This is a genomic window from Klebsiella sp. CN_Kp088 (genome assembly GCF_040064335.1).
Classification (GTDB): Bacteria; Pseudomonadota; Gammaproteobacteria; order Enterobacterales; family Enterobacteriaceae; genus Klebsiella; species Klebsiella aerogenes.
On the sequence record NZ_JBEAIQ010000014.1, the window covers coordinates 56,226 to 112,665 of the forward strand.

Sequence of the window (56,440 nt, forward strand, 5' to 3'; positions counted from 1 at the left end):
TTGGTATTTAATAGAGAGAGTCGATTGAAATCAATAGTGCAGTTGTTCGGGGGGATTTATACTTCAAGTAAGATTACAGCCGTCAGGATGTCACCTGTGTATTATGAGAACATGTAATAAATGTCTTAGATATATTCCAGTGTTGCGTGAAAATGATGGGGAAAAGAAATCGGAAATAAAACAACCACATGTGTGGTGAGGAAGCATTATGGATATCACGCTGTTTAACAGGGGCTGGAATAGAACCTGGTCAGATACAATGGTGAATTTGGAAGCCCGGAAACTTATAGAAACAGCAAACAGGCTGTCAGCATTCCATCTGCATGATGGCCTGACACGGATAAAGTTCGTTGAAGAGATAAAACAGGTCGTAGAAAAAGAATTTGCAGCAGCACGGCGGGCCAAAACAGACGAGGAATGTGTCGCATGCATCAAAAATCTGCGCGCTGAAACAAATAATCTGGAAGAACAAGGACGCCTGTTAAGAACCAGAGTCGCGCAGCTTTATGCAAAGATCGAGTTCGTTAGGGAAAATAATAAAATCGTCGGATATGTGATTTCAGCCATTCAAGTTGTGGTTTCTGGAATGGCTATTGCTGGCGGTGTTTTGATGGTTTCGACAATGACGCCTATAGGTATGCTGGCTGGAGCTATCCTTGTAATGGATGGAATCAATGGTCTCTCAAAAGAAATCATTCCTGGTATTTATGGCAAGGAATTTAAGACACAAGGGTTTGTAGCTGATGGTGCTATGGAAATGGCTCACTTTATGGGGTTCAAGCCGGAAACAGGACTAGCGCTTTATAACACACTTACATTAGGTGCGAGTGTTTATAGCATCTTCGGATTAGCAAGCAAACCTGAAGCGTGGAGGCTTTTTAGATGGATGCCTCGTGATTTCTATCGGCAGGTTGATACGATGAGTCGACCAAAATTAACAATGAAAATAGTAGGCTATGGACTCAAGGCTAAAGTTATTTTTGACTTGTTTTCCACAGAAGCGCCATACCATTAAACTCTATTTTTTCTCAAGAACCGCCAGGATTTGTAAGACAGGACTGGCGGCTGTATAAATAGAACAATGCCGATAGCGATCAGAATTGATATTCCACCACCAACCACGGTTTCTTTTGCAGAAAACAGTACTAAAATGATAAAAACCATCAGACAAGATGATGTTATCCATAAAATAACCCTGAATCGATTTGCCAGATCTTGGATCGCTTCCCCTAACGTTCCGCCGTAGCTTTCAATGTTGTTCTTTATCTTCTGCAAATCTGATGGCGTAAACCCAGAATGTAATAAAGCCTCATCAGTCACTTTCATATTCTATCATCCTTTATCTCGCAGAAAGTTGTTTCTCACTCGCTGATTGTGCAAACAATCATACTGATGGAATTTACCGTAATCCAGCCAAAACTTTGCGGCAGACACTATCTAATGCTTGGGTCGATAAGAACTCCGATGGAGGCATGAAGATTACTGTCATGATGTGTTGTCCTTATTGTGGCCTATCTCCTCAGGGATATACTCAGTATGTCGGAAGATCTCTAAAAGTGAATGGGCCGTTTTACCGGGATGCATACTCAGAACTGGTCGCCGCACTGGCACAGGAGCTGATGGGGATTAAAAACCAGCCCGCGATGATAAAAAACCGCGCGCTTGACCGTTCGATGGCATATCTCCGAGAAGCTCTTTCCGTCTGGCTGACCGCAGGAAATGACATTAATTATTCTGCACAGGACAGCGATATTTTAACGGCCATCGGATACAGGTCTGACGCACCTTCGCGGGATGATAATCGTGAAACATTTACTCCTGCACAGAACATGATTTACACTCGCCGACGCGCCGAGCTGGCCGCGCAGTAGGCCGTAAAAAAATCCCTGTAAATCCCGTCATTTTTCCCGAAAAAAGCCATGCATCCATAAGGTGCATGGTTTTGCATGAATTTCCCCGCTCTCTGCACTCCCTACCTGCGCCAGTTGTGGCGCGGCTTGAGGCCACCTTTGCACCTGCATTAAAAGTGCCCCATTAAGCGGGCAGGCGGGGCGGGGAGAGCATTGCGCCACCTCCTATATATTTAAAGATTAGGATTATTTTTAAAAAACTGTCCTATTGTAGATTTAAAATTGGTCATAACTGGGTGTTCTTTATTCCTAAGTTGAGAAATCGTTTTAAAATATTTTGCATCAAACTGCCTTAATATCTCTGCAATAGCTTTCTTCGTTTCAAGATCAATTGTGGCCTGATTATCTCTTGCATAATATACAAAACTGCAAGCAACCCGGAATGGATAATGTCTATTGTTTTGATTTATAATCAAACTAGACGCAAACTTTAATCTTTCAATAATTTCTTTTGTATTATCAACAAGGTGAGCGGTTTCAATAACTAAGCGCGCGTACTGACAATTTACCCAATCAAAATTGTAACGACGATCCTTTGCTAAGGAAATAGTTGTTTTAATGTATGTCTTAGCATCATCGTATTCTTTGATTGAAAGTTTTGCTATTGCAAATTGCAACCAGAAATGATGATTTCTGCTATTATCAGAATATAATCGCACCCTATCATAAAAATCATTAATAATGAAACAATTTTTTTCTCCAAATAACTTTAGCTGGTTTGAAAAAACATTAATATCTTTCATTAAGTCATAATATTTTCTTTCATAAGAAGAATATTGATTTAATTTTCCGTAGAATTCAACTAAAAACTTCAAGAATTCATTTGAATTGGTCTCCACCTTAGCTGCTAGAATATGCTTAGCTAAAACTGGGTTTTTTAAAACAACTAATCCTTGTGAGTTTTTTTCTAGTATTTGAGATGTGGTTTCATCCTTTAAATACTTAACTTTATCTATTCCCCTGGCAGAAGTTAGAGTTTGGATATCTATACTATCGAACTCGTAACCTAAATATGAGGCTATAGAACAAGCAAGCAAACATTCTTCAAGCTCACTATCCTTTCGCACTTTACTTAATAATTCATTAATCCTTTCAGTAATTTGTGGTGCTTTTAAAATATCAGCTAAAATAAGAGACATTTCTCTGCGGCAATTTTTAGTTAGATAATCAAGCTTCTGTTTTTCATTCAAATTTGAACGTTCACCAAAAAGGCCATTTGACCCCATGATATTAATTACTGCAGTAAGCTCTTCTTTAGTCAAATAATTGACATCCAATTCGAAACTAGACCATCCGAGATCATCTAAATTTTCAACATATATCTCTTGCAGCTCAGTCCTGCAAGTAAGAATGATTTTGATATTATCGGTATTCATTGCACCGAGTAACTGAAGAGAGGGAATGTATCGATGATAATTTTCAATAATCAAAACAGGTTTTTTTTCTTTCTTTAAATTCTCTATTTCGGCAGATGTTATATCCTTACTATTATTCAATGAGAATACTGTGTATCCGAGAGACGTCAGGTGCTCTATAGCTCCTAAGCAAAACATAGACTTGCCGTTTGCTAATTTTGAGTGGACAACTACACATGAGTGTCGTTTTAGATCATGATCTAAATCTTTTATTTTTCTTCTGAAGATATAATAATTCGAGTTGCCAGATAATATAGAATCTTTTATAGCTGATTGTTTCTCACTACCATACATAAAAAGAGAAATAATATCTTTTGTTGTAACACTGGAGTCTGGTATAACGGAATCATAACGATGGACATTTTCATATCTAAATTCTGACGTTACATCTCCTAATAAATCTATTGAATTTTTTAACCCATTTAAAAAACCAGCCACTCCTATCTTCAATACACTTCCATATTTACTTAATTTTTTATGAAGGCTCAAAGACGGCTTTTCTTCTGTTATGAAAACACATTTACGGTTAATATCTGGGTTTTCAACTAGAATCTTCTCGATGTCAAGATCGTACAAAGAATAACCTATAAAAAATACACGATCACACTCTCTTAAATCTGCGTTGAAAACAGTCTTCCATTTACTGTTAGTAAACATTTGTGTCAAATAACTAGTTTCAGTTAACTTAAATTCACTATCAAACTTACTTAACTCCATCTTTTCTACGAAACCATTTAAATGAATGCAGGATATTTCTCCTGGAATCATTAGAGATGGCTCATCGTTTATTAACAATGAATGAATATTTACTTTTTTTTCCCTAAAAGTTTGCTCAATTAGATCATCATAGTTTGTGGTATAAAATCTCCGCCATCTCATTTTAGTTAGTACTGAATAATCAACATTTGTCGATTTAACTCTAAATGTATCAGATATTATTTTAAAAAGAGCTTCTTTACCAAACTCATCGATATAATCTTCAGAAGCCTGTTTAAGTTGGGGACGTTCCTCATCATAATCTAATTTATCTTGGAGTTGTGTAGCTAATTTATCTGCACTTGGAAATCTTTCGCCAGCAGCATTCTTTGCTTCATAACTAAACCCCGCCCCTAAGAAGAGAAAACAGTTTCCCTTTAAAGCATCATAATAAATTTGATCAAGTTCCATATTAAGTCCTGTTTACAATAGTATTAGAGTACCATTCCATCATATTACGTCTTTGAGAAAGATATTGAGTATGATTATACGTACCTCTAATCATGTTTTTATCAATGTGAGCAAGCTGGGTTTCTATCCAAGCCGACTCAAAGCCCTTCTCGTGTAAAATTGTTGATAAAGTATGCCTAAACCCATGCCCGGTTAATCGCCCAGCATAACCTATACATTTGATAACACGATTTATACTAGCTTCGCTCATAGGTTTGTTCTGATCGTTCCGTCCCGGAAAAACATAGCGATAGTTTCCTGTCATGGTCTTGAGTTGATTGAGTAAATCTAACGCTTGAGTCGACAATGGCACAAGATGCGGCCTGCGCATTTTCATCCTTTCAGCAGGAATTTCCCAAATAGCGTTATTCAGATCAAATTCTTGCCATAATGCCGCACGTAATTCGATGGTTCTCACGCCCGTAATCATCAGTAATTTCGTGGCTATCTGGACAAGCTTACTCCCGGTGTAACTCTCTAAGGCATTCAGAAATTCGGGTATCTCATCAGCTTTTAGGAACGGGAAATGATTGGATTGGTGTACTTCGAGAGCGCTGGAAAGATCTGCCGCAGGATTGTACTCCGCTCTACCCGTTGCAATTGCGTAGCGAAACACTTCAGAGCAACGCTGACGCACTTTCCGCATTTTCTCCAATGCACCGCGTTTTTCAATTTTACGCAGCACATTAAGCAGTTCCAGCGGTTTAATTTCACCAACTGGCCTCGCCCCTACATAAGGGAATATGTCGTTCTGAAACGCTTCCATGATGTCTGACGCATAACCTGCCGACCATTTGGCAGACTTCATCTGGTGCCACTCTGTGGCTATCTTTTCGAACGCGCTTTCAGACTCGGTTTGCAAAGCAATCTTCTGCTCTTTTCGAACCTCACTCGGATTCTTTCCTTCGGCGACCAGTTTTCGGGCATCATCACGACGGGAACGGGCATCTGCAAGTGTGATCGTCGGATACACACCAAGCGAGATCATTTTGGGTTTACCGGCAAAACGATAACGGAACCGCCAGCTCTTGCTTCCATTAGGTTCTATAAGCAATGACAGCCCTTGCCCATCTCCAAGTGTATAGGCTTTAGCTTCAGGCTTAGCGCGGCGAATCTGCATATCGTTTAAAGACATGTGTATAGGAATCCAAGACCGAACAGGGACATATACACAATCCTATACATATTCTGTATCGGATTCTACTGGATGGTTACGGACGGCGAGGGACTAAAAAGCAGTAAAATCGTTATAAATCAGGGTGTTTATGAATGAATACGGACATTTGGGGAAGTTGAAATGGTGCCGATAATAGGAGTCGAACCTACGACCTTCGCATTACGAATGCGCTGCTCTACCAACTGAGCTATATCGGCCCTGAAAGGACGCGTTCACCTACGTGAAGCACGGGGTAGAAGGTTAAAACTAAGTGGGTGATGCGTCAATGCCCTTTCGAATCAAACGGCTACTTTTGCATCACCCGCTTAGCGTTAAGCACGAATGGTATCGTCGCCGAAACCAATCCACTTATAGGTAGTCAGCGCTTCCAGGCCCATCGGCCCGCGGGCGTGCAGCTTCTGGGTGCTGACCGCCACCTCCGCGCCGAGGCCGAACTGGCCGCCGTCGGTGAATCGGGTAGAAGCGTTAACGTATACCGCCGACGAATCCACTTCATTAATAAAGCGATTCGCATGGCGCAGGGTACGCGTCAGAATAGCATCGGAATGCTGGGTACCGTGTTCACGAATATGGGCAATCGCCTCATCGAGGTCGGCGACAACTTTCACGTTCAGATCCAGCGACAAATACTCATCGTCGTACTGCTCCGCTTTCACCGGTTCCACCTTCGCGGGACCATTCTGCAGGAGGGGCAGGGCGGCCGGGTCGGCGTGCAGCGTCACGCCGCTCTCCGCCATCTGTTTGCTCAGCGCAGGCAGGAAGGTATCGGCGATATTACGGTGTACCAGCAGCGTCTCGGCGGTATTGCAGGTGCTCGGGCGTTGGGTCTTGGCGTTAACGATGATCTTCAACGCCGGTGCGATCTCTGCCGAATCGTCGACGAAAATATGACACACGCCGATACCGCCGGTGATCACCGGGATCGTGGATTGCTCGCGGCACAGCTTATGCAGGCCTGCGCCGCCGCGCGGGATCAGCATATCGATGTATTTATCCATCTTCAGCATTTCGCCGACCAGCGCGCGATCCGGGCTCTCGATTGCCAGCACCGCGGCAGCCGGCAGGCCGCACTCCTGCAGCGCCTGTTGAATCACTTTCACCGTCGCGGCATTGGTACGCCAGGTCTCTTTACCGCCGCGCAGAATAGCCGCATTGCCGGTCTTCAGGCACAGAGAGGCGACATCGACGGTCACGTTCGGCCGCGCTTCATAAATCACGCCGATCACTCCCAGCGGCACGCGGCGACGTTCGATACGCAGGCCGCTATCCAGCAGACCGCCGTCAATCACCTGGCCGACCGGATCCGCCAGGCTACACACCTGACGCACGTCATCGGCGATGCTGCGCAGGCGCGCTGGCGTCAGCGCCAGGCGATCGAGCATCGCTTCGCTTAGGCCATTGGCGCGGGCGTCGCTGAGATCCTCGGCGTTGGCGCGCAGGATGTCTTCGGTCTGCGCTTCCAGATAATCAGCAATCTTGTTCAGAACCTGATTTTTCTCGCGGCTGGAAAGCAGCGCGAGTTGGTAAGAGGCCGCTTTGGCCGCAATGCCCATTTGTTCCAGCATTTTCAGCTCCTTAACGGGTAATCATGTCGTCGCGATGGACGGCCACCGGGCCGTATTCATAGCCGAGGATGGCATCGATTTGCTGCGAGTGCTGCCCGGCGATCAGGCGCAGGGCGTCGCTGTTATAGCGACTTACGCCGTGAGCGATATCGCGGCCTTCGCTACTGCGGATTCGGATAACTTCGCCGCGGGAGAAATTCCCGCTGACGGTTTTGATGCCTTTTGGCAGCAATGAGCTTCCTCTTTCCAGAATAGCCTGGGTCGCCCCGGCATCGACGGTGATTTCACCGGCCGGCGGCGCGCCGAAGATCCAGCGTTTGCGGTTCTCCAGCGGTGATTCCTGAGCGTGGAAACAGGTGCCCACCGGCAGGCCTTCCATCGCGTGGCCGATAACGTCCGGGCGGTTGCCGGCGGCGATAATGGTATCGATGCCCGCGCGACAGGCGACGTCCGCAGCCTGCAGTTTGGTGCCCATGCCGCCGGTGCCGAGGCCGGAAACGCTATCGCCTGCGATGGCGCGCAGCGCGTCATCGATGCCGTAGACATCTTTAATAAGCTCAGCCTGCGGATTGCTGCGCGGGTCGGCGGTAAAGAGTCCCGGCTGATCGGTTAACAGCAGCAGTTTATCGGCGCCGGCGAGAATGGCCGCCAGGGCGGAAAGATTATCGTTGTCGCCGACTTTGATTTCAGCGGTGGCGACGGCGTCATTCTCATTAATGACCGGCACAATATTGTTATCCAGCAGCGCGCGCAGGGTATCGCGGGCGTTGAGGAACCGCTCGCGATCTTCCATATCGGCACGGGTCAGCAGCATCTGGCCGACATGAATGCCGTAAATAGAGAAAAGCTGCTCCCACAGTTGGATAAGACGGCTTTGGCCGACTGCCGCCAACAGCTGTTTTGAGGCAATGGTGGCGGGCAGTTCAGGGTAGCCGAGGTGTTCACGTCCGGCGGCGATGGCCCCGGAAGTCACAATCACAATGCGGTGCCCCATGGCATGCAGCTGCGCGCACTGGCGCACTAACTCAACGATATGGGCGCGGTTCAGGCGTCGGGATCCGCCCGTTAAAACACTGGTGCCCAGTTTTACCACCAGCGTCTGGCTATCACTCATGATTTTCTGCCGTTCAAAAGGAATATCGAGATCGAGCTGATGTTGTAACAGGAGTCAGGCCGCTTGCCAACTGCTGGCGTATTGGTCAAGCCATTTTATTGCGCGGATCGGGCATTCTGCGCAGGCAAGGTGACATATTTATGACGGAAATATTTAAACATTCTTTTTTATAAAAAGTTCCATTTCGTCATAAATATTTAACACTACAGCGTTAAAAAACCTCCAGTTTTTGACGGGGCCTTCGCCCGGAATTGATAAGCGCGTGTAAATAAATCACCAGGACCACATAATGAAAAAGCGTTCACTGGCATTAATGATGATGGGTTTTGTTGCTTCTTCGGCTTCACAGGCAGCGGAAGTATACAATAAAGACGGCAATAAACTGGACGTGTACGGCAAAGTGAAAGCCATGCACTACTTCAGCGATTATGACAGCAAGGATGGCGACCAGACCTACGTTCGCTTCGGTATCAAAGGCGAAACGCAGATCAACGATCAACTGACCGGTTATGGCCGCTGGGAATCCGAATTCTCCGGCAATAAAACCGAAAGCGATTCTTCGCAGAAAACCCGTCTGGCGTTTGCCGGCGTGAAGTTAAAAGAGTTTGGATCATTTGACTATGGTCGTAACCTCGGCGCGCTGTACGACGTTGAAGCCTGGACCGATATGTTCCCGGAGTTCGGCGGCGACTCCTCCGCGCAGACCGATAACTTCATGACCAAACGCGCCAGCGGCCTGGCGACCTACCGCAACACTGATTTCTTCGGCCTGGTGGATGGTCTGAATATGACCCTGCAATATCAGGGCAAAAACGAAGGCCGTGAAGCGAAAAAACAGAATGGCGACGGCTTCGGCACCTCTTTAAGCTATGATTTCGGCGGCAGTGATTTCGCCGTCAGCGCGGCTTATACCAGCTCTGACCGTACCAACGATCAGAACCTGCTGGCGCGCGGCCAGGGCTCCAAAGCGGAAGCCTGGGCTACCGGCCTGAAGTACGACGCCAACAATATCTACCTGGCGACAATGTACTCTGAGACCCGCAAAATGACCCCGATCAGCGGTGGTTTTGCCAATAAAGCACAGAACTTTGAAGCGGTTGCCCAATATCAGTTCGATTTCGGCCTGCGTCCGTCTCTGGGTTATGTACTGTCGAAAGGCAAAGATATTGAAGGTGTCGGCAGCGAAGATCTGGTCAATTATATTGACGTCGGCCTGACCTACTACTTCAACAAAAACATGAACGCCTTTGTGGATTACAAAATTAACCAGCTGAAGAGCGATAATAAGCTCGGTATTAACGATGACGACATCGTCGCGCTGGGGATGACCTATCAGTTCTGATAAAGCTGAGCGTAATAAAAATAAAACCGCGGCCTTGAGCGCCGCGGTTTGCATTTGTCAGGATTAGCGGTTTTTCGCCAGATGCAGATCGTCGTTATTCATGGTGATCTGCGCGTTATATTCCTTCGGCAAGCGCCGCGCCTGATAAAATACGCGGTTCCAGTACGGATTATCCAGCGACGAACGCATGACGCCCTGGCTGGCGGAGGCGTGCAGGAAGTTATGGTCGGTATCGTAGAAACCGACGTGCATGCCGCCGTGAATACGGAAGAAGACTAAATCGCCAGGTCGCAGCTGCTGCTTGCTAACCCGCACGCCCATATGCAGAAGATCGCCGGTGGTCACGCGGTCCATTGGCAGATTGAAGCGGTCCTTCAGAGTACGCCAGACAAAGCCGGAACAGTCGACGCCGCTCTGGTCGGTGCCGCCCCATTCATAAGGGGTGCCGTCCCAGGTGTGCATCTGATCGTGCAGGGCTGCCAGTACTGGTATCAGATCGTCGGAGCCGCTGTCGATTGGCTCGTAATGATGTTGGGCCACCGCCTTGGGCGGCTTTTTTGGGGAAGATGAACATCCTGCCAAAATCAATAAAGGAACAAGTAATAAAGCGTGGCTGAGTTTGGGCTTCATGTCGTTATTTTCATGTTAGGGATCGACCGTCGCCATTTATAGCGTATTCAGGGAAACGTCAGAATGATGAAACGCAAAATTTACGAAAACTTACGTACCGCAGGCATAAATTCGCCGGTACCGTAATAAGCACATTTTTCAGATAGTAAACGCGGTGATTTTATTTATTAATAAATGTTTACTATCTAAATCAAAATATAACAGGCCAGAATCAGGATGTTCTTATTTATCTGACGCGAGAGACAGGCGTGCCTCCTTTAAGATGGCGGATAAAAGAGGCTGGCGCATAGCCCATCGCTTTGCGGAACATGGCGGTAAACGCCGCCGGATGCTCATAGCCAAGGCTTAACGCCACGTCGGTAATGCTTCGTCCTTCTCGCAGGGCGGTGAGAGCGTACATCAGGCAGGCTTTATGACGCCAGTCGCGAAACGCCATCCCGGTCTCCTGCAAAAAGCGGCGGTTGAAGGTACGCAGGCTTTTATTCATCTTTTGGGCCCACAGCTCCGGCGTACTGTGAATCTCCGGCTGGCGGAGAAACGCGCTGCATAGTTCAGCCAGTCGCGGATGTTGCGGTAGCGGCGTAAACATCGGCAGCGGCGGGGCGGCCTGCAGTTCAAACAGCAATAGGGCGATAAGCGCCGCATCATGCCCGCTCTCATCATACAACAGCGGCAACTGGCAGGCGGCCAATAGCAGTTGATGTAGCAGCGGCGAAACCTGCAATACTTCGCAGCGTACCCCGGCGCGCGGCGCGTCCTGCGGTTCGATATACAGACTATGGGTGCTCACGCCCGGCATCCAGACGCGATGCGGTTTGTTAGCGGGTATCCATACGCCGCTGAACGGCGGCACCAGCCACTGACCGTCATCGGTTTCGACTTTCATCAAGCCATTCACGGCATAGAGAAACTGCGCTCGCCGGTGATGATGGCGCGGTAAAAGGGTGTCAGGCGGATAATCGCTACCCAGGCCTAATACCCGGCGTGGCAGATGATCGACATCATTAATCGCGATATTGCGCATGCGTACTCTCCTGGCTGAAAATCGTAATATATTGGCTTTTAATCGTAAGTCAGCCATTCCGCTATTCTATATCGTTACCTCCCTGAATGGAGGAACGGTAGATGATATTTGGGCTTTTTGTTTGCGGACTGTTGTCCGGGGTAACCACCTGGCTGTTTGGCTTCGGCGGCGGCTTTGTTACCGTGCCGCTGCTTTACCTCTTGCTGAGCCATCAGGGCGCAGTAGGCGGTCAGGCGATGCAAATAGCGGTAGCGACGTCGGCGCTGGTGATGCTGTGCACGTCGCTGTTGGCAAGCGGCCGCCACCTGCGCGCCGGAACGGTTCACTGGCGCTCCCTGCTGCCGATACTTGGCGGCATCGCCATCGGCGGTATTGCCGGCGCGGCGCTGGCGCTGAGGGTCAACGGCGAGTGGATCCGCTGGCTGTTCATTTTGTACCTGGCGGTGACCATCGTGGATTGCTACGTTCGCCCCGGCTTTATGGCGCCGTCGACGGCTTGCGCACCGTCGAGTGCAGGGCGCGAGACTATCCTTGGCGGCGGGATTGGCCTGATTGCCGCCTTCCTTGGCGTTGGCGGCAGCGTGATGACCGTGCCGCTGATGCGCCGGCGTGGCGCGACGATGGCGCAGGCCGCGGCAATGGCCAACCTGCTGACGCTGCCGCTGGCGGCGACCGCCAGCCTGACGTGGCTGCTGATGGCGCCGATGGCGGCGCTGCCCTCCGGTTTCATCGGTAATATCTGGTGGCTGGCGGCCGGGCTGCTGGTGGCCGGGAGCTGGTTGGGATTGCGGGGCGCATCGCGCTGGTTGGCAAAACTCCCCGATCGCTGGCACGTGCGGATCTACCCGCTACTATTGCTACTGGTGCTGCTGGCGATGTGCTTTGGCGGGGTGGGCTGAAAGCGCTGGCGGATCATGCTCCTGTCATCTTCTTTATACATGCTCTCGCAGGCTTATATTACTGATTATGGAAAATGACCGATGTCTAATGCTGTGACGATTTTCGATCTGGATAACACCCTGATTAAAGGGGACAGTAGTACGCTGTGGAGCCAGTTTATGGTGCGCGAAGGCTGGGTGAGCGATCCGGAATATCTGGCGCGCGAGGCGCAGCTGATGGCGGATTACGACCGCGGGGAAATGAATATCGCCGATTATGTTGCGCTGATTCAGGCGCCGCTGATCGGCATCCCGCAGACGCAGGTGGATACGCTGGTGGCGCGGTTTGTGCGCGAAAAGGTGTTGCCGCGGGTCTACCCGCAGGCATGGGACGTTATTCGTACCTTACAGGCGCGAGGGGAAAAAATGTTGGTGATCTCCGCCTCGGTGACGCTGCTGGTGCAGGCGATAGCCGCCGAGCTGGGGATTGAACAGGCGTTGGGTATTGATGTTGAAATGGCGGATGGCGGCTACAGCGGTGTGATTGCCGGTACCCCGAGCTATCAGCAGGGTAAAGTGACGCGCCTTGCGCAGTGGCGCGAGGCGCATCCTGACTATACTGGCGAAGTCACTTTTTATACCGATTCGATAAACGACCTGCCCCTGTGCCTGCATGCGGATCGCGTGCGGTTGGTCAATCCCTGTCCGCAACTGCTGGCAGCCAACGCCCGGCACGGCTGGCCGGTGCTGGCGTGGCGCCTCGAATAAAAAGACGTTTTCCCTGATTGGTAACCCCGGTAAGCGTAGCGCCACCGGGGAGAGGGGTTATTGCTGACTTTGATACAACGGCACTACGCTGCCGCCGATGTAACGGCGGCGCAGCCAGGCGGAGAGGGTGTCCATCACCATGACCACCGCGACCAGCAACAGGGTAATAAACATCACCACATCCCAGTTCCACAAACGCATATTTTCCGCGTAAATGAGGCCAATCCCCCCCGCGCCGACAAAACCTAATACCGCGGCGGAACGGGTGTTGGATTCAATCTGATATAAACTCAGCGCCAGGAAAGTCGGGAACGACTGGGTGAAAATGCCGAAGCGGTGTTTCTGCAGACCATTAGCGCCGACGGCGGTGAGGCCGCGGCCAGGCGAACGGTCTACCGCCTCGTGGCCTTCAGCATACAGGCGGCCCAGCAGGCCGGTATCCTGCATAATAATCGCCAGTACCCCCGCCAGCGGCCCGAGCCCTACGGCGCGCACGAAAATCAGACCCCAGATAGCCATATCGATACCGCGCAGCATGTCAAACAAGCGGCGCATCAACACGGCGATAATGCCGGGAATCACGCCGCGCATAATATTGCGCGCCGCCAGGAATGACAGCAACAGCGCGATGACCGTCGCGGTAATCGTCCCGGCGAAGACGATGGCAAGCGTAATGGCGATTTGCGTGAAGTAATAGGCAAACGGCCAGTTCCAGAAGTCGTGCCAGACAAACATCCGCAGCAGATAGCGCCCCATCTGCTGTAGACCGGTCGCCAGTTGTTCGCTACTGATACCGAACTGCATAAAGAACCAGACGTAATAAAGTACGCTCGCCAGCGCCAGCAGGCCGACATAGCGCAGGTATCGCCCCTGGGTCTTATACAGCGCCTGATGCTGGCGGCGGCTGGCGGCGATATCCGGTTGATGTTGCCATTGGCTCATTTTTTCCCCTCCACAACCCACTGGCGCAGGCGGCCGGAAAGCATATCCAGCAGCGACACCACAATAATGATCAGCAGCAGCGTCATGCTGACCTGATCGTAACGATCGAGCTTAATGTTGGTCATCAGCTCCTGGCCGATCCCGCCGGCCCCTACCAGGCCAAGAATGGTGGATGAGCGGAAGTTGATCTCAAGGCGCATAAAACCGTAGGAGAGAAAAATCGGTTTCACCTGCGGCCACAGGGCAAAGCGCACCTTCTGCAGCGCCGATGCCCCGCAGGCCGCCAGCCCGCGCACCGGTTTATCCTGCGCGCTTTCCACCGCTTCGTAGAACAGTTTGGTCAGGCTGCCGACCGTATGCAGCATCAGCGCCAGAAAACCGGGGATCGCGCCGATACCGAACGCCATGACGAAAATGACCGCCCAGGCCAGCTCAGGCATGGTGCGTAAAAAGGCCACCAGCACGCGAACGGCGAAGCGTAGCGGCGCGGGTGACCAGGCATTATTGGCGGCGAGGAAAGCCAGTATTGTCGCTACCGCGACCGCCACCAGCGTGGAGGCCAGCGCCAGCTGCAGCGTCTCCCAAATCAGCGGTAGCTGAATTGGCAGGCGATAGCCCCAGTACGCCAGCGAGCCTTTGGTATGTGAATCGGCTAACAGAACGCCCGGATGCAGCGTCGGCAGCGTCTCGAACATATAGTCGAGAAAGTTTGGCAGAGAACGCCAGATGGTGAACAGATTAAACTCGGCGGCGTGCCCGGCGGCAAAGTAGAGCGCCAGCAACACCAACGACCAGCCGAAGGTATCGCGCTTTTGCCGTGTCCTGACCTGCTGGTAATAACGTTCAAATTCGGTATGGGTATTATTCATGCGGCGAAAAGGTCTTTAACGTAGCGCCGCCGTCCGCATTGCGTCGCGGACGGCGGCATCGGTGCGGGATTAACGCGCGCTAACCAGCTCGCGTTTCATATCGATGATCTGCTGGAAATCGGCCACGCTGCCCGGGCCGATGTGCTGAGTACCGCCCATCGCTTTCACGAAACAGGCGTGATCGTCGGTATCCAGTTTTTTAAGCGCGGTGACGACTTTGGCTTTGAAGTCCGCCGGCAGCGCATTGCTAACGAGGATCGGGCCGTTCGGGATCAGCGGCGATTGCCAGATAATCCGGATTTGCTTCATCAGATCCGGATGATCCATGCGAATCAGGCGATTGAAAGCGCCCACGCTGTAGCCGCTGTTGTAGTCGCCGACCATCGAGGTCCAGGTGACCGCGCCGGCAAACTGGCCGTTCAGCACGCCGAGAATGTCCTGTTCGTGGCCGCCGGAGAAGGTGACGCTGGAGAAGAAATTATTGTATTTGTTATCCGCGTCGCCGCCGAATTTCTGTTTAAAGGCATGGTTTGGAATTAAATAACCGGAAGTGGAATCCGGGTCGGCGAAGCCAAAAGCTTTGCCTTTTAAATCGTCCAGCGTTTTATACGGGCTGTCAGCTTTGACGATGACCACCGAGTGGTAGCCGCGGGATTGATCTTTATCGTCAACGGCGATACCGACAATATCGACGGCTTTCGGGTTATTGATATAGACCGAGGCATAAGAAGAAGGCGACATACTTAATACGACATCGACTTTCCCGCCCAGCAGTCCCTGAATGACGCCAGAATAATCGGATGAGTTACGTAATTTGGTATCGACCTTCAGCTCTTTATCAAGGAACTGTTTCACGCACTGGTTATCGCCAATTTGTTGCGTGGCGTTTTGACCGCCGAGGATCCCCAGATTTAATTCCTTCGGCTGTTCAGCGGCGCTCGCTTGCCACGTCAGTAACAGAGCTGCGATTGCTGCGGATAAACGAACTGCGCCATTTAGATGTTTGTTCATTATTTTGCCTGTGTGTTTTTAACTAAAGGAAATTAATGCAATTGGCTAATTTCATCGCCGTACAACCGATGCAGGACATCCTGAGTCAGCTGTGCCGGATGATCGTCGAATATGATGCGGCCTTTGGCGACGCCAATGACCCGGGTGCAGTACTCTTTGACCAGTTCGACCGAATGCAGGTTGACCATCACGCTAATCCCCTGGCCGCTGATTTCCCGCAGTACATTCATGATGCGCTGGGTGTTTTTGGGATCGAGCGAGGCGACGGGTTCATCCGCCAGCAGGATCCCGGGGTTTTGCATCAGCGCACGGCAAATCGCTACGCGCTGCATCTGGCCGCCGGAGAGGTTTTCCGCCCGCTGTAGGGCGTGCGGCAACATGTTCATCCACTCGAGAAGGGAAATCGCGCGCGCCCGGTCGGCGTCGGGGAAAACCTTAAACAGCGACTTCAGGGTTGAGGTTTGACTCAGGCGGCCGAGCAGTACGTTAGTCAGCACATCAAGGCGCGGCACAAGGCAGAAGTCCTGGAAAATCATGCCGCATTCGCTGCGCCAGGCATTGAGCGCGCGTCCTTTCAGGCGTGAAACATCATGGGGCATACCCACTTCCGGAAAGCTGAGTATTTCACCGCCGGTGGCGCTATGAGTGCCGTTCAGGACATGCAGCAGTGTGGATTTCCCGGCTCCCGAGCGGCCAATCACGCCCACCAGCTCGCCGGCATGGAGGTCAAAGCTGATGTTATCGAGCACGGTTTGCTGCGCATTATAAGATTTACTCAGGTTGCGCACGCTTAAGACTTTCCGCTGCCGGGTTGGGGCGATGGGCGTAATTAGCGAAAATTCGGTTTCCGCCACCGCGGCAAGAGAGCTGTTCATAAGAGTGTCCTGGTTCGTCATAAACTGGTCACTATTAATCGCGTTTTGTGTGAACTTTCGATGACGGTAAGGCGAAAAAATAATGAAAGCGTGATGAAACGCTTACCTGCAAGGTAAAAGAAACATGCCAGCGGCAATCATAGCGTGATGGTCTACACTAATGAAAATGAGAGCAAATAAGAAAGAAATATGAGAACTAATCTCATTCTCTTAGATATCATTCTTTCATGGGATTAATAGTCCTCTGCAAGCGGTTTTTATGTTTATGTTTAGGCATTTTGTGCGGTGCTTAAAACCATTCACGCAGCTTATGATTGGGCGGATCATCTTGTAAATGGCTATTTTGCGGTATTATCTTCTTACTTTTATGTGTTATTAAGATTTTTCGCAACTTCATTTATCTCATCCATTAAGAATATTCCTAATGAATTAGGGTTATGATCCTGGATGATATAATAATCGATTCGGATTGTAGGAATTTTCGATCAATAACCACATGAAATTAAATGTTTTTTGTTTTTGAGCAAAAAATAGGATTTCTGCAAAAAGCAAAAAATTGACATAAATGAGAATTAGCTTCACATCCTGCTTGTTGACACTTAATCAGAAAAAACCTAAATTTGAATCCAACAAAAAAATATAAATCGATAAATAATTTCGACATTATTAATGATTAAATAATGCCGCTGGTGTTTTATTATGACCAATTTAAACAGGGGTAATTTGCAGGTTTAATCTCTGCAGGCCTGGCTATCGGCGATGGGGTGAAAGGTAGTATTCCAGGATGAAGAGGATAAACAGTATATGGACGATCAATGCTCCCTTGATAAGTGTATTTGGCCAGCACATGATACTTATTTTTTAAAAGGCTTGTCGGAACTCATCTTAGATATCGAAGAACTTATTTATTTGTCACTGGATAAAATATGTAAGGACTTTTTGTTTATCAATCTGAGTACCAATGCATTAAATTACTTTATTCGCTATGACAACGACTGGTTAGCCAAGGCCAAGGGCAAACAAATCATTCTGATTGCCGCGAGAAAGTCAGAAGCGTTAGCCAATTATTGGTATTACAACGGTGATATTCGCGGCGTGGTGTATGTCGACCTCGCGCGCGATATAAGAAAAGATCTGGCCTATGTAATTAATGGTCGGTTTCTGCGTAAAGATATTAAGAAAGAAAAAATTACTGACCGGGAAATGACGGTGATCAGAATGACGGCCCAGGGAATGCATCCGAAATCTATCGCCAGAATTGAAAATTGCAGTGTGAAAACTATTTATACCCATCGGCGAAATGCTGAGGCCAAGCTGTATTCAAAAATTTATAAATTAGTTATGTAACGTTTATTTAGTGGTACACCGGGACGACTTGTCCTTAATTAAACTCAGGATGAAAAAGCTATGAAAAAAAAGGTTATTGCTATTGCTCTGGTAACGGCGTTTGCTGGAATGGGTGTTGCTCAGGCTGCTGATGTCACTGCTCAGGCCGTTGCTACCTGGTCTGCAACCGCGAAAAAAGACACTTCCAGCAAACTGGTTGTTACCCCGCTTGGCAGCCTGGCTTTCCAGTATGCCGAAGGGATTAAAGGCTTTAACTCACAAAAAGGTCTGTTTGATGTCGCGGTTGAAGGCGATACCACGGCGACTGCCTTCAAACTGACTTCACGTCTTATCACTAACACTCTGACTCAGCTGGATACCTCCGGCTCAACGCTGAGCGTGGGCGTGGATTATAACGGCGCCGCGGTAGAAAAGAGTGCTGACACCATCATGATCGACACCGCTAACGGCGTACTGGGCGGCAACCTCAGCGCGCTGTCTAACGGCTACAACACCGCAGGCCGCACCACCGCGCAGGACGGCTTTAACTTCTCCATCATCAGCGGTACCACCGACGGCACCACCGCGGTAACCGATTACAGCACGCTGCCGGAAGGGATCTGGAGCGGTGACGTGAGCGTGCAGTTCGACGCGACCTGGACCAGCTGATTTTCTCGTAGCACCGGGCAGGGGGAATACCCCTGCCTCTTCATGGACTGAACGCTTATGAAAAAACATCTTCTGGCCATTGGCCTGCTGCTGGGATTGGCGAATCCCGCGCTGGCGCTGGATGTCGGCGATATCTCTTCCTTTATGAACAGCGGCAGCAGCACGCTGAGTAAAGAGATTAAAAATACCACCGACAGCGGCCGCTTAATCAACATTCATCTGGAACGTCTCTCTTCACCGCTGGATGGCGGCAAGGTGATCCCGATGGATAAACAGGATGAAGTCCTGTTGACCCCCGCCAGCTTGTTATTGCCCGCAAAGGCCAGTGAAGTGGTGCGCTTTTTCTACAAAGGCCCGGCGGATGATAAAGAGCGCTACTACCGCATTGTCTGGTTCGATCAGGCCTTAAGCGATGCCCAGCGCAATGGCTCCCAGCGCAGCGCGGTGGCCACCGCTTCAGCCCGCATCGGCACCATTCTGGTGGTGGCGCCGCGTCAGGCTAATTTTCGCTATCAGTTTGCCGGCGACACGCTGACCAATACCGGTAACGCCACCCTGCGCATCATCGCCTACGGCCCGTGTCTGAAAATCGCCGATGGCAAAGAGTGCAAAGAAAATTACTACCTGATGCCAGGGAAATCGCGTCGCTTCACGCGCGTCAATATTGCTGACAAAAAAGGACGGGTCGCGCTCTGGCAGGGCGAGCAGTTTGTTCCCGTGAAATAGACATGTGTGCTGATGGATTAAGACTATGCCTTTACGACGGATCACCCCTGGACTGAACGCGCTGCTTGCCTCCGGCATGGTTCTTTTGCTGGCGCCTTATAGCGACAGCATGGCCGCCGAGCGCGTGCAGCAAATCGGCGGCGTGATTATCCCGCAGGCTTTCAGCCAGGCTTTGCAGGACGGCATGAGCATCCCTCTGTTTATTCATCTTGAAGGCAGCCGCGATAATCAGAACGATCAGCGTATCGGCGCCGCGTATATCTGGCTTGATGGCGATGTGCTGCGGGTTCGGCAAATCACCCTCGAAGAGGGCGATGACAACGCTCGCGTCAGCGACGAGACACGTCAACAGCTCAGCCGTTTATCCAATGAGGCTTTCAACGACGCGCTGAAGATCCCCTTAACCGATGCCGCGCAGCTGCAACTTAGTCTGCGCCAGTTGCTGCTACAACTGGTGGTGAAACGTGAGGCGCTGGGCACCGTGCTGCGGTCGCGCAGCGAGGATATTGGCCAGTCGAGCGTTAAAACTTTCAGTAATAACCTTACCTACAACCTCGGGGTCTACAACAACCAGATGCGTAGCGGTGGCAGTAATACCTCCAGCTATCTGTCACTCAATAGCGTTAGCGCGCTGCGCGAGCATCACGTGGTGCTCGACGGCTCGCTGTACGGCATCGGCACCAGCCACCAGGACAACGAACTGTATAAAGCGATGTACGAGCGCGACTTCGCCGGGCACCGTTTTGCCGGCGGAATGCTGGATACCTGGAACTTACAATCGCTGGGGCCGATGACCGCGATTTCGGCCGGTAAAATCTACGGCGCGTCGTGGGGCAACCAGGCCAGTTCGACGGTATTTGATAACAGCCAGTCGGCGACGCCGGTGGTGGCATTCTTACCGGCGGCAGGCGAGGTCCACCTGATGCGTGACGGGCGCCTGTTAAGCGTGCAGAACTTCGTTATGGGGAATCATGAAGTTGATACCCGAGGCCTGCCGTACGGTATTTACGACGTTGACGTCGAAGTTATCGTCAACGGAAGAGTGGTCAGCAAACGCACCCAACGCGTCAACAAGCTGTTTACTCGCGGACGCGGCGCGGGCGCGCCGCTGGCCTGGCAAATCTGGGGCGGCAGTTTCCATATGGACCGCTGGTCGGAAAGCGGTAAAAAGACGCAGCCGGCGAAAGAGAGCTGGCTGGCGGGGGCATCGGCTTCCGGATCGTTGAGCACGCTCAGTTGGGCGGCCACCGGCTACGGTTATGATAACAATGCCGTCGGCGAAACGCGCATCACGCTGCCGCTGACCGAGGCGGTGAATATCAACCTGCAAAACATGCTGGCCAGCGACAGCTCCTGGAGCAGCATCGGCAGCGTCAGCGCCACCTTACCCGGCGGCTTTAGCTCGCTGTGGATTAACCAGGAAAAGACCGTTATCGGCGATAAGCTGCGCCGCAGCGATGCCGACAACCGGGCGATCGGCGGCACGCTGAACCTGAACGCCCTGTGGTCAAAACTAGGCACTTTTAGCATCAGCTACAACGATGACCGCCGCTACAACAGCCATTACTACACGGCGGATTATTACCAGACGATTTATAGCGGCTCTTTTGGCTCGCTAGGCCTGCGCGCGGGCTTACAGCGCTATAACAACGGCGATAGCAACGCCAACACCGGGAAATATATCGCCCTCGATTTATCACTGCCGCTGGGCAACTGGTTCAGCGCCGGGATGACCCATCAGAACGGCTATACCATGGCCAACATTTCGGCGCGTAAGCAGTTTAATGAAGGGGCGATTCGAACCGTCGGCGCCAATATTTCGCGGGCGATTTCCGGCGATACCGGCGACGACAAAACCTTAAGCGGCGGCGCTTATACGCAGTTCGAAACGCGCTACACCAACGGCACGCTGAACGTCAACAGCGGCGCCGACGGCTACGTGAATACCAACCTGACCGCCAGCGGCAGCGTCGGCTGGCAGGGGAAAAATATCGCCGCCAGCGGGAGAACCGATGGCAATGCCGGGGTGATCTTCAATACCGGTCTGGAAGACGACGGCAAGCTCAGCGCTAAGGTTAACGGGCGCATCGTGCAGCTCAGCGGTAAACGCAACTACCTGCCGCTTTCGCCGTACAGCCGCTATGAAGTCGAACTGCAGAACAGTAAAAACTCGCTCGACAGCTACGACATTGTCAGCGGTCGTAAGAGTCACCTGACGCTTTATCCCGGTAACGTGGCGGTGATCGAGCCGGAAGTGAAGCAAATGGTCACCGTCTCCGGGCGCATCCGCGCCGAAGACGGCACGCTGCTGGCGAACGCGCGCATTAATAACCATATCGGGCGCACCCGCACCGATGAGAACGGTGAATTTGTCATGGATGTCGATAAAAAATATCCCACCATTGATTTTAGCTACGGCGGAAATAAAACCTGTGAAGTGGCGCTGGAGCTCAGCCAGGCGCGCGGCGCGGTGTGGGTAGGGGACGTAGTATGCAGCGGTCTCTCTTCATGGGCGGCGGTGCAGCAGACAGGAGAAGGTAATGAAAGCTAAGTGGCTACTCGCTTTGGCGACGCTGACGATCGCGCCGCTGGCGATGAACGCTGATGCGGCGGTGACAAAATATTCTGAAGCCGCTGCTCCGGCGCGTGAATTTGTCTTTGTCGAGAACAACTCTGATGACAACTTCTTTGTCACCCCTGGCGGCGCGCTGGATCCCCGCCTGACCGGCTCAAACCGCTGGACCGGGTTAAAATCAACCGGTTCTGGTGATACCGCGTACCGTCAGGTCAGTCTGGGTTATATCGATGATGGTCACAACCATGGGATCACCGCTAACTATCGGTTTGATATGTGGCTGGATAATGCGCCGGTCTCTCACCCTTTACTGGGTTTACGGTGTATTAACTGGTACTCGGGATGCGACCTGGCAACCAGCCTGATTTTACCCCAGTCTACCGATGCTAATGGATTTTACGGCGTCTCAACGGGGAGCGGGACGAAATGGCGTCACGGGATGATGTCCGATGCCTTTTATCAATACCTGCAGCAGATGCCGATCGGCGGTAGTTTTACGATGACGATTAATTCCTGCCAGACATCGGTCGCTTACGATGCGAGCAAAGGCGAGCGTTGCAAAGATCAGGCGTCAGGTACCTGGTATATCCGCGACGTAACCCATACCAAAGCGGGGCACTTACGCCTGATAAACACCCACTCACTGGCGGAAGTGTTTATCAATAGTGACGGCGTGCCCACGCTGGGCGAAGGCAATGCCGATTGCCGTACACAAACGATTGGTTCTCGTTCCGGTTTAAGCTGCAAAATGGTTAACTATACGCTGCAAACTAATGGGTTAAGCAACAGTTCGATTCACATTTTCCCGGCTATCAGTAACTCTGCGCTGGCATCGGCGGTAGGTAACTACGATATGCAGTTCAGCCTTGACGGTAACTCATGGAAACCGGTCAACGGCATTCTGCAGTATTACACTTTCAACGAGATGAAGAGCTCTGATTCTATTTACGTCTTTTTCTCGAGTAACTTTTTCAAGCAGATGGTGGCGTTGGGCATTAGTGACATCAACACCAAAGACTTGTTTAACTTCCGTTTTTATAACACCACTTCACCGGAATCCGGCTGGTATGAATTCTCGACATCCAATAGCCTGATTATCAAACCGCGTGATTTCAGCATCAGCATTATCTCCGATGAGTACACTTCGGCGCCGTCACGTGAGGGCTACGTCGGCAGCGGCGAACCGGCGCTGGATTTCGGCTACATCGTCACCACCAGCGGCAAAACCGCCGCCGATGAGGTGTTGATTAAAGTTACCGGCCCGTCACAGGCGATTAGCGGGCGCTCGTATTGCCTGTTCAGCTCGGCGGACGGTACCGCGCAGGTGCCATTCCCGGCGTCGCTCTCTTTCATTACCCAAAGCGGGGCGACGAAAAGTTACGACGCCGGCTGCGACAATAGCTGGCACGACATGACCGATGCGCTATGGCTGACCACGCCGTGGACTGATATTTCCGGCGAGGTGGGGCAGATGGATAAAACAACGGTGCGCTTCTCGATTGCTATGGACGATCCTATCTCGCTGCGCACCATCACCGACAACGGCTGGTTTGGCGAGGTCAGCGCTTCAGGAGAGATTCATGTCCAGGCGACGTGGCGTAACATTAATTAAGCTGACGCTGGCGAGCCTGTGGCTGCTGGCCGCGCCGCTGGCGCAGGCGATTTCTGTCGGTAATCTGACCTTTTCGCTGGCCTCTGACGCTGAGTTTGCGGCGAAAAGGGTGATTAACAACAATAAAAGCGCGCGGCTATATCGGGTGTCGGTGGTGGGTATCGACCGGCCCGGCGGCCATGAGGTTCGTGCCCGCCCGGCGGACGGCGAACTGCTGTTCGCCCCGCGCCAGCTGACGCTGCAGGCGGGTGAAAGCGAATATTTTAAGTTCTATTATCACGGGCCGAAGGATAACCGCGAACGCTACTATCGGGTCTCGTTTCGTGAAATTCCCACCCGCAACCTGGTGATGCGCGCCCCGGCGGGCGGGCAGATCAGCATGGAGCCGGTGGTGGTGATGGATACCATTCTGGTGGTACGCCCGCGGCAGGTTCAGTTTAAATGGGCGTTCGATAAAGCGGCGGGGAGCGTCAGTAATACCGGCAATACCTGGTTTAAGCTGCTGATAAAACCGGGATGCGACACCACGGAAGAGGAGGGTGACGCCTGGTATCTGCGCCCCGGCGATGTTGTTCGCCAGCCGTCGCTGCGTAAGCCCGGCAACCACTACATTATCTATAACGAGAAATTTATTAAAATCAGCAATGATTGCCCGGTGAAATAGCCGGGCAATCGCCTGAATTATTCCTCGTTCAGCAACTCACTCACCAGCGCGATATGGGTCTTAATGCCGACCGCCAGCGCATCTTCGTCGATGCGAAAATGCGGGTTGTGCACGTTCCACGTCGCCCCTTTTTGCGCATTGCCGCAGCCGATAAACAGGAAGGTTCCGGGGATTTTCTCCTGATAGGAGGAGAAATCCTCGCTGCCGAATAGCGCCTTATCCTGCAGCTGTAGCGTGCCTGCCGGAAAATGGCGGGCTATGGCTTCGCGGGCGATATGATTGGTGGCGTCGTGGTTGTTTCCCACCGCATAGCCCTGCTGCCATTTGATTTCGTAGCTGGCGCCGTGGGCGGCGGTGATGCCGTCGATAATCCGCGCCATCAGCGGCGGCACCGCCTCGCGTACCTGCTGGTTATGGGTACGCAGCGTCCCGGCCAGGCGCGCGCTGTCGGGGATCACGTTATAGCTATCGCCGGCCTGAAAAGTGGCGATAGTCAGCACTGGCGCGTTGGCCGGGTCGATATGGCGGGCGACGATCTGCTGCAGCGCGCCGACCACTTCCGCGCCGATGGTCACCGGATCGATACAGTGCTGCGGCATCGAGCCGTGGCCGCCTTTGCCGCGAATGGTGATATCAAAGTTATCGCTGGAAGCGACGTACACTCCCTCTTTCAGGGTAATCACGCCAACCGGGCTGGTGGGGAAAACATGCAGGCCGAAAATATGTTCGACATCGTCAACCACGCCTAGCTCAACCAGCTCACGCGCCCCGCCCGGCGGCACCTCTTCCGCGGGCTGGAAGATGAATTTAATGCTGCCGTGCAGCTGTTCGCGAAGCTGGCACAAGACTTTCGCCGCCCCCATCAGCATCGCGGTATGCGCGTCGTGACCGCAGGCGTGCATTACGCCGGGCTTCGTTGAGCAGAATGCTTCTCCGCTCTCTTCCTGGAGCGGTAGGGCATCGATATCGGCCCGCAGCGCCCACATCGGGCCCGGATGCGCGCCGCGCAGTACGGCAATCACGCTATTTTCCAGCGGGCGGCTTATCTCGAGACCGGAAAATAGCGCCAGCTCGCGGGCGATGTAATCGGCGGTCGGCTTCTCGTTAAACGACAGATCCGGATGGGCGTGGATATGGCGACGCCAGCGCAGCGCTTCCTCGGCCGCGGCGGAAATTAATTGTTCAGTGGCGTGATGCATCAGTGACTCCTTCAATCAATAACGGGCTGACTGACGACGGTTTTACGTTTCATGAGCGGCAGCACCGCCAGCGCGGAGCAAACCATCGCCAGTGAAAGAAACAGGAAAGCGCTGGCGTAACCGTGGGTTTTCTCCACCAGATAGCCAATGATGATCGGCGAGACAAAGCCGCCGAGAGTACCGCCGGTATTAATCAGACCGATGGCCGAGCCCATCATATTTTCCGGCAGGCGCTTCATCGGCAGGGTAAAGGCGGTGACGAAGGTCGACATCAGGAAAATTTCGCCGATAAACAGCAGCAGGCTGGCGGTCAGCGGCGTCCGGGCATGGAAGATGGCGAAGATCGCCACGGCGCTGATTAACGCGCTGATGGCAATCACCAGTGGTTCGCGATTAAGAAAATATTTACCCACCAGCCAGCCGGTACCGAGCGATGAGATCCAGATCCCCAGACCGCCCGCGGCCACCACGTAGCCGGATGCAGACAGCGACATCCCCATACTCTGAACAAAAAACTTCGGTAGCCAGGCCATCAGGCCATAGCTGGGAATATTGACGCAAAAGATAGCCAGAAAGAGCAGGATTACCGTGGGGTTACGCCACAGGGCGGCGCCGGCGGCGCTCTGTTTCGCGACCACCGCCGTCGGTTGCCGGCGCGGCACGCGCAGGGCGATCAGCAGGGCGATGGCGCAGGCCACGATCCCCAGTACGGTGAACGACAGATGCCAGCCGAGCAGCGCCAGCGCGTTAACGGCGATAATCGGCCCAATGGTCATCGCCAGTCCCGCTGACGACAGCAATATCGATTGGGCGAAGGTACGTTGTTCCAGAGTGAAGTTGCTTACCACCGCCTTGGCGCAGGAGCAGGGATAGCCTGAATGGCCGACGCCTGACAGAAAGCGGAACAGCAGCAGCAGGCCGAAGCTCGCTCCCAGCAGGCCAAAGCACAGCGCGAATATCCCCAGCGTCGTCAGCGACAGCACCAGCATCGTTTTGTAGCCAATGCGATCGTTAAGCCAGCCCGCCGGCACCTGAAACAGCGAATAGGCGAGAAAAAAGATGCCGGTAATGTAGCCCAGTTGTTCGGCGTTGAGCCCGAACTCCTTTTCGATAGGCAGCAGCGCGAAGCCGGTGACGGTTTTGTCGATATAAACGACCACGTAGCCGATAAACAGTAAGAAGATCATCTGAGACTGACTTTTCATTTTTTTCCGCCCGGTGTCTCATGGTTGCATGTGTTGTCGTGGGGGAATCCCCTACTGCATCCTCAGGCTTTACCCGCGCGGCGGGAAGATATAATTTTTCTATAGGTGATGCTTTTTTCTGATAGGGGTGAGCGGTGAAATATCTTCCCAAATTAAACCAGCTGCAGGCGCTACGGCAGGTGGCGCGCAGCGGCAGCATCCGTTCGGCGGCGCGTGAACTGGGGCAATCGCAGCCGGCGCTGAGCCGGACATTACGTGAGCTGGAGCAAATCCTCGGTACGCAACTTTTTCTGCGCAGTAAAGAAGGCGTCGCCCTGACCGAAGCGGGAATCGCTTTCTTACAGCGCGCGGAGTGGGTGCTGGAGGAGCTGCGGCGCGCGGCGGATGAGGTGGAACAGATTAACCATGTCACCCACGGTCGGCTGACGGTCGGCTTTTCGTCGTTGATTGCCCTGACGGTATTTCCGCAAGTGGCCGAAGGGTTTAAGCAGGCGCTGCCGCAGGTGCAGATGACGGTGAAAGAGGGGCAGCTTTCGTCACTGCTGCCGGGCGTCCGCAGCGGAGAGATAGACCTGGCGATCGGATCGGTCGACCCGATGCATCCGCCGGAAGGGGTGATGCTGGAACCGCTGTTTACCGCGCCGTTCTGTGTCATCGCGCGCAAGGGGCATCCGCTGGCGCACGAGAGCGATCTGCTGGCGCTGCGTAAAGCCCGCTGGCTGCTGCCGGTGTCGCCGATGGGCTACTACCAGCAGTTACAAAACGAGCTGATTCACTTTTATCGCCAGGTGTCGATTACCCCGCTGCGCACCGACTCGGTCATTGTCGGTTTGCAGATGGTACTGGAATCCGATTATTTGACCATCGTCGCGCGCGCCATGAACCAGCCGCTGCAGCTTGGCGAAAAGCTGGTCACGCTGCCGGTATCCACGCTCCCGGCGGCGCAGTATTGCGCGGTGTGGTCGCAAAAATCGGCGCTCACCGCCAATGCCCGGCTGTTTCTCAATCGACTGCGAAGCGCCTGTCAGCGCTACGCCTGGTAAAACGGCGGCTCGCCAGCTGGCTGAGGGCGCAGCACAGTAAATAGTAAACCGCGCCGGTAAAGACGAATATCGCCAGCGGGTAGATTTGCACCCGGTTATTGACCTGCCCGGCGACGGTAGTGAGTTCAGGCACGTTGACGATAAACGCCAGCGAGGTGTCCTTCAGCAGGCCGATAAAAATGCCGACCAGCGACGGCTGGACGTTGCGCAGCGCCTGCGGCAGCATGATTAAGCGTAGCGTCTGGCCAGGAGTGAAGCCCTGCGTCAGCGCCGCTTCATGCTGGCCGCCGGGCAGGGCGCGCAGCCCCGCCAGCACCGAGTGCATCACCGAGGCGGCGGTGAACCACGCCAGCGCCAGGGTGACCGTTACCGCGCCCGGCAGATCGCCGCCGGTCAGCATCGGCAGCAGATACCACAGCCAGAAAATAACGAAGATCAGCGGGATACCGCGAATAATTTCCGCCCACAGGAATAGCAGACGACGGACCGCTCCGCCGTAGCGCCAGGCGGCGCAGGCTAGCAGAATACCGCCCGGTAGCGCCAGCGCGGTCGCGCCGATGGCCATCAGTAAGGTGAGCGCCACGCCGCCGGGTTGGCCTTCCGCCAGCCGTCCCCACAGCAGATAATCAAGGTTGTCGGCGATCACCGCGAGGTTAGCGTTCATGTTGTGCGCTCCGTGGCTGACGATATCCTGGACCGAAGCGCGTCAGCGCCAGCCCCATAACGATCCCCAGCGCAAGATATAGTGCGGTGCCGACAGCAAAGGCCTCCAGCGCATGGGCGTTATAGCTCTCGATTTGCCGTACCTGGTAGGTGAGCTCGGCGAAGCCAATACCGCTGGCCAGCGAAGAGAGTTTCATCAGGTTCAGGTACTGGCCGACAATCGGCTGCCAGGCGTTGGCCAGCCCCTGCGGCAGCAGAATAAAACGTAATTCCCCCCACGGGCTAAATCCCTGCGACAGCGCCGCTTCGCGCTGGCCGTGGCTCACGGCGCGCAACCCGGCGGCAATCTCTTCCACCAGAAATGCCGAGGTAAATACGCCGAGCCCCCACATTGAGCAGAGAAATTCCGGCGTCAGCCACCAGACGTCGCCCGGTAGAATCGACCAGCTATGGGAGTCGTTGATAAAATCGCGCGCCGCCAGCGGCAGCAGGTTCCAGGCGGCGAAGTACCAGAACAGCAGTTGGACCAATAGCGGCGTATTGCGAAACAGCGATACCCACGCCGCCACCAGCCAGCGGCCGGGGCGTCCGCCGCCGAGACGCAGCGCCAGCAGTAGCACCGCCAGCGCGGTGGCCAGCAGTATCCCGGCCACGCTGACCCAGACGGTAGTGAGAAAACCGGAGATAATCCACTGCAGCGGCTGCCCGCTGAGCACGCCATGCCAGTCGAGAATCGCCATCACTCAACGCTCTCCTGATGTAGCGGGTCGAGCACCTTCTGCAGAAAACGGCGGGTACGCGCATGCTGCGGGCGGGCGAAAAATTCCGCCGGCGGCGCGGTTTCGAGGATTTCGCCACCGTCGATAAACACCACCCGATCGGCGATTTCGCGGGCAAACTGCATCTCGTGAGTGACCACCACCATGGTGATACCGCTGTGGGCCAGGGCTTTCATCACCTGCAGCACTTCGCCGATCATCTCCGGATCCAGCGCCGAGGTTGGTTCATCAAACAGGATGATTTGCGGCGAGGAGGCAAGGGCGCGGGCGATGGCGACGCGCTGCTGTTGGCCGCCGGAGAGCTGAGCGGGCATCTGCCGCGCTTTATCCGTGAGGCCGACCTGGGTGAGTAATTCCAGCGCCCGCTTTTGGGCGGCATCGTGTTGCCAGCCGTGCACGCGCTCCAGCGCGAGGGTAATATTCTCCTGCGCCGTCAGGTGAGCGTAGAGATTGAACTGCTGAAAAACGAAGCCGACCCGGCTGCGCAATTGGCGCAGCGCGCTGCCGGTCAGGCGGCGGGTCGGTTTGCCATCGATGAGGATCTCGCCGCCGCTTAAGGATTCAAGCTGGTTGATCAGGCGGATCAGCGTTGATTTACCCGATCCTGATGGCCCGAGGATCGCCACCACTTCACCGGGATTGACCGTTAAATTAACGCCGTTAAGTACCTGATGATCGCCGTAGCGTTTAACCACGTCGCGAAAGGTAATACTGGCCTGCTGCAGATGCGAGAAATCCGCGGCCGAAGCCGCGGAGCGTGAAAATAAGGCGGAAAACATCTGGATTATTTCGCTTCTATGGTAAAGGCGCGCGGCTGCGGAGAGGCGGTGCCAGGGCCAAACCAGGTGTCGTAGATTTTCGCCGCCTGGCCGGATTTTTCCAGCTTAACCAGCTCGTCGTTCACCGCTTTCAGCAGCGCCGGCTCGCCTTTTTTCACACCGACGCCAATCTCTTCTTTGCTCAGCAAATCCGGCAGAATTTTAAAGTTGGCTTTATCCGGCGCGCCCGCCAGCAGCCCGGCGAGAATGGTGCTGTCCTGGGTTATCGCCTGCACGTTGCCGTTTCGCAGGGCGGTCAGCGCCAATGGAATATCGTCATAGGAGAGCACCCGCGACTGCGGGAAGCGCTGGTGCAGCGCCTGTTCGCCGGTGGTGCCTTTTACCGCGCCGATGCGCGCTTTGCTGTAGTCATCCAGTTTATCCGGCGACTTAGCCGGAACCAGGAACTGCTGGCCGGTCACAAAGTAGGGCGTTGAGAAATCAATGACCTGCGCACGCTCCGGGGTAATGGTGATATCGGCGACGATCAGGTCGGCCTTACCGGACTGCAGCAGAGGAATACGGTTAGCCGGGTTAGTGGCCATCAGCTCAAGCTTGACGCCAAGAGATTTCGCCAGCGCCTGCGCGAAATCGACGTCGTAACCCACCAGTTGATGGGTTTTGGCATCCACGGAACCAAACGGCGGGTTAGCGTCGAAGGTGGCGACCTTCACCACCCCGGCGGCTTTGATATCGGCTAACTGGTCGGCCTGAACCTGGGCGGTCAGCAGCAGCGCGCCCAGCGCAAAAGCGATTTTGGTATAAGTTTTATGCATCATCATTCCCCTGAATCCCTGTTTTGTTTTGTGTTTATCACGCTCCCACAAAAGCGCCTCGTCCGGCAAAGAAGAAAAAATTCTTATCTATAACCAAAATCTCTTAATAAAAATGGGGATATTGCCGTTAATCAAATCGCTTTTACAGGAAGGGGTTAGTCACCGAAGCGCAGCGGCTAATATGCATCTTCCAGGATTACAAATTCGGAATTGATATTTCCCGCCCGTCGGCGATTGTGGTTGAAATAACAACAACGCAAACCCGACCGATGGAGGAGAAATGAAAGTAGCGCTGTGGCAACGGATTACCGGCTGGCTGGCTTTTTTATCTAACGGAGAAGCCGGGCAGCAAGATGGTCAACGGATGATGGAGGCGATCTTGCCGGTCGCCAGCCTGTATGGCGTGGATCTCGGCAACGTGGAAACCCGGTGGTTTCGCCATGACAAAACATACTGAGCGGCGCTGGACGCGCGAAGCCTACTGGAACGAGGTGTGCTCTGTGTAGCCGAAGGCTGCTTGCGGTTGCGGTAAAAAGGAGAGGCTCCGCAGCCCAAGCAGCTTTAAACCCAGGCTCCTACGCCTGTTCGCCCTGTTTTTTTCCCATCCCCGTTTTGCAATTTCCCCGCCGTCACGGTATAAATGACCTTCATTTGGATGTTTAGACGTCCATACATAAAGAAGGCAATATGCAAACAACATCACAACAACAAGGTGGGCAACTTAAGCGCACCATGAAAACGCGCCACCTGATTATGCTCTCGCTGGGCGGCGTCATTGGCACAGGGTTATTCTTCAATACCGGCTATATTATCTCGACCACCGGCGCGGCGGGCACGCTACTGGCGTATCTGATCGGCGCGCTGGTGGTCTGGCTGGTGATGCAGTGTCTTGGCGAACTGTCGGTGGCGATGCCGGAAACCGGCGCCTTTCACGTGTATGCCGCGCGTTATCTCGGCCCGGCGACCGGCTATACCGTGGCGTGGCTCTACTGGCTGACCTGGACCGTGGCGCTCGGCTCGAGCTTTACCGCCGCCGGATTCTGTATGCAGTACTGGTTCCCGCAGGTGCCGGTGTGGGTCTGGTGCGTGATTTTCTGCGCGGTGATTTTCGCCCTGAATGTTATCTCTACCCGCTTCTTTGCCGAAGGCGAATTTTGGTTCTCGCTGGTCAAAGTGATCACCATCATTGCTTTTATTATTCTCGGCGGCGCGGCCATCTTCGGCTTTATTCCGCTGACCGACGGTTCACCGGCGCCAGGGCTGCATAACATCACCGCCGAAGGCTGGTTCCCCCATGGCGGCCTGCCGATCCTGATGACCATGGTGGCGGTGAACTTCGCTTTCTCGGGCACCGAACTTATCGGTATTGCCGCCGGTGAGACGCAAAACCCGCATCAGGTGATTCCGGTCGCGATCCGCACCACTATTGCCCGGCTGATTATTTTCTTTATCGGCACCGTTTTCGTGCTCGCCGCGTTAATCCCGATGCAGCAGGCGGGGGTGGAAAAAAGCCCGTTCGTACTGGTGTTTGAAAAGGTCGGCATTCCTTATGCGGCGGATATTTTTAACTTCGTGATCCTGACCGCGATTTTGTCGGCGGCCAACTCCGGCCTGTATGCCTCCGGACGGATGCTGTGGTCGCTATCAAATGAGAAGACGTTGCCAGCCTGCTTTGCCAAAGTGAATAAACGCGGCGTGCCGCTAACCGCGCTGACGGTGAGCATGCTGGGCGGCGTGCTGGCGCTGTTTTCCAGCGTAGTCGCGCCGGATACGGTGTTTGTTGCGCTGTCGGCGATTTCCGGTTTTGCGGTGGTCGCGGTATGGCTGAGCATCTGCGCGTCGCATTTTGTCTTCCGCCGCCGCCATCTGCAACAGGGCAAAGCGTTAAGCGAGCTGCACTATCGCGCGCCGTGGTATCCGCTGGTGCCGGTGCTGGGGTTTGTCCTCTGCCTGGTGGCCTGCGTGGGGCTGGCCTTTGACCCAAGCCAGAGTATTGCGCTGTGGTGCGGGATCCCGTTCGTCGCGCTGTGTTATGGTGCTTACTATCTGACTCGTACACGGAAATTAACTCAGGAGCCGCAACATGCCGCAGAATAATCCGCTAACCGCAATCCTTGAAACGCAACCGTTCGTGCTGCTGGATGGCGCGATGGCGACGGAGCTGGAAGCGCGCGGCTGCAATCTGGCCGATAGTTTATGGTCGGCGAAGGTACTGCTGGAGAATCCGCAGCTGATCCGCGATGTGCATCTCGACTATTTCCGCGCTGGCGCACAGGTGGCGATCACCGCCAGCTATCAGGCAACGCCGGCAGGCTTTGCCGCCCGCGGGTTGGATGAGGCGCAGTCGAAGGCGCTGATAGGTAAAAGCGTCGAGCTGGCGCGTAAAGCCCGCGAGGCGTATCTGGCGGAAAACCCGCAGGCGGGAACGTTGCTGGTGGCCGGGTCGGTCGGGCCGTATGGCGCGTATCTGGCGGATGGCTCTGAGTATCGCGGCGATTATCAGCGCAGTGCGGAGGCGTTTCAGGCGTTCCACCGCCCGCGCGTCGAAGCGCTGCTGGATGCCGGGGCGGACCTGCTGGCCTGTGAAACGCTACCGTCGTTTGCCGAAATCACGGCCCTGGCGGCGCTGCTGCGTGACTACCCGCGCGCCCGCGCCTGGTTCTCGTTGACCCTGCGCGACGCCGAACATCTCAGTGACGGCACGCGGCTGCGCGAGGTTGTTGCGGTATTGGCCGATAATCCCCAGGTGCTGGCGCTGGGGATTAACTGTATCGCGCTGGAAAATACCACCGCCGCGCTGCAGCATCTGCACAGCCTGACGTCGCTGCCGCTGGTGGTCTATCCTAACTCCGGCGAGCACTATGATGCGCTGACCAAGACCTGGCATCATCACGGTGAAGCCTGCGCGACGCTTGCGGCCTATTTGCCGCAGTGGCTGGCGGCTGGCGCCAGGCTGATTGGCGGCTGTTGTCGCACCACGCCGCAGGATATCGCCGCGCTGGCGGCGGGCCGCTAACACCTGTATTTCTTGCCCCCCGGATGGCGGCGCTCCGCGCCTGATCCGGGCTACCAGTACCGCGAGCCGGGGGAACCCATTTCTTTAATCCCTGTTTTTAACTATCTAATCCCGCTTTTCTTCTAAAAACGATTCGCTATTAGGCAGAATTTTTAATTACTTCATCTCCACTCTGATGCCGGAAATACTGCACCCATAACAACTAAGGGGAAGCAGACATTATGGCATTCACATCGCGAATTACTCTTCTGGCGGCGCTGGCTTTCGCTGCCTTCCAGGCGCAGGCGGTTAACGTCACCGTCGCCTATCAAACCTCCGCCGAACCGGCGAAAGTCGCCCAGGCGGACAACACCTTCGCCAAAGCCAGCGGCGCCACCGTTGACTGGCGTAAATTCGACAGCGGCTCCAGCATCGTACGCGCGCTGGCCTCAGGCGATGTACAAATCGGCAACCTCGGTTCCAGCCCGCTGGCGGTGGCCGCCACTCAGCAGGTACCGATTGAAGTGTTCCTGCTGGCCTCAAAGCTCGGTAATTCCGAAGCGCTGGTGGTGAAGAAAGATATCACTAAGCCGGAAGATCTGATTGGCAAACGCATTGCGGTACCGTTTATTTCGACCACCCACTACAGCCTGCTTTCCGCGCTGAAACATTGGGGAATCAAACCGGGCCAGGTGCAGATTATCAACCTGCAGCCGCCGGCGATTATTGCCGCCTGGCAGCGCGGCGATATCGATGGCGCTTACGTGTGGGCGCCAGCCGTTAACGAACTGGAAAAAGAGGGCAAGGTGCTGACCGACTCCGCGCAGGTGGGGCAATGGGGCGCGCCGACGCTGGATGTCTGGGTCGTACGTAAAGACTTTGCCGAGCAGCATCCGGAAATCGTGAAAGCTTTCGCTAAAAGCGCCATCGACGCGCAGCAGCCCTATATCGCCAACCCGGAGGCGTGGCTGAAGCAGCCGGAAAATCTCAGCAAGCTGTCGCGACTGAGCGGCGTGCCGGAGGCGGATGTGCCGGTGTTAGTCAAAGGCAATACCTATCTTACCGCCGCCCAGCAGGCGCAGGAGCTTAACGGCCCGGTGAACCAGGCGATTATCGATACCGCGAAATTCCTCAAAGAGCAGGGCAAAGTGCCGGCCGCAGGAACCGATTATAGCCAGTTCGTTACCGACCGTTTCGTGAAATAAAAGGAGGCTCTGATGCTGCAAATCTCGCATCTTTCCGCTGATTATGGCGGTAAACCAGCGCTGGCGGATATCAACCTGACGCTGGACAGCGGCGAACTGCTGGTGGTGCTGGGCCCCTCCGGCTGCGGCAAAACCACGCTGCTGAACCTGATTGCCGGATTCGTGCCTTACCAGCACGGCAGCATCACTCTCGAAGGCCGTCGCATCGACGGGCCGGGCGCCGATCGCGGCGTGGTGTTTCAAAATGAAGGTCTGCTGCCGTGGCGCAACGTGCTGGATAACGTCGCGCTGGGATTACAGCTGGCGGGAGTTGAAAAGACCCGACGCCGGGAAATCGCCGCGCAAATGTTGAAAAAAGTCGGCCTGCAGGGGGCGGAAAAGCGCTTTATCTGGCAGCTTTCCGGCGGCCAGCGCCAGCGTGTCGGTATTGCGCGCGCGCTGGCGGCGGATCCGCAGCTTCTGCTGCTGGATGAGCCCTTCGGCGCGCTGGATGCCTTTACTCGCGAGCAAATGCAAACCCTGCTGCTGCGCCTGTGGCATGAAACCGGCAAGCAGGTGCTGTTGATTACCCACGATATCGAAGAAGCGGTATTTATGGCCAGCGAGCTGGTGCTGCTGTCTCCGGGGCCGGGGCGGGTGCAGGAACGCCTGCCGCTGGAGTTTGGCCGCCGTTTTGTCGCCGGTGAATCCTGCCGCAGCATTAAATCGGATCCGCAATTTATCGCCCAGCGCGAATATGTGCTTAGCAGGGTGTTCGAACAACGGGAGGCTTTCTCATGAGCGTGGTCCTCAATGATAAACCGCGCCAGCGCGCGCTGAAATGGCGCTGGCCGCTTTCACGGCAGCTGACCCTTAGCGTAGCGACGCTGGCAGTATTGCTGGCTATCTGGTGGGCGGTGACCGCGTTGCAGCTGATTAGCCTGTTGTTTTTACCCTCGCCGTGGCAGGTATTGCAGAAGCTACTGACCATTGCCGGGCCGCAAGGCTTTATGGACGCGACCCTGTGGCAGCATCTGGCGGCGAGCCTGACGCGTATCGCCATCGCGCTGGTACTGGCGGCGATCGTTGGCGTACCGGTGGGGATCGCCATGGGATTGAGCCCAACGGTACGCGGGATCCTCGACCCGCTGATCGAACTGTATCGTCCGGTACCGCCGCTGGCGTGGCTGCCGCTGGTGATCATCTGGTTCGGCATTGGCGAAACGCCGAAAATCTTACTGATCTATCTGGCTATTTTCGCTCCGGTAGTGATGTCGACGCTGGCGGGGGTTAAAAGCGCGCAGCAGGTCCGCGTTCGCGCCGCACAGTCTTTAGGGGCCAGTCGCGCTCAGGTGCTGTGGCTGGTGATCCTGCCGGGCGCGCTGCCGGAAATTCTCACCGGCCTGCGCATTGGCCTTGGCGTCGGTTGGTCGACGCTGGTGGCGGCGGAGCTGATTGCCGCCACTCGCGGCTTAGGTTTTATGGTGCAATCCGCCGGTGAATTCCTGGCGACCGATGTGGTGTTAGCCGGGATCGCGGTGATTGCGATAATCGCATTTGTTCTGGAACTGGGACTGCGCGCGTTGCAGCGCCGCCTGACGCCCTGGCATGGAGAAGTACAATGAGTGAACGTCTGAGCATTACCCCGTTGGGACCGTATATTGGCGCGCAGGTGGCCGGAGCCGATTTGACCCGTCCGTTAAGCGACAATCAGTTTGAGCAGCTATACCACGCGGTGCTGCGCCATCAGGTGGTGTTCCTGCGCGAGCAAAATATCACCCCGCAACAGCAGCGCGATCTGGCGTTACGTTTTGGCGATTTGCATATCCATCCGGTCTATCCGCATGCGCCGGGCGTGGATGAAATTATCGTGCTGGATACCCATAACGATAATCCGCCGGACAACGATAACTGGCATACCGACGTGACCTTTATCGACACGCCGCCGGCGGGGGCGATTCTGGCGGCGAAGGAGTTACCTTCTACCGGCGGCGATACCCTGTGGACCAGCGGTATTGCCGCCTGGGAAGCGCTCTCTGAACCGTTTCGCCAGCTGTTGAGCGGGTTACGCGCGGAGCACGATTTCCGCAAATCGTTCCAGGAGTACAAGTACAACAAGACGGAAGCGGAGCATCAGCGCTGGCGCGAGGCGGTGGCGAAGAACCCGCCGCTGTTGCACCCGGTGGTACGTACCCATCCGGTAACCGGTAAGCAGGCGCTGTTTGTCAATGAAGGGTTTACCACCCGCATTGTGGATGTCAGCGAGAAAGAGAGCGAGGCGCTGCTGAATTTCCTGTTTGCTCACGTCACAAAACCGGAGTTCCAGGTGCGCTGGCGCTGGCAGCCGAACGATGTGGCGATTTGGGATAACCGAGTGACGCAGCATTACGCCAACGCCGACTATCTGCCGCAGCGGCGCATCATGCACCGCGCGACAATTCTTGGCGATAAGCCGTTCTACCGGGCGGGATAAACGGCTAGAGATGCGCGCCGATGTAGCGCTGGTAGCGGTTGGCTTTCAGGTAGGTTAAATCCACCAGCACCAGCCCATCGACGCAGTGATTAAAGTCCGGGTCGCTGCCGAAATCGATAAACTGTACGCCGCCCGGCTCGCACACTTCCGAGTACTGTTTATACAGCGGCGGGATGCCGCAGCCGAGGTTGCCGAGCAGGGACTTCAGCCACGTCAGGTCTTCGGTGTAATCCTCGCCGCCAAACTGCGCCAGCACCTCGGGTAGCGAAGCTGGGTAGGGGCGACGGGATTTGGCCAGCGGATGCGTCGCCGGAAACCATAAGCGGTAGAAGGCGACCAGCAAATCGCGGGCATCTGGCGGCAAGCCGCCGGAAATCGAGACCGGGCCAAAAAGATAGCGATAGTGCGGATTACGCGCCAGCCAGGCGCCGATGCCTGACCAGAGATAATCCAGCCCGCGGCGCCCCCAGTAGCGCGGTTGAATGAAGCTGCGCCCCAGTTCAATTCCGTGCTGCAGAATATCGTCCATCCGCGCGTCGTAGTGGAACAGGCTGTAGCTGTAGATGCCCTCCAGTCCCCGTTTCTCCAGTTGCATGGCGGTAGGCATAAAACGGTAGGCGCCGACGATCTCCAGATCCTCTTCATCCCATAAAATCAGGTGCAGATAGTCATCATCGTAGCTATCAATATCGCGGCGTTTGCCGCTGCCTTCGCCGACCGCCCGGAAAGCGATCTCCCGCAGACGGCCCAGTTCGCGCAGCAGCGGCGCCTCTTCCTGGCCGTTGCGCTGCCACAGATAAATCAGCTTACCGTCCGCGGTTTTGCCCAGACATTCGGTTTTTGCCAGCTCGCGTTTGAGCAGCGCGCGGTCTTCCGGGCGGGCGATCGCGCTTTCGCTTTTAAACAGGCCGGGGTGTCCTTTACCGAGGAGCTCGACGTGGCGGTAGCAGCGGTCCGCCAGTTCGCGGGCGGAAAGCGGCGGCTGATGCCACGATGACCACGCGATTTGCTGGCCAATGCGTAACGGCAAGCTGCTATCGCGGCGGCGAAACATCTGCTGCATTAACAGCAGCAGCGGCAGATTCTCGGAGAGCAGGGTGCTGGCGTAGAACAGCGGGCTGTTGTGGGCGCGGATCCACGCCGGCAGCAGCGGCGCGCGGTATTTTGCCGCCAGCTTGATGAAGCCGGGATGCCATTTTTTATCACGGATGCCGCGGCGGGTCAGACGCGAGACTTCCCCCGCCGGGAAGAAGATCAGCACGCCGCCCTGCTGAAGCTGTTGGTCCATCTGCTGCAGCGCTGCTTTGGCGGTACGGCCGTTGATATTATCCACCGGAATAAACAGCGAGCTCAGCGGTTCAAGATGGGTCAGCATGCGGTTAGTGACGACTTTGACATCGCGACGCACGCGGGAGACCGCATAGAGCAGAGCGAGACCATCGAGCGTGCCGGTCGGATGGTTGGCGATAATCACCAGCGGGCCATGTTCGGGGATTTGTTCGAGGTCATGCGCCGGAATAGCGCAACGGATATTGAGATGTTCGAGGACCTGTTCGACCGTATCCAGTCCTTTCAGGTGACGATGGCGGGCGGCAAATTGCTGGAACTCTTCTTCATGCAGAAGCTTTTTCAACACCTTTTTCTGCCAGGGGGCGGGCCTCGCCTGAGGCCACAGGTCATCGAGAACGTTGTCGAGACTAAACATAGTGACTCCTCCTCTGTCCTGCTCAGACAGTAGAAGGCGCAGATGTCGTTCAGATTACAATTCGGTGAAGATTCGGTCTCAGCAGGCGAGGTTTCCCGGATAGCGGCTCACGCCTTATCCGGGCTACGGTTTGGCATTTGGTTGGTAGCCCCGGTAAGCGTCAGCGCTACCGGGGAGGATCTCCGGATAGCGGCTTACGCCTTATCCGGGCTACGATTTGGCATTTGGTTGGTAGCCCCGGTAAGCGTCAGCGCCACCGGGGAGGATCTCCGGATAGCGGCTTACGCCTTATCCGGGCTACGGTTTGGCATTCGGTCGGGAGCCCCGGTAAGCGTCAGCGCCACCGGGGAGGGGCTATCGGCGTTCGCCGCAGCTAAGTTCAAAGCTTTCGCCAGCCCAGTTTGCAGGATATAGCCCGCGTTGGACATCTCGATGAAAGGTTGAAAATGGCCAATCTATAACCTGCGTAACCCAACCATGTTTTAATGGATTGATATGTATGTAATCAACATGGCGGCGATAATCTTCTTCATCACGTATAGCATGCTCCCAGAAGCGAGGTTGCCAGATATGTTGTCGTTTTAGTGTTCTGCTAAAGCAGCCTTTGATATCGCGCCAGCGTGAAGAAAAATCGTCATCATTATTGGGAAGTGTCCAGATACAGTGGAGATGTTCAGGCAATACCACCCAGGCATTAATGATAAAAGGGCGACGTTGTTTTACAACGGAGATGGAGTAGCGAAATAATTCAATTCTTTCAGTCAGAAGCCTGCTTCTACGGTCTTTCAAATTAACGGTAAAGAACCAGGTTCCCCCATTGATGTAATAGCGTCGATAAGCAACCACAGCTTCTTCGGGTAGGCAGCGTTTATAATGTGATTTAAGACGTTAAAGGAGAAGAGAAGGTTCGCCAAGGAGCCATCACGGAAGATGGAAAACGGCACGCAAAATCTGATTCCCGGATAGCGGCTTGCGCCTTATCCGGTCTACGATTTGGCATTTGGTTGGTAGCCCCGGTAAGCGTCAGCGCTACCGGGGAGAGGGAAGGTTTAACGCAGGATTTTTTTCTCGGCCAGATCGAGGGCGAAATAGCTGAAGATCAGGTCCGCGCCCGCGCGTTTAATTGCGCCAAGGCTTTCCAGCACCACTTTCTCTTCGTCGATTGCGCCAGCCTGCGCGGCAAATTTGATCATCGCGTACTCGCCGCTGACCTGATAAGCGCCGAGCGGCAGGTCGGTGCGCTCGCGGATATCACGCAGGATATCCAGATAGGCGCCGGCCGGTTTCACCATCAGGCAGTCCGCGCCCTGGGCTTCATCGAGCAGCGACTCGCGAATTGCTTCGCGACGGTTCATTGGGCTCATCTGGTAGGTCTTACGATCGCCTTTCAGCGCGGTACCGGCGGCTTCACGGAACGGGCCGTAGAACGATGACGCGAATTTGGTCGAGTAAGACATAATCGCGGTATTGGTAAAGCCCGCGGCATCGAGCGAACGGCGGATCGCTTGCACCTGACCGTCCATCGCGGCGGATGGCGCGATGAAATCAGCGCCGGAGGCCGCGGCGACCACCGCCTGCTTACCGAGATTTTCCAGAGTCGCATCGTTATCGACGCCGTGCTCGCACAGCACGCCGCAGTGGCCGTGCGAGGTGTATTCGCAGAAGCAGGTATCGGACATGACGATCATTTCCGGCACCGCCTGTTTGGCGATACGGGTCATCCGCGCCACCAGACCGTTTTCGTTCCAGGTATCGCTACCGGTCGCGTCGGTATGATGGGAGATGCCAAAAGTCATCACTGAACGAATACCGGCGTTGGCGATGCGCTCAATTTCGCGCGCCAGATGTTTTTCCGGAATACGCATGACGCCAGGCATCGCTTCGATGGCTTTGTAATCGTCAATTTCTTCTTCAACAAAGATCGGCAACACCAGGTCGTTCAAACTCAGTGTTGTCTCTTCAAACATGGCGCGCAGCGAGGCGGATTGACGCAGGCGGCGTGGGCGAGTGATTAAATCTGTCATGGTTTGCCTGATTTTGTGAAATGAAAGAAGGTAGTGTACCGCAAACGACAGCGGGATGTTTCGCCAAAACGATCCTTAACAATCAGTGGCAAAACATCCCGCAACGATTACTGGCTGGCGGTTTCCATATTCGGCTGCACGCCGCTTAAGGCGCTGACGAGATCGTTGACGCCGTCGCTCATGGCGCTGAAACGGGTTAACGCGGAACGGGTCACCACCACGAAGACCCCGACGTTTGCCTGCGGGTTCATCGCCATATAGGTAATAAATCCGCCGCCGCCGCCGGTTTTCTGAATAATGCCCGGATGGCCGTTTTTCGGCTTCATGTACACCCAGCCCAGACCCAGCGCATCGGCTTTACCCGGTACATCCATGCCGATCACTCTGGTGAGCTGGGTACGTTGATAAATCAGCGTCTGCATGCGATCGGCCTGCTGGCCGCGGGTATAGAAATCTGAAGAGAGGAACTGCTGCATCCAGCGCATCATATCGCCCGGCGTCGAATACACGCCGCCGCTGCCGATGGCCGCGAGGGTGTTATTACACGGGCTGGCGCCTTTCTCCGCCACCATCAGGCGCTGACACTGGTCCGGCGATGGGGTGAAGGTGGTGTCCTTCATGCCGAGCGGACGGGTGATTTGTTCCTCAAACAGCTGCGGGTAAGGCTTACCGGCGGCGGTCGATAGCGCATCGGCCAGCAGGTCGAAGGCCAGGTTGGAATAGGCCGCCTGCGAACCCGGCGTGGTTTTAAGTGTAGCCGTCGACAGCCAGTTCCAGCGCTGCTGGCGGGTCGGCCAGACGAAAACCGGGCGATGCGCCGCGCCGCCGGGCTGCTCGCGCGGCAGGGCGCTGGTGTGGGTCGCGAGGTTGACCAGCGTAATCGGTACGCCCTGGTAGGTTGGTACCCGTGCGCCAGGCGGCGCGTATTTGCTCAACGGATCGTCAAGCTTAACCACGCCCTGATCGAGGAGTTTCACCAGCATTTCACTGGTCATCAGCTTACTCAGAGAGGCGATACGGATAACGGAATCCAATTGTGGATGCTGATTGTTACCGGGGCGCGTTTCGCCGAAGCTGCGGAATACGCGCTGATTGCCGTCGATAACCACCATCGCCATGCCGGTGGCGCCGCTGCCGTAATAGATATGTTCGGCGAAGCGGTCGACCACATCAGAAGTAAATACCGGATCAACGCTCGGCTGAACCGCCTGGGCTGAGGTCCACGACGCCGCGCACAGCGCAGCAAAAATGAGCAAACTACGTTTCAACGGAGGCATCCATCGTTTATTAGGGGAATATACAATGTATTTATACTACGAAGTCGCAGCGAACAAAGTGGGAATAACGACAATATTCACAGAAAAGCGTAACGGTGCGTAAAAATGACTTTTTTCCGCTTTCAGATATCTGCTTTTCCGCCTGACGCGTATGATTAAGCTCTTATTCATCTTATAAAAGAGAGTGGTGATGGCATCTCAACGGGTTCTGATGGTAGTGGATATGCAAAACGGCGTATTCGAGACGCCGCGTGTCGATCGCGAACGCTGCGTGGCGCAAATCAATCGCCTGATTCACGCCGCCGATAGCGTTATTTTCATTCAGCACGCTGAAGCGGGTGGGCTGGAAGAGGGAAGCGAGGGGTTTGCGCTGCTGCCTGAACTGGCGCAACCCACCGGGGCGCGCTACGTCACCAAAACGGCCTGCGATGCGTTTTATAAAACCGAACTTGAACAGGTGCTGCGCGAGAGCGGAACTCACGCTTTTGTTATCTGCGGCTGCGCGACCGATTATTGCGTCGATACCACCATCAAAAACGGCGCCAGCCGCGGCTACGCTATCACCATCGCCGAAGATGCCCATACCACCGCCAACCGCGCCGCCGCCGAGGCCAAAACGCTGATCGCTCACTATAACGAGGTGTGGCGGACTTTCACCCTTCCCGATAATCCATTACGCGTGAAACCCGTAGAAACAATTCTTGCCGAATGGCAGACGAACTAAGTCGCTGATATCCGGTCTCATCATGGGTCCGCTTTACTTCGGCGCCGCGCGTTGCGGCGGGCGTACGTGTGGTACACAGCAAAAACAGAACGATAAGAAGTTAGCAGGAGAGTACGATGTTTAAAGCTTTTTTCCCCAAACCGGGGCCGTTTTTTATTTCTGCCTTTATCTGGTCGCTGCTGGCGGTGATCTTTTGGCAGGCGGGCGGCGGCGACTGGCTGCTGCGGATAACCGGCGCATCGCAAGATGTCGCCATCAGCGCGGCGCGGTTCTGGTCGCTCAACTATTTGGTATTTTACGCGTATTACCTGTTCTGCGTCGGCGCCTTTGCGCTGTTCTGGTTTATCTATAGCCCGCATCGCTGGCAATACTGGTCGATTCTCGGCACCTCGTTGATTATTTTTGTCACCTGGTTTTTGGTGGAAGTTGGGGTGGCGATCAACGCCTGGTATGCGCCGTTCTATGATTTGATTCAGAGCGCGCTGGCCACGCCGCACAAGGTCAGCATCAGTCAGTTCTACAACGAGATTGGCATTTTTCTCGGCATCGCGCTGATTGCGGTGGTGATTGGCGTGCTGAATAACTTCTTCGTCAGCCACTATGTGTTCCGCTGGCGTACCGCGATGAACGAACACTATATGGAACACTGGCAGCATCTGCGCCATATTGAAGGTGCAGCTCAGCGTGTGCAGGAAGACACCATGCGCTTCGCCGCGACGCTTGAAGACATGGGCGTAAGCTTTATTAATGCGGTCATGACGCTGATCGCCTTCCTGCCGGTGCTGGTTTCGCTGTCGGCGCATGTGCCGGACCTGCCGATCGTTGGTCATTTACCGTATGGACTGGTGATCGCCGCTATTGTGTGGTCGCTAATGGGAACCGGGCTGCTGGCGGTGGTCGGGATCAAGCTGCCGGGCCTGCAATTTAAAAACCAGCGGGTAGAAGCCGCCTATCGTAAAGAGCTGGTGTATGGCGAGGATGACGCCAACCGCGCCACGCCGCCGACCGTGCGCGAACTGTTCAACGCGGTGCGCCACAACTACTTCCGTCTCTATTTCCACTATATGTATTTCAATATCGCCCGTATTCTTTACCTGCAGGTGGATAACGTTTTCGGCTTGTTCCTGCTGTTTCCGTCGATTGTCGCCGGTACGATTACGCTCGGCCTGATGACCCAGATCACCAACGTGTTCGGCCAGGTACGCGGCTCGTTCCAGTATCTGATAAGTTCGTGGACCACGTTGGTGGAACTGATGTCCATCTATAAACGTTTGCGCAGCTTTGAGCGCGAACTGGATAACAAAGGGCTGCAGGAAGTCTCTTCAACCGTTAATTAATGAATGCAAGGAAGGTTTATGGCGCAGGTTTCTCGCGGTGTTTCACTCTCTTTTACGCTGCTGGCCGGGTTGGTGCTGAGCGCCTGTACCAGCCAGCAGGCGCCTAAGTTGAAAGAAGGCGAGAAGCCGGTGGATGTTGCCGCCGTGGTGCGGCAAAAAATGCCCGCCAGCGTCAAAGACCGCGAGGCCTGGGCCCAGGCGATTGCCAAAACCTTTGACAGCCAGAAGCTGGCGCCGACGGAAGAAAACGTCTGTTCGGTGCTGGCGGTCGCGCAGCAGGAATCAAACTATCAGGCCGATCCGGCGGTGCCGGGCCTGAATAAAATCGCCTGGCAGGAAATTGACCGCCGGGCGGAAAAAATGCATATCCCGTTATTTCTGGTGCATACCGCGCTGAAAATCACCTCACCAAACGGTAAAAGCTACAGCGATCGCCTGGATAACGTCAAAACGGAAAAACAGCTGAGCGCGATTTTTGATGACTTCATTGGCATGGTGCCGATGGGCCAGAAGCTGTTCGGCTCTCTCAACCCGGTGCATACCGGTGGGCCAATGCAGGTAAGCATCGCCTTTGCCCAGCAGCACACCGATGGTTATCCGTGGAAAATGGACGGCACCGTGCGCCAGGAGGTTTTCAGTCTACGTGGCGGGTTGTGGTTCGGCACCTATCATCTGCTCAACTACCCGGCTAACTACAGCGTGCCGCTGTACCGCTTTGCTGATTTCAATGCCGGTTGGTATGCCAGCCGTAATGCCGCCTTCCAGAATGCGGTGGTTAAAGCCACCGGCGTTAAGCTGGCGCTCGATGGCGATCTTATTCGTTATGACAGCGATGAACCCGGAACGACTGAGCTGGCGGTGCGCCGTTTAGCCGGGCAGTTGGGGATGAGCGATAGCGATATCCATCGTCAACTGAAGAAGGGTGACAGCCTGGCGTTTGAAGAGAGCGATTTGTATAAGAAAATATTCAAAATCGCCGAGAAAAAGGCCGGGAAAACACTTCCGCGCGAGATGTTGCCAGGGATCCAACTGGAAAGCCCGAAAATCACCCGCAATCTCACCACCGCGTGGTTTGCTAAGCGGGTCGACGATCGCCGCGCCAGCTGTATGGCGCGTCGTTAACGGTTATGGTACCAGCGCAGGATAAGCCCCAGCGCGCCGACCAGCAGGCTACCAAACAGGAACGGAATTAAACCGAACAGGGTACCGACGCCGAGCCCAATTTCAATACGCGGGCGGTTGGTATCCTGAATCTGAATGAGATGTTCGAATACGCCAGGCGCGTGTACCAGCATGCTCAACATTTGCGCGCCGGCCCAGATGCACAGCAGAACAAAAAGCGCGTAGGCAATGTTACCGCTGGTGACCGATACCTTCTTTTTGTTGCTCCCCATCAGCGTCTTTGAAAACGTAAATTCAGCCATATAAACCTCCGCAACACCTGTTCCGCTGGTTTTCCCCCAGCTCTATAGACAGGAATTCTGGCAGCGGCGGGCGTTTCCCTGTATCAGATTGCTGGTAATTTCTGCCAGGAATAATCCTGTTTTGACAAAACTGTCGGCGGGCCCGCATTGCACAAAAGGGAGAGCGGTTTCGCATTGTGCGAACAATCTTGTTGGCGCGGCGGGCGGCTATGCGATGATGTTTTTTTTCTGCAGGAGTCGTTATGAAGCTGACCGACAAAATCCGCCGTGACTGGCACTACTACGCGTTCGCGCTGGGGTTAATTTTTATTTTGAATGGCGTGGTGGGGCTGTTGGGGTTTGACGCGCAGGGGTGGCAATCATATGCCGTCGGTCTGGCGACGTGGGTCGTGAGCTTCTGGCTGGCGGGATTTGTTATTCGCCGCCGTCCGGCAGAAGAGGCGTAATATCCCCGGCAAGACGTGGTAGTTATTATTATCGGTTTGCGATCGTTTCGACCTGGAAAAACGGTTGTTCTGTGCTGTTTCCAGGCACATTGCGCTCCTGATAATTCTTCTGCGTTATGTCTCTCATGGCGCAGGGAGCGCACAGAGGGCGGCCAGTCGCCGCCGCCCTCTGTACTCCCGGGCTCTGGCCGCCAAAATCGCCACTTCGTGGTTCCTTCGACTTATCCCTTCAGGCTTCGGGTCGGGCCGAGGCAGCGTCCGTGCAAAACACGGCCCTCAGCCCGCATCCATGCGGGCTGCCCCGGCCTTCCGGGAACGTCTCAGCGATTTTGAGGCCACCAACGGCGGCAGTTTCAGCAGCCACGGATAAAGAGGTAGCCCGGGTAAGGCGGTACGCCGCTACCCGGGAAAGAGGCTTAGTTCATTGAGGTTTTCAGCGCGCGGTCGGCGGCGTGGCGCTCCAGCGCCAGCTCGATCAGGCGGCTTATCAGGCTGGTGTAATCCAGGCCGCTGGCCTGCCACAGCTTCGGATACATGCTGATGTTGGTAAAGCCAGGCAGCGTGTTGATTTCGTTGATCACCACCTCGTTATCTTCCGTCAGGAAGACGTCCACGCGGGCCATTCCGCTGCAGCCGAGCGTTTGGTAAGCACGGACGGCGATATCGCGGATTTTGTCGTTGATCTCCGGGGCGATGGCTGCCGGAACCACCACCTGCGCGCCTTTGTCATCAATGTACTTGGTATCGTAGGCATAGAATTCGCTATTGAGAACGATCTCCCCGCAGGTGCTGGCCTGAGGATAATCATTGCCCAGCACCGCGCACTCGATTTCACGGCCCTTAATCCCTTGTTCAACTACCACTTTATGGTCGAATTCAAAGGCTAACGCGACGGCCTGCAGGTACTCTTCTTCGCTCTTCACTTTGCTGACGCCGACGGAAGAACCCTGGTTCGCTGGCTTCACGAACAGCGGTAACCCCAGCTTCGCTTTGACATCGGCAAAGCTGAACTGCTGGCGGTTGGCGCGAGTCAGAGTGATGAACGGCGCAATTGACAGACCGGCATCGCGAAGCAGGCGTTTAGTGACGTCTTTATCCATGCAGGCGGCGGAGCCCAGCACATCGGATCCGACGAACGGCAAATTCGCCATCCGCAGCATCCCCTGTAGCGAACCATCTTCGCCAAGGGTGCCGTGAACAATCGGGAAGATAACGTCGATGGCCGCCAGCGGCTGGCCGCTATCGGCGTTGATCAACTGATGGGCATCGCGACCGGGAATTTGCGCCAGCGTCACGTCCGATGGGCGCAGCGCGATATGGGCGGGATCCTGCGGGTTCAGCAGATAGTTGCTGGCATCGTTAATATGCCAAAGCCCCTGTTTATCGATTCCCAGCAGCACAACATCAAAGCGCGTTTTATCAATTGCTTCGACGATATTTTTGGCTGACTGCAGCGACACTTCATGTTCTGCCGACTTACCGCCAAAAACGATCCCAACCCTCATTTTAGCCATTTCAACTTCCATCCTGATTACATCAAAACACATAACATAGCATGTGTTTTAGCGAGATGGCTGCCTGAATCTTTACCCTATGCTGCAGAGGGTTAAATGCTGCGCATTCGTCGCTATCCGCCGATGTGCCTCAGCACATCGCACTGACGAGAATGCGGTTATCTTCGATTATGTTTGTCTACTCCGCGGTCAGGGCGATAAAACACCAAACTCGCGGCATGCGCATCTCTGGTGCTACGTGCGGAGACGGAAATTGCTAAGCTAGGTAATAATTAACGAAACACTAATGAATACGCGTAGTTATGGAATCCTGGAAGGTTAATCTCATTTCTGTCTGGTTCGGCTGTTTTTTCACCGGACTCGCCATCAGTCAAATTCTGCCCTTCTTACCGCTGTATGTCTCTCAGTTGGGCGTTACCTCACATGAAGCGCTGTCGATGTGGTCGGGCTTGACCTTTAGCGTCACCTTCCTGGTGTCGGCGATTGTCTCGCCGATGTGGGGGAGCCTGGCAGACCGCAAAGGGCGCAAACTGATGCTGCTGCGCGCCTCCCTTGGCATGGCGATAGCGATTTTGCTACAGGCTTTTGCGACCAACGTTTGGCAGCTTTTTATTTTGCGTGCGGTAATGGGGCTAACCTCAGGCTATATACCCAACGCCATGGCGCTGGTGGCCTCGCAGGTGCCGCGTGAACGCAGCGGTTGGGCGCTAAGTACGCTCTCGACGGCGCAGATAAGTGGTGTGATCGGTGGCCCGCTGCTTGGCGGTTTTCTTGCCGACCACGTCGGCCTGCGGGCGGTATTTTTCATTACCGCGATTTTACTGACGGTCAGCTTCCTCGTGACCTTGTTTCTGATTAAAGAGGGCGCCCGGCCGCAAATGAGCAAAGCTGAACGCCTGAGCGGTAAAGCAGTCTTTGCTTCATTGACCCATCCGGGGCTGGTGATTAGCCTGTTTTTCACCACCCTGGTTATCCAGTTGTGTAACGGCTCTATCGGGCCGATTCTGGCGTTATTTATCAAGTCGATGGCGCCGGATAGTAACAACATCGCGTTTCTTGCGGGGATGATTGCCGCCGTACCGGGGATTTCGGCGTTGATTTCCGCGCCTCGGCTGGGGAAACTCGGCGATCGTATCGGGACGTCGCGTATTCTGCTGGCGACGTTATGTTGCGCGGTGGTGATGTTCTTTGCGATGTCGTTCGTGACTTCGCCGCTGCAGCTCGGGGTATTGCGCTTCCTGCTGGGCTTTGCCGACGGTGCGATGTTACCGGCGGTCCAGACGCTGCTCTTGAAATACTGCAGCGATAACGTCACCGGGCGTATTTTCGGTTATAACCAGTCATTTATGTATCTGGGTAATGTCGCCGGGCCGCTCATTGGCGCTTCGGTCTCGGCAATGGCGGGTTTCCGTTGGGTGTTTATTGCCACTGCGTTGATTGTCCTGATTAATATCTGGCAACTGGCGATTATGTTACGCCGAAGCCGCCGCGCGGCCGTTTAAATAAAAATATTGGGCGCTCATAAGAGCGCCTTATATTAATCAGCTGATATAGCTATTAACCATTACCTTTAGTTATCCTTAAATAGTGCGACGTATATTCCATTTTATTATTTACTATTAAATTTGGTTATAGAATTATCTTTTAGCTATTAATTATAGGAGCATTCCCTTTGTTGCCTGGCGGTAATAAAAACGTTTCGCTGAATATTATTGCAGGAATAACCCTATTATTTGAAAATAATTCTGGTATCGATATGCCGATGTATGACATAACTAGGCCATTATGGATGTTGCTTAAGGATAATGCGTAATGAAAAATCTCATTGCTGAGCTGTTGGTCAATCTGGCGCAAAAAGAAGAAGAGGCAAAAGAGCTGACGGTACAGGTTGAGGCGCTGGAAATTGTCGTCACCGCGTTGCTGCGCCATATGGCTGAGGATGCGCAGCAACGTTTGATTCAGGATATCGAAACCGCCATGGAGCAGGTCAAGCCCGGGCCGCTGGTGGACGACCGTGACACCCAGCTTCTGCAGCAATATATAAAAAAGCTGCTCCGGCATCCTCGTAACTAATCATGTGACCAGTAAGGATGCTGTCATTTTTCTGTCACACCACTTTTATAAAGTCTCCCTCGTTTTGTTTTTTAAGTATTTTTTACATGGAGACGACAAAGTGAAATTATCTGCCCTCTTTATTGCCCTGTTACCGCTGCTGGCTCCCCCGGTTATTCATGCACAAACAACTTCTTCGCCGGTGCTGGAAAATCGCGCGGCGCAGGGCGATATCACGACCCCAGGCGGGGCGCGCCGTTTAACGGGCGATCAGACCGAAGCGCTGCGCGCTTCGTTAATCAATAAGCCGGCGAAAAATATTATTTTGCTCATTGGCGATGGCATGGGTGATTCAGAAATTACCGCCGCACGAAATTATGCCGAAGGCGCCGGCGGTTTCTTTAAAGGTATTGATGCCCTGCCGCTGACGGGCCAATACACCCATTATTCTCTGGATAAAAAAACCGGCAAGCCGGATTACGTGACGGATTCCGCCGCTTCGGCAACCGCGTGGACCACCGGCGTGAAAAGCTATAACGGCGCGCTGGGCGTTGATATCCACGAAAAAGATCATCAGACCATCCTTGAGCTGGCGAAAGCCGCGGGTCTTGCCACCGGCAATGTCTCGACGGCTGAACTGCAGGATGCGACGCCGGCGGCGCAGGTGGCCCATGTGACCTCGCGTAAATGCTATGGCCCTAGCGTGACCAGCGAAAAATGCGCCAGCAACGCGCTGGAAAAAGGCGGCAAGGGCTCTATCACCGAACAACTGCTGAATGCCCGTCCGGATGTCTCTTTAGGCGGCGGGGCGAAGACCTTTGCTGAAACGGCGACCGCAGGGGAGTGGCAGGGGAAAACCCTGCATGAGCAGGCGGTCGCTCGCGGCTATCAGATTGTGACCGACGCCGCTTCACTCGCCGCTATCAGCGAAGCAAATCAGGGTAAACCACTGCTCGGTCTGTTCTCCGACGGCAATATGCCGGTGCGGTGGGAAGGCCCGAAAGCCTCTTATCACGGCAATATCGACAAACCGCCGGTAACCTGTACCCCAAATCCGAAACGCGATGCTTCCGTACCGACGCTGGCGCAGATGACCGAAAAAGCGATTGATCTCCTTAGCCGCAACGAGAAAGGTTTCTTCCTGCAGGTTGAGGGGGCGTCTATCGATAAACAGGACCACGCGGCAAACCCTTGCGGCCAGATTGGCGAAACCGTCGACCTCGATGAAGCGGTACAGAAAGCGCTGGAGTTTGCCAAAAAAGAGGGTAATACCCTGGTGATCGTCACCGCAGATCACGCCCACTCCAGCCAGATTATCCCGGCAGACACGAAAGCGCCGGGCCTGACCCAGGCGCTGACGACCAAAGATGGCGCGGTAATGGTGATGAGCTATGGCAACTCTGAAGAAGAGTCGATGGAACACACCGGCACCCAACTGCGAATTGCCGCCTATGGCCCGCATGCGGGCAACGTGGTGGGTCTCACCGACCAGACCGATCTGTTTTACACCATGAAAGACGCGCTGGGCCTGAAATAACCCGCGGCCGGTAATGAATTTACGTTACCGGCTGGTTTTTTTGCTGATAGCGACCAGACTTACAGGGATCCACTAACAGAGGGATGGTGTGATGAAAATAACATTTCTGGTAACCCTACTTTTTGGTTTGGTCTTTGTTGCCGCGGTGAGTGCCGCAGATAAAACGTTAACGCCTCAGCAGCAGAAAATGAGCGCATGTAATACCGAAGCGGCGTCAAAGTCGCTGAAGGGGGATGAACGTAAAACCTTTATGAGCAATTGCCTGAAGAAAGATGCGCCAGCGGCCGGCAAGACGCTGACGCCTCAACAGCAGAAGATGAGCGCTTGTAGCAAAGAAGCGTCGTCGAAATCGCTGAAGGGTGACGATCGTAATAAGTTTATGAGTACCTGCCTGAAGAAATAAGATGACGGGTGGGGCGGTGGCGCCTCACCCGTAGTCTCTTTCAGGCTTATCAGGAACGACTCAGTTGCTCTGATTTTTCCATACACTTCGCCATCGCTTCGATAACGGCGGAACGGAAACCTTTCTCTTCCAGTACGCGAACCGCTTCAATGGTGGTGCCGCCTGGCGAGCAGACCATATCTTTCAGCGCGCCCGGATGTTCGCCGCTTTCCAGTACCATCTTCGCTGACCCCATGACCGCCTGCGCGGCGAATTTATAGGCCTGCGCGCGCGGCATACCGCCGAGAACGGCGGCATCGGCCATGGCTTCGATAAACATAAAGACGTAAGCTGGCGCGGAACCGCTGACGCCAACCACTGGATGAATCATTGGTTCGGCGATGGTTTCCGCCTGGCCGAAGCAACGGAAAATGGTTAACACCTCGGCGATCTCTTCCGTGCTGACCAGCGCGTTTGGCGTCACGGAGGTCATCCCAGCGTTCACCAGCGACGGGGTGTTCGGCATGGCGCGAATAATTTTGCGATCGTGGCCCAACGCGCGCGCCAGCTGATCCAGCGTGACGCCTGCGGCTATCGAGACCACCAGCGAATCTTTGTTCAGACTGGAAGCGATATCGCTTAACACCTTGGTCATGATCCCCGGCTTCACCGCGCCGAAGACGATATCGGCGACCTGAGCGACTTCCTGCGCGCTTTCCGCCGCATTAATACCGTACTGGTCATGCAGGGCGGCAACTTTGTCCGGCGATGGGGTATAGACCCAAATTTGCGCCGGTTGCACTTGTCCGCTGGCGATCAGGCCGCCGAGAATGGCTTTACCCATGTTGCCGCAGCCGATAAAGCCAATTTTCTTATCCATTACCTTTCCCCTCTGCATTTTTCGTTACGATCTCACTAGCTTATCATCCTGGCGCTTTTCTGGGGGAGAAAAGCAGGCGACAATGTCGCAACCTTTGCCGACGACAGGAGCCGAAATGGCGATTTGGGTAGATGCGGACGCGTGTCCGAATGTCATTAAAGAAATTTTGTTCCGCGCCGCCGAACGCACGCAGACGCCGCTGACGCTGGTCGCCAACCAGTCGCTGCGGGTTCCGCCGTCGCGCTACGTCCGCGCGCTACGGGTGGCGCAGGGTTTTGATGTTGCCGATAACGAGATTGTCCGTCTCTGTGAACCGGGCGATTTGGTGATCACCGCTGACATCCCGCTGGCGGCGGAAGTGCTGGCGAAAGGAGGTGCGGCGCTGAATCCGCGCGGCGAGCGCTACAGTGAGGCGACCATTCGCGAGCGCCTGACGATGCGTGATTTTATGGAGACGATGCGGGCCAGCGGCGTACAGACCGGCGGCCCGGATAGTTTATCGCAGCGCGATCGGCAGTTATTCGCCGCCGAGCTGGAGAAGTGGCTGCTTGCGGTTAAACGCCAGCAGGATTAAACCCAGCTGTCATCATCGCTACCGAAATCATCGTCATTGCCGAAGCCGGCGTCGAAATCGGAGTCGAAGGTATTATTGTCCGCCAGGAAAGGGTCGTCCTGCTGGCGGAACGGATCCTCGGCGGCGTTATTATCCAGCGTCGGGCTGACATCTTGTTGCTGCTGCGGCTGCTGTTCATCGATGATGTTCACAATCTCCTGCGGATGTGAACCACTGAACATATTGGTCAGCATATTGCCCAGCACCACGCCGCCTGCCACCCCGGCCGCGGTTTGTAGTGCGCCCGCCATAAAGCCGCCGCCGCTGCGGCCTGCCGCCTGCGGGGCATAGTTTTGCTGTGGCGCATACTGCGGTTGCGCGTTATTCGTCTGCGGGCGGCCATATTGCTCGGCTCCTGGGATCGGATCGGCGCCGCGGGACTGGCCGCCACCGAACAGGCCCGACAGGAAACCGCCGCTGCTCGGTTTTGCCGCCTGCAGCTGGCTAACCTGCGCCTCCAGCGCCTGAATGCGGTCGTTAAGCTGTTTGATCGCCGCTTCCTGAATCAGGATAGTTTGCGCCATATAGTATGGGGCCGCCGGCTGTTGGGTTACGTGCTGGGCAATCCGCTCCTCGGCGCTGGCGTCGCGCGATGCGCTGTGCGTCTCGGCCTCTTTTAAACGGGAAAACAGGCCATCAATAAGGCGTTGTTCTTCAGATTGCATGATACATTCCTCTGTCACACGGGTCATTTACCGTCAGAGTGCGACGGTCTGCCGGTGTTGTAAATATATTGCAGCGTAAAGCTGTGCAGAAATGTGTTACCGTTTACGGCAAACGATGGATAAAAAATAATCCTTCGCCTTTAAGTAAAGCTGGCATAACACTAAATGCAATGATAAGTTTACATGCGGAATCCATTCAAACTCTGTGGTAAATAGGGTTCCCTAAAAAATGTAACGATTATTTTACGGTTATCGTGGCAGACATTTGCAGGTATCATGGCGTACTTTTCGCCTTTATTTCTCCGCGACACGCGGAACCAGGGGGTCTTCGGTAATGACACAACCAATTTTTCTCATCGGGCCGCGAGGCTGCGGTAAAACGACGATCGGCCATGCCCTGGCGCGCGCGCTGCATTTCCAGTTTTCCGATACCGATCATCGTTTACAGGCCCATGAGAAACGCACGGTAGCGGAAATCGTGCAGAAAGAGGGCTGGGAGCGCTTTCGTGAACTGGAGACGCTGTCGCTGAAGGCCGTTACGCTGCCGGATACGGTGATTGCGACCGGCGGAGGAATTATTCTCGCTGAACGCAATCGTCTGTTTATGCGTGAAAACGGCATTGTGATTTATCTGCAGGCTTCTGTTAACGCCTTGATTGAGCGGCTGGAAGCTTATCCGCAGGCGGAACAACGCCCAACGCTGACCGGTAAGCCTGTCCGTGAGGAAGTCGGCGAAGTGCTGGCGCAACGGGAGGCCCTGTACCGCGAAACCGCCCATCATACCGTAGACGCCACCGCGACGCCGGATGCGGTGGTTGAACAGATTATGACCATGCTGTGCGATGTGACGGTAAGTTAGGATTTTACCTGGGTCAGGAAAGAAAGCGGGGCCTATACTTAATTGTTCTGACAGCCGAAAAAGGAAGAACAATGCCAAACAGACCTCCTTATCCGAGACAAGCCCGCGTTGTCGCCGTTGAAAAAGGCGCCGCGGGTCAGACGGTCACCTGGTATCAGCTGCGTGCGGATTACCCGACACCCGATTCGCTGATCAGCGAGCATCCCTCCGAGCAGGAAGCGTTAGACGCCAAACGGCGTTACGAAGATCCCGAGAAAACCTAATCCCCCGGCCCGGTTTGCGTCATGAAGATGGCAATACCGGGCCCAGCTCACATTTTTAATTCATCAATGGTACTAATGAATACCTAACACACGGATTTTTCAGGAGCGACTCTGAAGCTTCTGGAATCTTTACATTCCGCAGCGGCGCTGAGCTGCTACGCTTCTCGACGGTTGATTTTTACTCACCAGGGGGGCGGATGTCGTGTGTGAAAAGCCTGTGTTGAAGCAGTGGTAGTGAAAAGGTACATGATATGAGTGCAACGATGGCAATTTTGACCATTGGCGTGGCGCCGGTGGCGGAAGTTTTGCCGCTGTTAACCGAACATATCAGGGAAGAGCAGATCACCCATATTAGCCTGTTAGGTAAAATGACGCGTGAAGACGTTATGGAAGATTATGCCGTGGAATCCGGCGACCAGGGGCTGCTGACCTTACTTAATGATAACCAACTGGTGGAAGTCTCCCGCCAAAAGGTGGAGCGCGATCTGCGCTGCGTTATCGAGATGCTGGATCGGCAGGAATATGATGTCATTCTTCTTCTCAGTTCCGAACAGTTGAGCGGCCTGGCGACGCACAACGCTATCCTTCTTGAGCCTGAACGGATTATTCCGCCGCTGGTGGCCTCGATCGTCGATGGCCATCAGGTGGGCGTGATTGTACCCGTTGAAGAAGTCTTGCCTCTACAGCGGCAAAAGTGGCTCACTTTAGAAAATACGCCTTATTATGCGCTGGCGAACCCGATGGGCGGCAGCGACAGCGATCTGCTGGATGCAGGAAGAGGTTTAGTCGAACAGGGGGCGGATGTACTGGTGCTCGACTGTCTTGGCTATCATCAGCATCACCGCGACGTATTACAAAAGGCGCTGGATGTCCCGGTATTATTGTCAAATGTGCTGGTTTCGCGACTGGCGGCAGAACTATTAGTTTAACCCGACGTTATCGATTAATTTTGCGTGACAGGGGCAAGGAGCGCCCCCTATATTGAAGCTTCAACCAACGATGATAAGGTCTTGTTTATGCTTCAAAGCAATGAGTATTTTTCAGGGAAAGTGAAATCTATCGGCTTCACCAGCAGCAGTACCGGCCGCGCCAGCGTTGGGGTGATGGCAGAGGGTGAATACGCCTTTGGCACCGCCCAGCCGGAAGAGATGACCGTGGTCAGCGGTGCGCTGAACGTGCTGTTGCCGGGTGAAACTGAATGGAAAGTTTACGCGGCAGGCGAAGTGTTTAACGTGCCGGGTAATAGCGAATTCCACCTGCAGGTGGCGGAACCGACTTCCTACCTGTGCCGTTATCTGTAATTTA

At 54.5% G+C, this 56,440-nt stretch carries 56 protein-coding genes, 1 tRNA gene and 1 pseudogene; 32 read left to right on the forward strand and 26 right to left on the reverse strand.

The features are described 5' to 3' along the window. Positions 1–208: 208 nt before the first annotated feature. On the forward strand, positions 209–1,015 hold the full coding sequence (locus ABLV08_RS03830; protein WP_221695152.1) for a DUF4225 domain-containing protein: 807 nt from the start codon (positions 209–211) through the stop codon (positions 1,013–1,015). On the opposite strand, the gene ABLV08_RS03835 is transcribed toward ABLV08_RS03830, so the two are convergent. Continuing rightward, complete coding sequence (locus tag ABLV08_RS03835) at positions 1,012–1,326, reverse strand: hypothetical protein (protein WP_221695153.1); 315 nt, start codon at positions 1,324–1,326, stop codon at positions 1,012–1,014. The two genes, ABLV08_RS03830 and ABLV08_RS03835, sit on opposite strands and share 4 nt — an antisense overlap. A 260-nt stretch (positions 1,327–1,586) precedes the next feature. On the opposite strand from ABLV08_RS03835, the pseudogene ABLV08_RS03840 reads away from it, so the two are divergent. Further along, a pseudogene (locus ABLV08_RS03840) lies at positions 1,587–1,871 on the forward strand (phage polarity suppression protein); the annotation flags it as partial. 212 nt (positions 1,872–2,083) lie between these two features. Here ABLV08_RS03840 and ABLV08_RS03845 read toward each other — a convergent pair. The 5 genes from ABLV08_RS03845 to proB form a co-directional block, all read right to left on the reverse strand. Continuing rightward, positions 2,084–4,492, reverse strand: coding sequence for an SIR2 family protein (locus ABLV08_RS03845; RefSeq protein ID WP_221695154.1), 2,409 nt, complete (start codon positions 4,490–4,492; stop codon positions 2,084–2,086). Position 4,493: 1 nt separating this feature from the next. Continuing rightward, complete coding sequence (locus tag ABLV08_RS03850; protein ID WP_348855591.1) at positions 4,494–5,666, reverse strand: integrase arm-type DNA-binding domain-containing protein; 1,173 nt, start codon at positions 5,664–5,666, stop codon at positions 4,494–4,496. Positions 5,667–5,829: 163 nt separating this feature from the next. Beyond that, positions 5,830–5,905, reverse strand: a tRNA-Thr gene (locus ABLV08_RS03855). 114 nt (positions 5,906–6,019) lie between these two features. Further along, entirely contained in the window at positions 6,020–7,273 is a 1,254-nt protein-coding gene (proA, locus tag ABLV08_RS03860; RefSeq protein ID WP_348855592.1) for a glutamate-5-semialdehyde dehydrogenase, read from the reverse strand. A 10-nt stretch (positions 7,274–7,283) separates the two neighbouring features. Then, a complete protein-coding gene (gene proB, locus ABLV08_RS03865) occupies positions 7,284–8,387 on the reverse strand; it encodes a glutamate 5-kinase (protein ID WP_015368077.1) in 1,104 nt (367 codons plus the stop codon). Between the two features lie 289 nt (positions 8,388–8,676). On the opposite strand from proB, the gene phoE reads away from it, so the two are divergent. Then, complete coding sequence (phoE, locus tag ABLV08_RS03870; RefSeq protein WP_015368078.1) at positions 8,677–9,729, forward strand: phosphoporin PhoE; 1,053 nt, start codon at positions 8,677–8,679, stop codon at positions 9,727–9,729. A 63-nt stretch (positions 9,730–9,792) separates the two neighbouring features. Here phoE and ABLV08_RS03875 read toward each other — a convergent pair whose 3' ends face one another. After that, entirely contained in the window at positions 9,793–10,359 is a 567-nt protein-coding gene (locus ABLV08_RS03875) for an NlpC/P60 family protein (protein ID WP_032712701.1), read from the reverse strand. A gap of 226 nt (positions 10,360–10,585) precedes the next feature. After that, positions 10,586–11,383 (reverse strand): helix-turn-helix transcriptional regulator, encoded by a 798-nt coding sequence (locus tag ABLV08_RS03880; protein WP_032712702.1) that lies wholly within the window; start codon positions 11,381–11,383, stop codon positions 10,586–10,588. Between the two features lie 101 nt (positions 11,384–11,484). On the opposite strand from ABLV08_RS03880, the gene ABLV08_RS03885 reads away from it, so the two are divergent. Both ABLV08_RS03885 and ABLV08_RS03890 read left to right on the forward strand, forming a co-directional pair. Beyond that, positions 11,485–12,282 carry a sulfite exporter TauE/SafE family protein gene (locus ABLV08_RS03885; RefSeq protein ID WP_045413080.1) on the forward strand — a complete coding sequence of 266 codons (798 nt, stop codon included), beginning with the start codon at positions 11,485–11,487 and terminating at the stop codon, positions 12,280–12,282. Positions 12,283–12,363: 81 nt separating this feature from the next. Then, on the forward strand, positions 12,364–13,029 hold the full coding sequence (locus ABLV08_RS03890) for an HAD family hydrolase (protein ID WP_045388450.1): 666 nt from the start codon (positions 12,364–12,366) through the stop codon (positions 13,027–13,029). Positions 13,030–13,086: 57 nt separating this feature from the next. Here the strand turns inward: ABLV08_RS03890 and phnE (ABLV08_RS03895) are convergent, their stop codons facing one another. The 4 genes from phnE (ABLV08_RS03895) to phnC all read right to left on the reverse strand — a co-directional run bounded on the left by phnE (ABLV08_RS03895) (position 13,087) and on the right by phnC (position 16,726). Beyond that, positions 13,087–13,971 (reverse strand): phosphonate ABC transporter, permease protein PhnE, encoded by an 885-nt coding sequence (phnE, locus tag ABLV08_RS03895; RefSeq protein ID WP_045388453.1) that lies wholly within the window; start codon positions 13,969–13,971, stop codon positions 13,087–13,089. Beyond that, positions 13,968–14,840: a phosphonate ABC transporter, permease protein PhnE gene (gene phnE / locus ABLV08_RS03900; protein WP_045388456.1), complete on the reverse strand. Its 873-nt coding sequence runs from the start codon at positions 14,838–14,840 to the stop codon at positions 13,968–13,970. The genes phnE (ABLV08_RS03895) and phnE (ABLV08_RS03900) overlap by 4 nt, the downstream gene beginning before the upstream one ends. A gap of 69 nt (positions 14,841–14,909) precedes the next feature. Next, positions 14,910–15,851 (reverse strand): phosphonate ABC transporter substrate-binding protein, encoded by a 942-nt coding sequence (gene phnD, locus ABLV08_RS03905; protein ID WP_032712705.1) that lies wholly within the window; start codon positions 15,849–15,851, stop codon positions 14,910–14,912. A gap of 32 nt (positions 15,852–15,883) precedes the next feature. After that, on the reverse strand, positions 15,884–16,726 hold the full coding sequence (gene phnC, locus ABLV08_RS03910) for a phosphonate ABC transporter ATP-binding protein (protein WP_032707513.1): 843 nt from the start codon (positions 16,724–16,726) through the stop codon (positions 15,884–15,886). A gap of 804 nt (positions 16,727–17,530) precedes the next feature. Here phnC and ABLV08_RS03915 point away from each other — a divergent pair. The 6 genes from ABLV08_RS03915 to ABLV08_RS03940 are packed head-to-tail and all read left to right on the forward strand — an operon-like array spanning position 17,531 to position 24,298. Further along, on the forward strand, positions 17,531–18,073 hold the full coding sequence (locus tag ABLV08_RS03915) for a helix-turn-helix transcriptional regulator (protein WP_015704518.1): 543 nt from the start codon (positions 17,531–17,533) through the stop codon (positions 18,071–18,073). A gap of 60 nt (positions 18,074–18,133) precedes the next feature. Continuing rightward, entirely contained in the window at positions 18,134–18,721 is a 588-nt protein-coding gene (locus tag ABLV08_RS03920) for a common pilus major fimbrillin subunit EcpA (RefSeq protein WP_015704519.1), read from the forward strand. A 57-nt stretch (positions 18,722–18,778) separates the two neighbouring features. Continuing rightward, positions 18,779–19,447: a hypothetical protein gene (locus ABLV08_RS03925; protein ID WP_015368090.1), complete on the forward strand. Its 669-nt coding sequence runs from the start codon at positions 18,779–18,781 to the stop codon at positions 19,445–19,447. Positions 19,448–19,472: 25 nt separating this feature from the next. Continuing rightward, entirely contained in the window at positions 19,473–21,998 is a 2,526-nt protein-coding gene (locus tag ABLV08_RS03930; RefSeq protein ID WP_032707514.1) for a fimbrial biogenesis outer membrane usher protein, read from the forward strand. 43 nt (positions 21,999–22,041) lie between these two features. After that, positions 22,042–23,634, forward strand: a complete 1,593-nt coding sequence (locus ABLV08_RS03935; RefSeq protein ID WP_348855628.1) for a hypothetical protein — start codon at positions 22,042–22,044, stop codon at positions 23,632–23,634. Further along, positions 23,603–24,298 carry a fimbria/pilus periplasmic chaperone gene (locus ABLV08_RS03940; RefSeq protein WP_015704522.1) on the forward strand — a complete coding sequence of 232 codons (696 nt, stop codon included), beginning with the start codon at positions 23,603–23,605 and terminating at the stop codon, positions 24,296–24,298. The genes ABLV08_RS03935 and ABLV08_RS03940 overlap by 32 nt, the downstream gene beginning before the upstream one ends. 17 nt (positions 24,299–24,315) lie before the next feature. Here ABLV08_RS03940 and ABLV08_RS03945 read toward each other — a convergent pair whose 3' ends face one another. Both ABLV08_RS03945 and ABLV08_RS03950 read right to left on the reverse strand, forming a co-directional pair. Beyond that, complete coding sequence (locus ABLV08_RS03945) at positions 24,316–25,497, reverse strand: amidohydrolase (protein ID WP_046884030.1); 1,182 nt, start codon at positions 25,495–25,497, stop codon at positions 24,316–24,318. An 11-nt stretch (positions 25,498–25,508) separates the two neighbouring features. Further along, on the reverse strand, positions 25,509–26,702 hold the full coding sequence (locus ABLV08_RS03950) for an MFS transporter (protein WP_348855593.1): 1,194 nt from the start codon (positions 26,700–26,702) through the stop codon (positions 25,509–25,511). A 134-nt stretch (positions 26,703–26,836) separates the two neighbouring features. On the opposite strand from ABLV08_RS03950, the gene ABLV08_RS03955 reads away from it, so the two are divergent. Beyond that, positions 26,837–27,745: a LysR substrate-binding domain-containing protein gene (locus ABLV08_RS03955; RefSeq protein ID WP_032707516.1), complete on the forward strand. Its 909-nt coding sequence runs from the start codon at positions 26,837–26,839 to the stop codon at positions 27,743–27,745. Here the strand turns inward: ABLV08_RS03955 and ABLV08_RS03960 are convergent. Genes ABLV08_RS03960 through ABLV08_RS03975 form a run of 4 tightly spaced genes read right to left on the reverse strand, consistent with a single transcriptional unit; the run spans position 27,705 to position 30,784 of the window. Continuing rightward, on the reverse strand, positions 27,705–28,409 hold the full coding sequence (locus ABLV08_RS03960; protein WP_045388475.1) for an amino acid ABC transporter permease: 705 nt from the start codon (positions 28,407–28,409) through the stop codon (positions 27,705–27,707). The two genes, ABLV08_RS03955 and ABLV08_RS03960, sit on opposite strands and share 41 nt — an antisense overlap. Continuing rightward, positions 28,399–29,151 carry an amino acid ABC transporter permease gene (locus tag ABLV08_RS03965; RefSeq protein ID WP_161798764.1) on the reverse strand — a complete coding sequence of 251 codons (753 nt, stop codon included), beginning with the start codon at positions 29,149–29,151 and terminating at the stop codon, positions 28,399–28,401. The genes ABLV08_RS03960 and ABLV08_RS03965 overlap by 11 nt, the downstream gene beginning before the upstream one ends. Next, complete coding sequence (locus ABLV08_RS03970) at positions 29,148–29,966, reverse strand: amino acid ABC transporter ATP-binding protein (RefSeq protein WP_032707519.1); 819 nt, start codon at positions 29,964–29,966, stop codon at positions 29,148–29,150. The genes ABLV08_RS03965 and ABLV08_RS03970 overlap by 4 nt, the downstream gene beginning before the upstream one ends. Positions 29,967–29,971: 5 nt before the next feature. Then, on the reverse strand, positions 29,972–30,784 hold the full coding sequence (locus tag ABLV08_RS03975; RefSeq protein ID WP_348855629.1) for an ABC transporter substrate-binding protein: 813 nt from the start codon (positions 30,782–30,784) through the stop codon (positions 29,972–29,974). A gap of 277 nt (positions 30,785–31,061) precedes the next feature. Between ABLV08_RS03975 and ABLV08_RS03980 the strand changes: the two genes are divergently transcribed. The 7 genes from ABLV08_RS03980 (at position 31,062) to tauD (ending at position 37,433) form a co-directional block, all read left to right on the forward strand. Continuing rightward, a complete protein-coding gene (locus ABLV08_RS03980; protein ID WP_015368101.1) occupies positions 31,062–31,238 on the forward strand; it encodes a hypothetical protein in 177 nt (58 codons plus the stop codon). Positions 31,239–31,468: 230 nt separating this feature from the next. Then, entirely contained in the window at positions 31,469–32,878 is a 1,410-nt protein-coding gene (mmuP, locus tag ABLV08_RS03985; RefSeq protein ID WP_334754445.1) for an S-methylmethionine permease, read from the forward strand. Continuing rightward, the gene (gene mmuM, locus ABLV08_RS03990) at positions 32,865–33,797 is read left to right on the forward strand and encodes a homocysteine S-methyltransferase (protein ID WP_348855594.1); all 933 of its coding nucleotides are present in this window, start codon (positions 32,865–32,867) and stop codon (positions 33,795–33,797) included. The genes mmuP and mmuM overlap by 14 nt, the downstream gene beginning before the upstream one ends. Before the next feature lie 221 nt (positions 33,798–34,018). Next, positions 34,019–34,981, forward strand: coding sequence for a taurine ABC transporter substrate-binding protein (gene tauA / locus ABLV08_RS03995; protein WP_015368105.1), 963 nt, complete (start codon positions 34,019–34,021; stop codon positions 34,979–34,981). Between the two features lie 12 nt (positions 34,982–34,993). Beyond that, complete coding sequence (gene tauB, locus ABLV08_RS04000; protein ID WP_015368106.1) at positions 34,994–35,761, forward strand: taurine ABC transporter ATP-binding subunit; 768 nt, start codon at positions 34,994–34,996, stop codon at positions 35,759–35,761. After that, complete coding sequence (tauC, locus tag ABLV08_RS04005; protein ID WP_348855595.1) at positions 35,758–36,585, forward strand: taurine ABC transporter permease TauC; 828 nt, start codon at positions 35,758–35,760, stop codon at positions 36,583–36,585. Before tauB ends, tauC begins: the two co-directional genes overlap by 4 nt. Next, the gene (tauD, locus tag ABLV08_RS04010) at positions 36,582–37,433 is read left to right on the forward strand and encodes a taurine dioxygenase (protein WP_015704533.1); all 852 of its coding nucleotides are present in this window, start codon (positions 36,582–36,584) and stop codon (positions 37,431–37,433) included. Before tauC ends, tauD begins: the two co-directional genes overlap by 4 nt. A 4-nt stretch (positions 37,434–37,437) precedes the next feature. On the opposite strand, the gene ABLV08_RS04015 is transcribed toward tauD, so the two are convergent. From ABLV08_RS04015 to ampH, 4 genes are all read right to left on the reverse strand, one after another. Further along, a complete protein-coding gene (locus ABLV08_RS04015; RefSeq protein WP_348855596.1) occupies positions 37,438–39,138 on the reverse strand; it encodes a GNAT family N-acyltransferase in 1,701 nt (566 codons plus the stop codon). A 354-nt stretch (positions 39,139–39,492) separates the two neighbouring features. Beyond that, positions 39,493–39,984 carry a transposase gene (locus tag ABLV08_RS04020; protein WP_072057578.1) on the reverse strand — a complete coding sequence of 164 codons (492 nt, stop codon included), beginning with the start codon at positions 39,982–39,984 and terminating at the stop codon, positions 39,493–39,495. Positions 39,985–40,187: 203 nt separating this feature from the next. Next, entirely contained in the window at positions 40,188–41,162 is a 975-nt protein-coding gene (gene hemB, locus ABLV08_RS04025) for a porphobilinogen synthase (protein ID WP_063411063.1), read from the reverse strand. 107 nt (positions 41,163–41,269) lie between these two features. Then, positions 41,270–42,430 (reverse strand): D-alanyl-D-alanine-carboxypeptidase/endopeptidase AmpH, encoded by a 1,161-nt coding sequence (gene ampH / locus ABLV08_RS04030; protein ID WP_020079517.1) that lies wholly within the window; start codon positions 42,428–42,430, stop codon positions 41,270–41,272. A gap of 220 nt (positions 42,431–42,650) precedes the next feature. Between ampH and ABLV08_RS04035 the strand changes: the two genes are divergently transcribed. The 3 genes from ABLV08_RS04035 (at position 42,651) to ABLV08_RS04045 (ending at position 45,622) form a co-directional block, all read left to right on the forward strand. Further along, positions 42,651–43,163 (forward strand): isochorismatase family protein, encoded by a 513-nt coding sequence (locus ABLV08_RS04035; protein ID WP_162866914.1) that lies wholly within the window; start codon positions 42,651–42,653, stop codon positions 43,161–43,163. Between the two features lie 116 nt (positions 43,164–43,279). Then, positions 43,280–44,500, forward strand: a complete 1,221-nt coding sequence (gene sbmA, locus ABLV08_RS04040) for a peptide antibiotic transporter SbmA (protein ID WP_032712715.1) — start codon at positions 43,280–43,282, stop codon at positions 44,498–44,500. An 18-nt stretch (positions 44,501–44,518) separates the two neighbouring features. After that, positions 44,519–45,622, forward strand: a complete 1,104-nt coding sequence (locus tag ABLV08_RS04045; RefSeq protein WP_032712716.1) for a DUF1615 domain-containing protein — start codon at positions 44,519–44,521, stop codon at positions 45,620–45,622. Here ABLV08_RS04045 and ABLV08_RS04050 read toward each other — a convergent pair. Further along, positions 45,619–45,924: a DUF2755 family protein gene (locus ABLV08_RS04050; protein WP_015368031.1), complete on the reverse strand. Its 306-nt coding sequence runs from the start codon at positions 45,922–45,924 to the stop codon at positions 45,619–45,621. The genes ABLV08_RS04045 and ABLV08_RS04050 overlap by 4 nt on opposite strands. Positions 45,925–46,166: 242 nt before the next feature. Here ABLV08_RS04050 and ABLV08_RS04055 point away from each other — a divergent pair, with 242 nt between their 5' ends. Further along, positions 46,167–46,370, forward strand: coding sequence for a DUF2754 family protein (locus ABLV08_RS04055; RefSeq protein ID WP_015368030.1), 204 nt, complete (start codon positions 46,167–46,169; stop codon positions 46,368–46,370). A 416-nt stretch (positions 46,371–46,786) separates the two neighbouring features. Here ABLV08_RS04055 and ddlA read toward each other — a convergent pair whose 3' ends face one another. After that, on the reverse strand, positions 46,787–47,884 hold the full coding sequence (gene ddlA / locus ABLV08_RS04060) for a D-alanine--D-alanine ligase (protein ID WP_015368029.1): 1,098 nt from the start codon (positions 47,882–47,884) through the stop codon (positions 46,787–46,789). A 302-nt stretch (positions 47,885–48,186) separates the two neighbouring features. Here ddlA and ABLV08_RS04065 point away from each other — a divergent pair, with 302 nt between their 5' ends. From ABLV08_RS04065 to ABLV08_RS04080, 4 genes are all read left to right on the forward strand, one after another. Continuing rightward, positions 48,187–49,386 (forward strand): multidrug efflux MFS transporter, encoded by a 1,200-nt coding sequence (locus ABLV08_RS04065; RefSeq protein WP_020079514.1) that lies wholly within the window; start codon positions 48,187–48,189, stop codon positions 49,384–49,386. Between the two features lie 310 nt (positions 49,387–49,696). Next, positions 49,697–49,957, forward strand: coding sequence for an anti-adapter protein IraP (gene iraP, locus ABLV08_RS04070; protein ID WP_015368026.1), 261 nt, complete (start codon positions 49,697–49,699; stop codon positions 49,955–49,957). Between the two features lie 100 nt (positions 49,958–50,057). Continuing rightward, entirely contained in the window at positions 50,058–51,473 is a 1,416-nt protein-coding gene (gene phoA / locus ABLV08_RS04075; RefSeq protein ID WP_015368025.1) for an alkaline phosphatase, read from the forward strand. A 91-nt stretch (positions 51,474–51,564) separates the two neighbouring features. Continuing rightward, a complete protein-coding gene (locus ABLV08_RS04080) occupies positions 51,565–51,876 on the forward strand; it encodes a PsiF family protein (RefSeq protein WP_020079512.1) in 312 nt (103 codons plus the stop codon). A gap of 49 nt (positions 51,877–51,925) precedes the next feature. Here the strand turns inward: ABLV08_RS04080 and proC are convergent, their stop codons facing one another. Continuing rightward, entirely contained in the window at positions 51,926–52,735 is an 810-nt protein-coding gene (gene proC, locus ABLV08_RS04085) for a pyrroline-5-carboxylate reductase (RefSeq protein ID WP_015704543.1), read from the reverse strand. A gap of 115 nt (positions 52,736–52,850) precedes the next feature. Between proC and ABLV08_RS04090 the strand changes: the two genes are divergently transcribed. Beyond that, positions 52,851–53,309, forward strand: a complete 459-nt coding sequence (locus ABLV08_RS04090; protein WP_015368022.1) for a YaiI/YqxD family protein — start codon at positions 52,851–52,853, stop codon at positions 53,307–53,309. On the opposite strand, the gene ABLV08_RS04095 is transcribed toward ABLV08_RS04090, so the two are convergent. Continuing rightward, a complete protein-coding gene (locus ABLV08_RS04095) occupies positions 53,306–54,013 on the reverse strand; it encodes a DUF2076 domain-containing protein (RefSeq protein WP_020079511.1) in 708 nt (235 codons plus the stop codon). The two genes, ABLV08_RS04090 and ABLV08_RS04095, sit on opposite strands and share 4 nt — an antisense overlap. A gap of 334 nt (positions 54,014–54,347) precedes the next feature. Here ABLV08_RS04095 and aroL point away from each other — a divergent pair, with 334 nt between their 5' ends. The 4 genes from aroL to ppnP all read left to right on the forward strand — a co-directional run bounded on the left by aroL (position 54,348) and on the right by ppnP (position 56,436). Beyond that, positions 54,348–54,872: a shikimate kinase AroL gene (aroL, locus tag ABLV08_RS04100; protein ID WP_032707531.1), complete on the forward strand. Its 525-nt coding sequence runs from the start codon at positions 54,348–54,350 to the stop codon at positions 54,870–54,872. 71 nt (positions 54,873–54,943) lie between these two features. Then, positions 54,944–55,135 (forward strand): YaiA family protein, encoded by a 192-nt coding sequence (locus ABLV08_RS04105; RefSeq protein ID WP_015368019.1) that lies wholly within the window; start codon positions 54,944–54,946, stop codon positions 55,133–55,135. 251 nt (positions 55,136–55,386) lie between these two features. After that, positions 55,387–56,064, forward strand: a complete 678-nt coding sequence (locus tag ABLV08_RS04110) for an AroM family protein (protein WP_015704547.1) — start codon at positions 55,387–55,389, stop codon at positions 56,062–56,064. Positions 56,065–56,151: 87 nt separating this feature from the next. Further along, positions 56,152–56,436 carry a pyrimidine/purine nucleoside phosphorylase gene (gene ppnP, locus ABLV08_RS04115; protein ID WP_015368017.1) on the forward strand — a complete coding sequence of 95 codons (285 nt, stop codon included), beginning with the start codon at positions 56,152–56,154 and terminating at the stop codon, positions 56,434–56,436. The last annotated feature ends 4 nt before the right edge of the window (positions 56,437–56,440 follow it).

Bases quoted from the DNA above. Each gene is read 5' to 3' on its own strand.
- ABLV08_RS03830 (WP_221695152.1), top strand. From the start codon at position 209: ATGGATATCACGCTGTTTAACAGGGGCTGGAATAGAACCTGGTCAGAT.
- ABLV08_RS03835 (WP_221695153.1), bottom strand. From the start codon at position 1,326: ATGAAAGTGACTGATGAGGCTTTATTACATTCTGGGTTTACGCCATCA.
- ABLV08_RS03845 (WP_221695154.1), bottom strand. From the start codon at position 4,492: ATGGAACTTGATCAAATTTATTATGATGCTTTAAAGGGAAACTGTTTT.
- ABLV08_RS03850 (WP_348855591.1), bottom strand. From the start codon at position 5,666: ATGTCTTTAAACGATATGCAGATTCGCCGCGCTAAGCCTGAAGCTAAA.
- proA (WP_348855592.1), bottom strand. From the start codon at position 7,273: ATGCTGGAACAAATGGGCATTGCGGCCAAAGCGGCCTCTTACCAACTC.
- proB (WP_015368077.1), bottom strand. From the start codon at position 8,387: ATGAGTGATAGCCAGACGCTGGTGGTAAAACTGGGCACCAGTGTTTTA.
- phoE (WP_015368078.1), top strand. From the start codon at position 8,677: ATGAAAAAGCGTTCACTGGCATTAATGATGATGGGTTTTGTTGCTTCT.
- ABLV08_RS03875 (WP_032712701.1), bottom strand. From the start codon at position 10,359: ATGAAGCCCAAACTCAGCCACGCTTTATTACTTGTTCCTTTATTGATT.
- ABLV08_RS03880 (WP_032712702.1), bottom strand. From the start codon at position 11,383: ATGCGCAATATCGCGATTAATGATGTCGATCATCTGCCACGCCGGGTA.
- ABLV08_RS03885 (WP_045413080.1), top strand. From the start codon at position 11,485: ATGATATTTGGGCTTTTTGTTTGCGGACTGTTGTCCGGGGTAACCACC.
- ABLV08_RS03890 (WP_045388450.1), top strand. From the start codon at position 12,364: ATGTCTAATGCTGTGACGATTTTCGATCTGGATAACACCCTGATTAAA.
- phnE (WP_045388453.1), bottom strand. From the start codon at position 13,971: ATGAGCCAATGGCAACATCAACCGGATATCGCCGCCAGCCGCCGCCAG.
- phnE (WP_045388456.1), bottom strand. From the start codon at position 14,840: ATGAATAATACCCATACCGAATTTGAACGTTATTACCAGCAGGTCAGG.
- phnD (WP_032712705.1), bottom strand. From the start codon at position 15,851: ATGAACAAACATCTAAATGGCGCAGTTCGTTTATCCGCAGCAATCGCA.
- phnC (WP_032707513.1), bottom strand. From the start codon at position 16,726: ATGAACAGCTCTCTTGCCGCGGTGGCGGAAACCGAATTTTCGCTAATT.
- ABLV08_RS03915 (WP_015704518.1), top strand. From the start codon at position 17,531: ATGGACGATCAATGCTCCCTTGATAAGTGTATTTGGCCAGCACATGAT.
- ABLV08_RS03920 (WP_015704519.1), top strand. From the start codon at position 18,134: ATGAAAAAAAAGGTTATTGCTATTGCTCTGGTAACGGCGTTTGCTGGA.
- ABLV08_RS03925 (WP_015368090.1), top strand. From the start codon at position 18,779: ATGAAAAAACATCTTCTGGCCATTGGCCTGCTGCTGGGATTGGCGAAT.
- ABLV08_RS03930 (WP_032707514.1), top strand. From the start codon at position 19,473: ATGCCTTTACGACGGATCACCCCTGGACTGAACGCGCTGCTTGCCTCC.
- ABLV08_RS03935 (WP_348855628.1), top strand. From the start codon at position 22,042: ATGAACGCTGATGCGGCGGTGACAAAATATTCTGAAGCCGCTGCTCCG.
- ABLV08_RS03940 (WP_015704522.1), top strand. From the start codon at position 23,603: ATGTCCAGGCGACGTGGCGTAACATTAATTAAGCTGACGCTGGCGAGC.
- ABLV08_RS03945 (WP_046884030.1), bottom strand. From the start codon at position 25,497: ATGCATCACGCCACTGAACAATTAATTTCCGCCGCGGCCGAGGAAGCG.
- ABLV08_RS03950 (WP_348855593.1), bottom strand. From the start codon at position 26,702: ATGAAAAGTCAGTCTCAGATGATCTTCTTACTGTTTATCGGCTACGTG.
- ABLV08_RS03960 (WP_045388475.1), bottom strand. From the start codon at position 28,409: ATGAACGCTAACCTCGCGGTGATCGCCGACAACCTTGATTATCTGCTG.
- ABLV08_RS03970 (WP_032707519.1), bottom strand. From the start codon at position 29,966: ATGTTTTCCGCCTTATTTTCACGCTCCGCGGCTTCGGCCGCGGATTTC.
- ABLV08_RS03975 (WP_348855629.1), bottom strand. From the start codon at position 30,784: ATGATGCATAAAACTTATACCAAAATCGCTTTTGCGCTGGGCGCGCTG.
- ABLV08_RS03980 (WP_015368101.1), top strand. From the start codon at position 31,062: ATGAAAGTAGCGCTGTGGCAACGGATTACCGGCTGGCTGGCTTTTTTA.
- mmuP (WP_334754445.1), top strand. From the start codon at position 31,469: ATGCAAACAACATCACAACAACAAGGTGGGCAACTTAAGCGCACCATG.
- mmuM (WP_348855594.1), top strand. From the start codon at position 32,865: ATGCCGCAGAATAATCCGCTAACCGCAATCCTTGAAACGCAACCGTTC.
- tauA (WP_015368105.1), top strand. From the start codon at position 34,019: ATGGCATTCACATCGCGAATTACTCTTCTGGCGGCGCTGGCTTTCGCT.
- tauB (WP_015368106.1), top strand. From the start codon at position 34,994: ATGCTGCAAATCTCGCATCTTTCCGCTGATTATGGCGGTAAACCAGCG.
- tauC (WP_348855595.1), top strand. From the start codon at position 35,758: ATGAGCGTGGTCCTCAATGATAAACCGCGCCAGCGCGCGCTGAAATGG.
- tauD (WP_015704533.1), top strand. From the start codon at position 36,582: ATGAGTGAACGTCTGAGCATTACCCCGTTGGGACCGTATATTGGCGCG.
- ABLV08_RS04015 (WP_348855596.1), bottom strand. From the start codon at position 39,138: ATGTTTAGTCTCGACAACGTTCTCGATGACCTGTGGCCTCAGGCGAGG.
- hemB (WP_063411063.1), bottom strand. From the start codon at position 41,162: ATGACAGATTTAATCACTCGCCCACGCCGCCTGCGTCAATCCGCCTCG.
- ABLV08_RS04035 (WP_162866914.1), top strand. From the start codon at position 42,651: ATGGTAGTGGATATGCAAAACGGCGTATTCGAGACGCCGCGTGTCGAT.
- sbmA (WP_032712715.1), top strand. From the start codon at position 43,280: ATGTTTAAAGCTTTTTTCCCCAAACCGGGGCCGTTTTTTATTTCTGCC.
- ABLV08_RS04045 (WP_032712716.1), top strand. From the start codon at position 44,519: ATGGCGCAGGTTTCTCGCGGTGTTTCACTCTCTTTTACGCTGCTGGCC.
- ABLV08_RS04050 (WP_015368031.1), bottom strand. From the start codon at position 45,924: ATGGCTGAATTTACGTTTTCAAAGACGCTGATGGGGAGCAACAAAAAG.
- ABLV08_RS04055 (WP_015368030.1), top strand. From the start codon at position 46,167: ATGAAGCTGACCGACAAAATCCGCCGTGACTGGCACTACTACGCGTTC.
- ddlA (WP_015368029.1), bottom strand. From the start codon at position 47,884: ATGGCTAAAATGAGGGTTGGGATCGTTTTTGGCGGTAAGTCGGCAGAA.
- ABLV08_RS04065 (WP_020079514.1), top strand. From the start codon at position 48,187: ATGGAATCCTGGAAGGTTAATCTCATTTCTGTCTGGTTCGGCTGTTTT.
- iraP (WP_015368026.1), top strand. From the start codon at position 49,697: ATGAAAAATCTCATTGCTGAGCTGTTGGTCAATCTGGCGCAAAAAGAA.
- ABLV08_RS04080 (WP_020079512.1), top strand. From the start codon at position 51,565: ATGAAAATAACATTTCTGGTAACCCTACTTTTTGGTTTGGTCTTTGTT.
- proC (WP_015704543.1), bottom strand. From the start codon at position 52,735: ATGGATAAGAAAATTGGCTTTATCGGCTGCGGCAACATGGGTAAAGCC.
- ABLV08_RS04090 (WP_015368022.1), top strand. From the start codon at position 52,851: ATGGCGATTTGGGTAGATGCGGACGCGTGTCCGAATGTCATTAAAGAA.
- ABLV08_RS04095 (WP_020079511.1), bottom strand. From the start codon at position 54,013: ATGCAATCTGAAGAACAACGCCTTATTGATGGCCTGTTTTCCCGTTTA.
- aroL (WP_032707531.1), top strand. From the start codon at position 54,348: ATGACACAACCAATTTTTCTCATCGGGCCGCGAGGCTGCGGTAAAACG.
- ABLV08_RS04105 (WP_015368019.1), top strand. From the start codon at position 54,944: ATGCCAAACAGACCTCCTTATCCGAGACAAGCCCGCGTTGTCGCCGTT.
- ABLV08_RS04110 (WP_015704547.1), top strand. From the start codon at position 55,387: ATGAGTGCAACGATGGCAATTTTGACCATTGGCGTGGCGCCGGTGGCG.
- ppnP (WP_015368017.1), top strand. From the start codon at position 56,152: ATGCTTCAAAGCAATGAGTATTTTTCAGGGAAAGTGAAATCTATCGGC.